Raw genomic sequence first — 57,671 nt, 5'->3', positions numbered from 1 at the left:
CACCTAATAAATCTGTATTTAACGTAGAACCGTTGATAGGTTGTGAATTCACCAACTCTCTAAATTCGTCTGCAGAAAATACATCTATCTGATCTGCAATTTGACCAAACGTAAATTGTACATCATAATCGGCACTAAATTTTGATTTACCTTTTTTAGTGACAATGATGATCACACCGTTAGAGGCTCTCGATCCATATATCGCTGTCGCAGAAGCATCTTTTAAGACAGTAAAAGACTCAATATCGTTAGGGTTGATACTCGCCAAAATTCCACGAGAACCACCAACGCCATCATTAGTAATTGGCAATCCGTCAATAACGATTAATGGGTTGTTCGAGGCGTTTATGGAAGACCCTCCTCTAATTCTAATTTCTGAACCAGATCCTGGAGCACCACTAGTATTTACCGTAACACCAGCAACTCGTCCTTGTAAAAGGTTTTCTGGAGTTACAATATTACCTTTAGTGAAATCCTCAGACGTTACAGACTCGATGGAACCTGTGGCATCTTTTTTAGTCGTCGTACCATAACCTATGAGGACGACCTCATCTAATTGTCCAGCATCTTCAGTCAATGAGACATTAAGAGGCGTTTGACCTTCAAAGGTCACTTCTTTTGTTGCGTATCCTAAATATGAAAATACCAGGACGTCTCCCTGATTTGCCGTTATGGAATAATTTCCATCAAAATCAGTTGATGCTCCTGTTGTAGTTCCTTTCACAAGAATGTTGACTCCAGGAAGCGGTAATGCGTTAGCTTCATCTGTTACAGTACCTGTGACTTTGGTTTGTCCAAAAAATACAGCAGGCATTAAAAAAGTTAGTAACAATAAGCCATTTAAAAATGTCTTCATAAAATATTTTTAAAGTTAGTTGCTTTAGTTAATTTGATTATATTTTCACTTCTGGTGTTAAATCTATGTAAAATTTGGGTATATCCTTGGTTAACTCATTTTATTTGAGTTGCGAAAACGTTTTCGTGTTAAAAACTTTTTTTATTTTAACAGTAATGCTCCTAAAAACACTTAAAATTATTGAATTTATAAAAATACCATGCAATTATTGATATCTTCGGAATTTTAAAATATGCAATTTTACGAAAAGATACAAATTATTTATCTTAAATTAGATGTTTTTAGTCTAGTTGATAGTTCCCATCACAAACCCTAATAATGAAAAGAAAAATTACCCTTAAACAAATAGCGAAAGAATTAGACGTATCCATCTCCACGGTGTCAAAAGCGCTGAGAAATAGTGTTGAAATTAGTGAGGATACACGACAAAAAGTACAGGCCTTTGCCAAATTGTATAATTATAGACCGAACAATATTGCACTCAGCTTGAAAAATCGCAAAACGAAAACTATCGGGATTATTATCCCAGAGATTGTTCACTATTTTTTTTCAACGGTCATTATGGGCATCGAATTGGTTGCGAATAAACGAGGTTATAATGTTATCGTTGGACTCTCCAATGAATCTTTTGATAAGGAAGTCATCAATATGCAAATGTTAGCGAATGGCAGTATTGATGGGTTTATTTTATCCATTGCGAAAGAAACGTTGCAACAACAAGATTATCATCATTTTATGGAAACTATAAATCAAGGGATGCCTATCGTGATGTTCGATCGCGTTGTCAATGAAATTCCGTGTGATAAAGTAATTGTTGATGACGTTGAAGGAGCTAAAAAGGCGGTCGATAAATTAATTCAAACGGGTTGTAAAAACATAGCAATCATTACTACAAAGGACTATGTTAGTGTGGGGAAACTTAGAACTCAAGGGTATTTGGAAGCCTTAGAAGATCATAAAATGCATCCAAAAGCCTCATTGATTTTAAAGATTGAGGACAAATTGTTGTCTGATGAACATTTGGATAAATTAGAACTTGAAATCGAACAATTGTTTAAAACTAACAAGCATATCGATGGTATTTTTGCCGTGAACGAACTTTATGCTGTAACTGCAATTAAGGTGGCTAGAAAAATGGGATTGGAAATTCCCAAGTCTTTGCAGGTAGTTAGTTTTACAGATGGTGTGTTGTCTAAACATGCTACGCCGAGCTTAACAACCGTCAGTCAACATGGTCAAGAAATTGGGGAAAGAGCGGCCGATTTATTGATTGATAGATTGGAGTTGGAAGAAACAGATGAAGAAGTTGAAGAGATATATGAAACGGTTGTCATAGAGACCAATCTCATTGAAAGAGAATCTACCAAATCGTAAATTTAACATAGATTAAATAAAACTTTGTTATCTTTGTGCACATTCAAAACTTATATTTTCACTTCTACAATTAGGTTTTGATAAGTATTTATCGCTTGTCAATAGTATTAACCAATACATACTATTATGAAAAAGCGCACGCTAGGTTTCTGGGAAATTTGGAACATGAGTTTCGGTTTTTTGGGAATTCAAATGGGTTTTGCCCTTCAAAATGCCAATGTTAGTCGAATTTTTCAAACCTTAGGAGCTGAGGTCGAAGATATCCCAATTTTATGGGTGGCCGCACCACTTACAGGTTTGATTGTACAACCAATTATTGGATATTTTAGTGACCGTACGTGGCACCCAAAACTTGGTCGGCGACGACCATATTTTCTCGTTGGAGCTATTTTAGCCTCTTTTGCATTATTCATTATGCCGAATTCTCCAGTACTGTGGTTCGCCGCAGGAATGCTGTGGATTATGGACGCTTCAATTAACGTGTCCATGGAGCCTTTTAGAGCTTTTGTTGGAGATAATTTACCCGAGCATCAGCGTACTAAAGGATTTGCAATGCAGAGTTTTTTCATAGGTATAGGAGCGTATGTAGCTTCAAAACTCCCAAAGATTTTAACCCATTTTGGTGTTGCAAATACGGCACCCGAAGGAATCATTCCAGATTCTGTTAAGTATTCTTTTTACATTGGAGGTGCTGCATTTTTATTGGCAGTACTTTGGACCGTCATTCGTTCTAAGGAATATACGCCTGAAGAAATGAAGGTGTTTGAAGAACAAGAAGCTGAAAATCAAGAATTCGTGAAGGAGGAACGACCAGAATCGTGGTTTATGGCAAACGGAAAATCTCATGTGGTTAAAGGCCTCATTACTTTGATTTTTGGTCTTGTGGCGACTTATGGAGTCTATCATTTTAATCTGAAAAAAGATTTATACGTCTTAACACTTGGGCTGATAACTTTAGGAGGAATGGTGCTTATAATTTCAGGAATGATGCAACAAGCTAAGAATTATAACAATGGTTTTGTAACCATTGTGAACGATTTTCAGTTTATGCCAAAAGTCATGAAACAACTAGCTTGGGTGCAATTTTTCTCTTGGTTCGCCTTATTTTCTATGTGGATTTACACAACAAGTGCGGTCACAGAGCATATTTACAAAGCGACAGATGCTACCTCCGAAGCTTATAATCTTGGAGCCAATCAAGTAGGTGAGATGTTTGCCAATTATAACATTATTGCAGCAGCTGTAGCCTTTTTGTTGCCATTATTGGCGAAGAAAACCAGTCGAAAATTTACCCATTTCCTCGCGTTAGTAGCTGGTGGATTGGGACTTATGTCTATCTATTTTATTTCAAATCCTACCACATTTACCATAGAATGGTTGCCAATGATTGGTGTTGGTATCGCCTGGGCAAGTATTCTTTCCGTGCCTTATGCGATGCTATCTGGTGCTTTACCTGCATCTAAAATGGGGTACTATATGGGCGTCTTTAACTTTTTTATAGTGATCCCTCAATTAGTAGCAGCATCTATATTAGGGTTTTTAGTATCAAAATATTTCGATAATCAACCTGTTTATGCACTTCTTGTGGGTGGCGGATCTATGATATTAGCAGGAATATTATCATTAACAGTAAACGATAAAGCAGCAATTGAAATCAATGAATAAAAAGGGATTCATATTTGACTTAGACGGTGTCATTGTCGATACCGCTAAATATCATTTTTTAGCTTGGAAAAAATTGGCCAATAGTATTGGTATTGACTTTTCTGAAGCGCAGAATGAACAACTAAAAGGTGTGAGTAGAAAACGCTCTTTAGAAAAAATATTAAACTGGGGAAATAAATCCTTGTCTGAAGGCGAATTTACAAGATTGATGGGATTAAAGAACGATGATTATCTGAGTCATATCAATCAAATGGATACCTCTGAAATATTACCAAATGTCGCTCAAACCCTAGATTTTTTAAAAGAAAATAATCAAGCCGTCGCTTTAGGTTCAGCCAGTAAAAATGCCGTACCTATATTGAAGAAAGTAGATTTATTGGAACAATTTGAAGCTATTGTTGATGGTAATGACGTATCAAAAGCAAAGCCTGATCCTGAAGTCTTTTTAATTGGAGCCAAACTTCTAAATAAAGACCCAGAGGACTGCATCGTTTTTGAAGACTCTGTTGCTGGGATTAAAGCAGCTAATACTGCCAATATGATTTCTATTGGCATCGGTCAAATAGAGGTATTACACGAAGCGGATTATGTGTTTACAGATTTTACGGAAATGTCTCAAGATTTTCTTAAAGGGCTTATTTCTGGTAAAAACAAAAAACAAACCAAACGAAATTTATCAATCGACAACTGATTTTAAAAGAATGAATAAAAATTATATACAACCAAATAATTGGTCAATCATAGAGGAAGGATTTAACCCAGAACATGTTAAGTCCTCAGAGAGTTTAATGAGTATTGGAAATGGTGCCATGGGTCAACGTGCCAATTTTGAAGAGCACTATTCAGGTGAGACGTTTCAAGGTAGTTATGTTGCTGGTGTCTATTATCCCGACAAAACAAGAGTAGGATGGTGGAAAAACGGTTACCCAGAATACTTTGCAAAGGTGCTTAATGCGCCTAATTGGATTGGGATCAATGTTATAGTAAATGGCGAGTTATTAGATTTGGCCAAGTGCACTGATGTTTCCAATTTCAGAAGAGAACTCCATATGAAAGAAGGTTGGCTGTCTCGAAGTTTTACAGCAACACTTCAAAATGGTTTGGAAATCGCGGTCGCAACGAAACGGTTTTTAAGCTTAGATATTGATGAGGTTGGAGCTATAGATTACCAAATAACTCCTTTAAACGAAGCGGCTCAAATTGAATTTACGCCTTATTTAGATAATGGTATTACTAATGAAGACTCGAACTGGGACGACAAGTTTTGGGATGTGTTGAGTGTGAGCCATGATGGCGATCAAGCATACATCGTTTCAAAAACAATGAAAACGCATTTTCACGTTTGTACTCATATGCAAACCGAATTGCGTTTAAACGGTACACCACTGCCACAAGAGAAAACTGTAAAAGTCACGGAGAATAAAATTGCGTTTAATTACCAAAAGCAAGTAGCGAAAGGCGATACAATCAGTCTTATAAAATATGGCGGTTATGTATCAGACAGAAACCACGATAAAGACCATTTGATTGAGGCGTCCAAAAACGTTTTAAATAAAGTGTCAGAACTTGGTTATGAAGCCTTATTGGACATGCAAAAAACAGCATGGGCGAAAATATGGGATATGGCCGATATCACCATTGAAGGTGACGTGGCTGCACAGCAAGGTATTCGTTTCAATATTTTTCAGCTGAATCAAACCTACCTTGGTAAAGATGCACGATTAAATATAGGGCCTAAAGGATTCACAGGAGAGAAATATGGCGGAAGTACCTATTGGGATACAGAAGCTTATTGTATACCATTTTATATGGCTACTAAAGATCAAAATGTGGCTAAAAGTTTATTGGAATATCGTTACAACCATTTAGGAAAGGCGATTGAGAATGCCGAAAAACTTGGATTCTCAAATGGAGCAGCCTTGTATCCAATGGTAACTATGAACGGTGAGGAATGTCATAATGAATGGGAAATCACCTTTGAAGAAATTCATCGTAACGGAGCGATTGCTTATGCGATATTTAATTATCATCGTTTTACAGGTGATTTCAGTTATATTCCAGAAAAAGGCCTTGAAGTTTTGATAGGGATTGCTAGATTTTGGCATCAAAGAGCCACCTTTTCTGAAGCGAAAAATAAGTATGTGATTCTTGGTGTCACAGGACCGAATGAATACGAAAATAACGTTAACAATAACTGGTACACTAATTACATCGCTAAATGGTGCATTGAGTATACCTTGGAAACCATTGGTAAGGTTGAAACTGAATATGGCTCAGACCATACCAGAATCATGAATAAAACAAAATTGTCAAAAGCCGAAATGTCTGATTGGCAAAAAGTTGCTGAGGGGATGTACTTTCCTTATTCCGAAGACAAAGACATCTATTTACAGCAGGATGGCTTCCTAGATAAGGAACTTATTACTGTAGCAGATTTACCAAAGTCGGAGCGCCCAATCAACCAAAAATGGTCATGGGATCGCATCTTGCGTTCTCCTTATATTAAACAAGCAGATACACTTCAAGGATTCTATTTCTTTGAAGATCATTTTACAAAGGAAGAATTAGAGCGCCATTTTGATTTTTATGAACCTTTTACAGTCCACGAAAGCTCGTTGTCACCTTGCGTACACAGTATTCAAGCAGCAAAATTAGATCGCATGGAGCAAGCTTATGCCTTTTACTTAAGGACCTCAAGATTAGATTTGGATGACTATAATAAAGAAGTGGAGGAAGGTCTGCATATTACGTCAATGGCTGGTACTTGGATGAGTATTGTTGAAGGATTTGGGGGCATGCGCATTAAGAATAATACCTTGTCATTTGTGCCAAAAATCCCGAAAGAATGGGATGGGTATTCATTTAAAATTAACTTCAGAAATCAAATTTTAAAAATCAAGGTAACTAAGGATCAGACCAATTTTGCGTTAGAGGGAACGACGGATTTAGAAATTTTAGTGAATGGAAAGCCTGTGACTATTTCTCCAAATAATTTGGTAACCGTGTAAATCATTATGGACACATTTAATAGGTATAATATGAAAAAAATCAAATATGTAATTTTCTCATGTTTCATACTTTTAGGTGTGTCGTGTCAGGAGAAAACTACCGGAGAAAATTCAGTTAAACAAGCAGAAAAAACATTGGTAGATGTTCACGAAATTGACCGTATTGAACCACCTAATTGGTGGGTTGGTTTCGAGAATCATAGCTTACAATTGCTCGTAAAGCATGAGAACATTGCGGACTTTAGTCCGTCTATTTCCTATGAAGGGATTTCAATTGAGAAGGTTAACAAAGGGAATAATAGTAACAATTATCTGTTTGTAGACCTTCTGATAGATGAAAACACAGTGCCAGGATCATTCAATATCACTTTTAAAAATGATAAAGGAGAAGAACTGGTTGATGTTTATGAATTAAAAGCACGTCAAAAATCTGCAGAAGCTTATGTCGGTTTTGATAGCTCAGATGCCATTTACCTCATAACTCCGGATCGATTTGCTAATGCCAATCCAGCAAATGATTCTTTTAATAATCTTAGAGAAAAAAAAGTAGATCGCTCAAATGATTATGCAAGACATGGTGGTGATATTCAAGGGATCACTAATCATATTGATTATATATCAGACTTAGGTTTTACAGCTGTTTGGCCACAACCTCTTTTAACAAATGATATGAAAAGTGGGTCGTACCATGGGTACGCTATTACCGATTTATATGAATTGGATCCGCGCTTTGGCACGATGGAAGACTACCTTTCCTTATCAGAAAACCTTAAGAAAAAGGATATGAAATTGATTATGGATCAAGTGGCGAATCATTGTGGTTTAGAACATTGGTGGATGAAAGATTTGCCTTTTAAAGATTGGGTAAACTATCAAGAAAACTATGAAAAGAACATAGACCAATGGAATTGGGAAACTAATATTAATTCTAATCACAGACGCACAACTAATCAAGATATCTATGCATCAAAGATTGATAAAGATGGTCACTCCCGAGGATGGTTTGTATCTACTATGCCAGATTTGAATCAACGTAATCCATTTATGGCTACCTATCTTATCCAAAATAGCATTTGGTGGATTGAAACGGCTCAATTAGATGGTATCCGCCAAGATACTTACCCATATCCAGATAAGGATTTTATGAGTGATTGGGCAGGTGCTATTATGATGGAGTACCCAAATTTTAGCATTGTAGGTGAAGAGTGGAGTTATAACCCTTTGCTTATAGGATATTGGCAAGATGGTGCCAACAACAGAGATGGTTATGATTCTAATTTAAAATCTCCAATGGACTTTGCCATGCAAGCTAAAGTCGTGGAAGCGATGAATGAAGAAGAATCATGGGACAGAGGTTTGGTCAAAATTTATGAAGGACTGGCTAACGATTTTCATTATGCGAGTCCAAAAGACATCATGGTATTTCCTGGAAACCATGATATGAGTCGTATCTTGACGCAATTAAAAGGTGATATCACCAACACTAAAATGGCGCTAGCAACTTATGCGACCATGCCGAGAATTCTGCAGATGTATTACGGGACGGAAATTCTTATGAATGACTTTGATAAACCCGGTGATCACGGATTGATCAGAACAGATTATCCAGGTGGATGGCAAGGAGATACTGTGAATGCTTTTAATGGCGAAGGATTGACCCAAGAACAAAAGGAAATGCAATCTTTTGTTAAGAGTTTGCTCAATTATAGAAAGCAAAGCGAAGCGATTCATGAAGGAAAAACGGTGCATTTTGCACCTTTTATGGGCACTTATTTTTTGTTTAGAACGCTTGGTGATGAAACCGTTGTATTGATCCTTAATAAAAATGAAAAACCTTTAACTATAGATTTGAAGCGCTATGATGAAATGGGCTTGAAAGGAAAATCGCTTAGAAACATTCTTACAAACGATCAAATGATTTGGCAAGATAGTTTAGAGTTAAATGAAAAAGGATGCCTCATGTTAACCACAAAATTGCAATAATTCTGTTAGCCGATACAAGGCATTGAACATTATGAAACAACTTCTTTACTTATTTTTTCTAGCACTTCTGCAAACAGGTTATTCTCAAGTAACAATTCTTGTTGAAGAGGTGCCGGAACAAACCCCTGAAAATGCCAGCATTTTTATTTCAGGAGATTTTGAAGGTTGGTCTGGTGGTCAAAAAGAATATCAACTCGAGCATATAGACGGTCGATATAGTATTACCCTTCCACAAATAGAAGGGCGTATTAACTTTAAGTTTACTCAAGGATCTTGGCGTACGGTAGAGTGTGATAAAAAAGGACTGAGTCTTGATAATAGAACCTATACTTTTGATAAGATTAACGATACTTTAAAAGTAAAAATTGCAGCTTGGGATCATTTATTTGATTTAGAAAAAGTCTCTACAGCATCTAAACAAGTCTCTGTTTTATCCGAAACATTTGAAATGCCACAGCTAAATCGTAAGCGTCGTGTTTGGATATATCTCCCAGCTGATTATAATGTTTCTGATACATCTTATCCAGTGGTTTATATGCACGATGGTCAGAATATTTTTGACAACCGCACCTCTTATTCTGGAGAATGGCATGTGGATGAGACTTTAGATAAATTATATAGGGAAAAGAATCTTAAGCTCATTGTCGTTGCAGTTGATAATGGAGGTGATAAAAGATTAGATGAATACTCGCCTTGGAGAAATGCTAATTACGGTGGCGGTGAAGGTGACGCGTATTTGGATTTTTTGGTCCATACCTTAAAACCATATATAGACGCGAATTACAAAACCTTAAAGGATAAAAGTAACACGGCTATCATTGGAAGTTCAATGGGTGGATTAATTTCACATTATGCAGCATTAAAATACCCAAAGGTTTTTGGTAAAATTGGGGTCTATTCACCCGCATTTTGGTTTGCTCCCGAAATTACTAGTTATACGAAGGCACATGCCAATATCTCAGATACTAAAATGTATTTTTTAGCTGGTGGAAGAGAAGGTGGCAATACAGGGTTTGATGAAATAAGTCAGACGGAAAAGGATATGAATAGCATGATAGCTGTTCTAAAAGACGCAGGTTTTCCAATTGAAAATATGGCTTCAAAAGTAGTTCCCGATGGAGAACATAATGAGGCTCTTTGGAGTTCTAATTTTGAAGAGACCATCACATGGCTTTTTAAGGATTCCATCAAAAAGAGATCTTTCAAAGACGCTCTATATCAAGATAACATTCTTAAGATTCAAGTGAATGATGGTCATTATAGGATTCGACTAATAACGACAGATATTGTGGAAACATCTTTCATTCCACAAGGCGAAGTGTATAATGAGGTTTCACATGCTGTTATTTTAGATCAAAGTAAAATTAGTGGCGATTACAAAGAAACCGATGCTTATGTGAGTCTTAAATCTGACGGGATTACTGTAAAAATTCAAAAAGAGCCATTTCAAATCACCTACACTTATCAAGGTGCCACTATTATTTCTGAGAAAAACGGCTGTCAAAAAAACGACGATTACGAAAGCATTCAATTTAATTTAACTCAAGATGAACGGCTCTATGGTGCAGGTGCCAGAGCTTTAGATATGAACCGTAGAGGTCATCGTTTAGAACTTTACAACAAAGCGCACTACGGTTACGAAACCGAATCTGAATTAATGAATTTCACTTTACCAATTGTAGTATCATCAAAACAATACATGTTGCATTTTGACAATGCTCCAATTGGCTTTTTGGATTTAGATAGTCGTGGTGATAATACCTTAGCGTATGAGACCATATCTGGTAGAAAAACCTATCAAATAATTGCGGGAGACTCTTGGTATGATATGTTAGATAATTACACCGATTTAACTGGGAAGCAACCAATGTTACCAAGATGGGCATTGGGTAACTTTTCCAGCCGCTTTGGTTATCATTCGCAGGAAGAAACCTTAAAAACAATAGAAAAATTTAGGGAAGAACAAATTCCAGTAGACGGTATTATTTTAGATTTATATTGGTTTGGTAAAGAGGTTAAAGGTACCATGGGTAACCTTGCCTTTGACCGTGATTCTTTTCCAAATCCTAAACAGATGATAAAGGATTTAGACGCTAAAAATGTGGAGACGATACTCATTACAGAACCCTTCATATTAACCACATCTAACCGTTGGCAAGAAGCCGTCAACAAGGATATATTAGCTAAAGATTCTATTGGGAATCCCTTCACTTATGATTTTTATTTTGGAAACACGGGACTTATAGATATTTATAGTCAAAAGGGTAGAACGTGGTTTAAAACTATTTATAAGGAATTATCTGATTTGGGTGTTGATGGATTTTGGGGTGATTTAGGAGAGCCTGAAGTTCATCCATCCGATCTGATTCATGCCACTGGTACTGCGGATGAGGTGCATAATATTTATGGGCACGAATGGGCCAAATTGGTTTACGAGTCAAGTCTTGAAGCCAACCCAAATAGACGACCGTTTTTACTGATGCGCGCAGGTTACTCTGGGTCTCAACGCTACGGAATGGTACCATGGTCTGGTGATGTTAATCGGACTTGGGGCGGACTTCAAAGTCAACCCAAAATAGCCTTACAAATGGGCATGCAAGGTATGGCTTATATGCACAGTGATCTGGGAGGTTTTGCAGGAGCAAATTTGGATGATGAATTGTATGTTCGGTGGTTGCAGTATGGTGTTTTTCAACCTATATTTCGTCCACATGCCCAAGAGGATGTTGCCAGCGAACCCATTTTTAGAAGCGATAAAGCGAAAGCCTTAGCAAAGGAAGCGATTGCATTACGCTACAAACTTTTGCCTTATAATTATCACTTAATGTTTGAGAACAATCAGAAAGGAATCCCTTTAATGCGACCTCTGTTTTTCGATGAAACGAACAATCCCGAGTTATACGAGTATTCTGAAGCTTACCTCTGGGGAGCAGATATTTTAGTAGCTCCTATTTTGGAGTCAGAACAACAATCGAAAGCAGTTTATTTACCGAAGACTTCTAATTGGTTCGATTTTTACACAGAAGCGATGTTTGAAGGTGGTCAAACCATATCGGTGTCCACCAAGGCTAATTCCATACCAACTTTTGTGAGAGGTGGTAGTTTTATACCCATGACGTCATTGCAGCAGTCTACTAAATCCTATTTCGGGAGAGCACTGAAATTACATTACTTTTTAGATCCAGATGTCCATAAAAGTTCTCGTCAGCTTTATAATGATAACGGCAATTTATATCAAGCATATGAATCTGAGAGTTATGAATTATTAACGTTTAAAGCCCAGAATACAGGACGGTTTTTAGAATTTCAATTTGACGCTGAAATAGGCGCTAATTTTGAAGCAGTTCAAAAAAATATCGAACTTGTAATTCATAATCTTAGTAGTGAAGTGAAATGGTTAAAAGTCAACGGTGTTAAAACCAAATTCGTTACAGATAAAAACACCAAAAAAGTGGTATTTCCAATAAGCTGGAATCCTTCAGAAGACATAGATATTAAACTAAAATTAAAAAGATAATCCCAATGAAACTTTGTAAACAAGTCCTATTACTCATTACTCTATTCTGTTACATGGGATGTAAAACTGACAAAAAAACTGTGCAAGCACCAAAACAAACTACTCCAGAACTCAAGAAAAAACAAGTCGTTTATCAAGTATTTACCCGTTTATTTGGAAACTCGAACACTACAAATAAACCATGGGGAACTATCGAGGAAAATGGTGTCGGTAAGTTTAATGATTTTACAGATAAGGCTCTACAAGAAATTAAAGAATTGGGTGTAACCCATATTTGGTATACAGGTGTTCCTCATCATGATGTGATCACGGATTATTCAAATTTTGGCATTTCAAATGATGATCCTGATATTGTTAAGGGACGTGCTGGTTCACCTTATGCTGTAAAAGATTATTACAATGTGAATCCAGATTTAGCTGTCAATGTAGACCAGCGCTTAGCAGAATTTGAAGCACTCATACAGCGATCTCACAAGGCTGGATTAAAAGTTATTATTGATATTGTGCCTAATCACGTTGCAAGAAATTATCAGAGCTTAACCAATCCTGAAGGCACTACTGATTTTGGTGCTGAAGATGATAAGAGTGTTACCTATCATGTGAACAATAACTTTTATTACAATCCTGATGAGGCATTTCAAGTACCTCAATGGCGTGATGGCTATGAACCTTTAGGAGGTAATCATCATCCTTTAGCCGATGGTAATTTTAAAGAAGTGCCAGCCAAATGGACAGGAAATGGTTCGCGTGCGTCTCAACCAGACATGAACGATTGGTATGAAACTGTAAAGGTCAATTATGGTGTTTCACCCGAAGGGCATAAGGATTTTGCAGAATTACCCGATGGCTACGAAGATCAAGATTATACCACTCATTTTGAGTTTTGGCAAGACAAGGATATTCCTAGTTCTTGGAGGAAATTTAAAGATATAGCACTTTATTGGACAAACAAAGGCGTGGATGGGTTTCGATATGATATGGCTGAAATGGTACCAGTTGAATTTTGGAGCTACATGAATTCGCATATTAAGATGGAGAATCCAGACGCTTTCCTTTTGGCCGAAGTCTATAATCCAAGTTTATATAGAGATTATATAAAGAAAGGTAAAATGGATTATCTCTATGATAAAGTACAGCTTTATGATACCATCAAACATGTGATGCAAGGTCACGGAAAAACTGATCATATTCCTCAAATCCAACAGGATTTAAAGGATATTGAGCATCACATGCTCCATTTCCTCGAAAATCACGATGAACAGCGAATTTCGAGTCCTGAGTTTGCAGGTGATGCACTTAAAGGAAAACCTGCCATGGTGGTTTCAACAACGATCAGTACCTCACCAACAATGATTTATTTCGGTCAAGAGTTAGGAGAAGATGGTTCTGAAGATGCTGGTTTTGGTAAACCTAGTCGAACTTCTATTTTCGACTATATCGGAGTACCAAGTGTGCAGCGCTGGGTAAATGACAAGCAGTTTGATGGAGGGCAATCGACCCCTGAAGAATTGGCATTGCGAGATTTTTACAAACGACTGCTCAATTTTTCCATAGAAAGTACTGCCTTAGCTGGTGCTTATGAGGATATTCATCAGTATAACAGAGAAAACTCCCAAAACTACACGGATAAATTGCTGTCTTTTGCACGATGGAGTGAAGAGGAGCAATTGATTGTGGTCTCTAATTTTGATGCTGAAAACGCCCATAAATTTGAATTGAAATTACCACAGTCCATCATTCAAAAATGGGAATTGGCAGACGGAAGTTATCCGCTTTCTGATCAATTATATGATACTTATAAAACAGAATTGACCGTTAATGATGGCCGAGGATTTATTACTATTGATATAGCGCCTTTGCAATCTTTTATTCTAAAAAAGAAACAATTATGAAAAACCTTATACTTACATGCTTGGCTCTAACCTTCATTATGTCGTGCAACTCCGACAAAAAAGATGTGAAAAAAAGTGTTGATGCAGATAATGTGACCAAAGACACTTTTACACCAATTTCTCAAAATGATATGGAATCTGCTGTTATTTATGAGGCCAATATTCGTCAATATTCACCTGAAGGCACTTTTGATGAATTCACTAAAGACATTCCGAAATTAAAATCTTTAGGTGTAAAAATTATTTGGTTAATGCCTGTATTCCCTATTTCAGAAACTAAACGAAAGGCTACTGGTGGTCCCGACAGTAAATTTGCATCGGATTTCCCAGAAGGTGAGCGCGAAAAGTATTTAGGAAGTTATTATGCTGTTACTGATTTTACAAAAATTAATCCTGAGTTTGGAACTAAAGAGGATTTTAGGGAATTAGTAAAAACTGCTCATGACAATGACATTTATATCATTTTGGACTGGGTGCCTAATCATACTGGATGGGATCATGAATGGTTAAAGAATCATCCGGAATATTATACGCAAAATGAAGTGGGCGAGATTATACATCCAGCAGGAACAGATTGGACAGATGTAGCCGATTTGAATTATGACAATCAAGAGATGCGTCATGAAATGATAGAGGATATGAACTATTGGATTACTCAAGAAGGGGTAGATGGATTTAGATGTGATGTTGCTGGCTCTGTTCCTATTGATTTTTGGAAGACAGCTATCTCCAGTTTGAGAAGCAATAAAGAGGTGTTTATGCTGGCAGAAGCATGGGAGCCGGAGTTATTGAAAGACGATTTATTTGATATGGCCTACGCTTGGGATGGCCATCACTTAATGAATGGCTTAGCCAAAGGAGAGAAAACCTTAGCTGATTTTAAAACTTATGTTGAAAAGGTAACTAACGATTACGATTCCGATGATATTTTGATGAATTTTATTACAAATCACGATGAAAATTCTTGGAGTGGCACGATAAAAGAACGAATGGGAAATAAAAAGGAACTATTAACAGCCTTAGAATACATGATGCCGGGAATGCCTCTAATTTATAGTGGACAAGAATATGATTTGGATCACCGATTAAAGTTTTTTGAGAAAGATTCAATTCCAAAAAACAAAGGTCCTTATTTTGAGTTTTTGAAAGCCTTAGGAAAGCTAAAAACGTCGAATCCAGCAATGCATGGAGGTAAACAAGCAGCGAGATTTGAGATATTAAAGGCTGAAGACGACCTTTTGATGTTTGAACGTAGCAAAGATGGGCAATCCATAGTATTTGTTGCTAATTTTTCAGATAATCAACATATGGCCTCTCTTGATAAAGGGCAGTATCTGGACTACATATCTGACGAAAAACTAGTCTTAAATGATGAACCTATTACCTTAGAGCCTTGGTCCTTTAAAATTTTAATCAAATAACATGAAAAAAGTACTGCTTCCAATAATTTTACTAACGGCCATTTTTGGTTGTAAAACAGAGTCTAAAAATCACGAAAATCAGGCACAAGAAAAGCAAGCCCAAGAAGAGACTTTACCATTTATGTGGGAAGGAGCTAATCTTTATTTTCTAATGACAGATCGCTTCAATAATGGAGATAAGACCAATGATCTTAATTTTGACAGAACGAAAACTCCAGGGAAATTGCGAGGATTTCAAGGAGGTGATTTAAAGGGAATCACCCAAAAAATTGAAGAGGGTTACTTCACCAACCTCGGAATTAATGCTATTTGGATGACACCTGTCGTTGAACAAATTCATGGTGCCACAGATGAAGGTACTGGAGTATCCTACGGATTTCATGGTTATTGGGCTAAAGATTGGACGGCTATCGATCCCAATTTTGGAACAGCAGAAGATTTGAGAAATTTGGTTGATGCGGCTCATGAACGCGGTATTCGTATAGTATTAGATGCCGTCATTAATCACACGGGTCCTGTCACCGAAAAAGATCCTGTTTGGCCAAGTGACTGGGTGAGAACGGAGCCACAGTGTCAATATAGTAACTATGAAAATACCATCACCTGTACCTTGGTTAAAAATCTACCAGATATTAAAACGGAAAGTAATGAAGAGGTTGATTTACCGCCTCAATTAATTGAAAAGTGGAAAGCTGAAGGGCGTCTGGAACAAGAAATGGCTGAACTCGATGCCTTTTTTGAGAAAACGGGTCATCCTCGAGCACCGCGCTTTTATATCATGAAATGGTTATCTGATTACATCACTGATTATGGAATTGACGGCTATAGATGCGATACTGTAAAGCATACTGAGGAATTTGTATGGGAGGAATTTAAAACAGTTTGTGATAATGCGTTTGCTGAGTTTAAAGCAAATCATCCCGATAAAATATTAGACGATTCCGATTTTTATCTGGTGGGTGAGGTCTATAATTATGGAATCAGTGGTGGTAAGTATTTTGATTTTGGCGATAAAAAGGTCAACTATTATGATGATATGTTCACAAGCCAAATCAATTTTGAGTACAAGTGGAATGCCCAGCAAATGCCAAAGGAGACACTTTTTCAGAAATATGACAGCATCTTACATCATCAACTTAAAGGCTATACGGTCTTGAATTATTTGAGTTCTCATGATGATGGTCAACCCTTTGATGCCATGCGGCAGAAACCTTATGAATCCGCAAATTTATTAATGTTAGCTCCAGGTGGCTCTCAGGTCTATTATGGTGATGAATCTGCAAGGGTTTTGAAAGTTGATAGTGCGCAAGGTGATGCCAACTTACGTTCTGCTATGAATTGGAAAGCTATTACTAATGATAGTACAACGCGTGCCATTTTGAATCATTGGCAGAAGTTAGGACAATTTAGAGAACAGCATCCAGCGATTGGTGCTGGGAAGCATCGATTGATTTCAGAATCACCCTATCTCTTTTCAAGAGAACTCACTCATGGCGAGATGAAAGATGTGGTATTGATAGGATTGGATTTAGAAGAAGGTCAAAAAACGCTAGATGTTTCTGGTGTTTTTAGTGAAGGTAACGTAGTCTATGATGCTTACTCCAACCAAGAAGTGAACGTCTCTGATGGGAAAGTAGTTATAGATTCTAAGTTTAATTTGGTTCTTTTAGAACTAAAAAAACAGTAAAGCAATGAGAAGAATTGGAATAGTAATGATGGTGCTTAGTTTATGGTCATGCAATCCTTCCGAAGAGCATAGATTAGATGTCAGCTCCCCAGAAAATAAAATTAATGTGAGTTTTAATGTGACTGAAGATGGTCGTCCTTACTACCTTACAAAATTTGAAGGACAGGTGGTTATTGATACATCTTATTTAGGTTTTGAATTTAAGGATGCAGCGGCATTAGGAAAAAACCTCGCGATTAAGAATTCTAAAATAGCTACAGTTAATGACACTTGGCAAATGCCTTGGGGTGAACAATTGGATGTGGTCAATAATTACACAGAGCTTTGCGTAGAACTTCAGGAGACTGCAGCGCCTAAACGCTTACTTAATGTGGTGTTTCGTGTTTATGATGATGGTGTCGGATTTAGATATGAATTCCCAGAACAAGAAGGTCTTGATAGTGTTGAAATTACTGAAGAACACACCCAATTCAATTTGACTAAAGATTATAAGACGTTTTGGATTCCAGGAGATTGGGATATTTATGAGCATTTATACAACACGACAAAATTATCTGAAATCAATGCACTTGATTATGCCAATCACAATGATCTAGCTCAAACGTATATTCCTGTCAATGCCGTTAATACACCTGTGACCATGGTTAGTGATGAGGGTTTACACCTCAGTTTTCATGAAGCTGCACTGGTAGATTACTCAGGGATGACTTTGAAAATTGATACTGAAACTTTCAATCTAGAAAGCCATTTAGTTGGTTCTAAAAACCACCCTTATAAAGTAAAAAGAAATCTGCCTTTTCATACACCTTGGCGTACCATTCAAATGACGAACAATGCGCCAGATCTTATCGAATCCAATTTAATTGTGAATTTGAATGAACCTAATAAATTAGGAGACGTGTCTTGGTTTAAACCAATGAAATATACAGGTGTTTGGTGGGAAATGCATCTTGGTAAATCATCATGGGATTATGGGATGACTCAAAATATGAGCACTTGGACTGATACTGGAGGAGCCCATGGTAAACACGGTGCCACTACTGAAAATGTTAAACGCTTCATTGATTTTTCAGCTAAAAATAATATTGGAGGTGTGCTCGTTGAAGGTTGGAACACAGGTTGGGAGCATTGGATAGGATTTGAAGATCGTGAGGGCGTTTTCGATTTCGTCACGACTTATCCTGATTATGATATCGATGAAGTAGTGCGATATGGAAAAGAAAAAGGCGTGGATATTATCATGCATCATGAGACATCAGCAGCCACGGAAACTTACACAAAACAACAAGATACGGCATTTGCGCTCATGAAAAAATATGGGATGCATACGGTAAAAACAGGTTATGTTGGTAAAATTTTACCGAAAGGAGAGTATCATCATGGTCAATATATGGTCAATCACTATAATAAGACGGTTGAAAAAGCAGCAACCTATGAGGTGGCTATTAATGCTCATGAACCAATTAAAGCTACTGGCTTGAGACGAACCTATCCGAATACCATATCACGTGAAGGATTGCGTGGTCAAGAATTCAATGCTTGGTCTAGTGATGGTGGAAATCCGCCTGAACACTTACCTATTGTGGCATTTACTAGAATGCTCGCGGGTCCTATAGATTTTACTCCTGGAATATTCAACATCAAATTTGATGCATATAAAAAAGACAATCAGGTGAACACCACAATTGCACAGCAATTGGCATTGTATGTGGTTATTTATAGTCCGATTCAAATGGCTGCAGATTTAGTGGAACACTACGAAGCTAATCCGGAAGCTTTTCAGTTTATAAAAGATGTTGGTGTGGATTGGGAAACCACTAAAGTACTTAATGGTGAGGTTGGAGATTATGTGACTATTGCCAGAAAGGAGCGTGAGACAGGTCATTGGTTTTTGGGAAGTATCACTGATGAAAATGAAAGATCGCTTACTATTCAATTTGACTTTCTCGATGACAACCAAGAATACACAGCTAACATTTATAAGGACGGTCAAGATGCGCATTGGAATGATAATCCACTAGCCTTAGAAATTGAAACTAGAGTTATAAAGAAAGGTGATGAACTCACCTTGAATTTAGCACCAGGCGGTGGAACCGCAATTAGTATTCTTAAAAAATAACAATAAAAGCTCCTTCTAGGAGCTTTTATCTTTTAAGGGTGAAATGACCTTTGTAGGTTTTACCATTCGTTCGTTCAACTAAAAACCAATAATCATTGGTAGGCATTTTTTGTCCATTATAGGTGCCGTCCCATCCAAAATCTTGGCCGTTGAAATAGGTGAGTAGTTTCCCGTATCTGTCAAAAATAAATACGCGCAGATCAGGTTCAATGCGTGCTAATTTTATGTGCCAATAATCATTATAACCGTCATCATTTGGCGTAAAAAAACTAGGGTAGTTTAAAAGAAATACCGCTTCCGTAGCAATACCACAACCATTCCTGTCCTTGACATAGATCATGTATTCACCAGGCGGTAAATTCGTAAAAGTGTTTTCGGTTTGATAGTTAACACCATCCAACGAAAATTCATAGTCACCAGAGCCACTTACTAATACACTAATGGTGTTATTATTGGCGGTCCAATCGGTAGTTTCAATACTTTCAATCGTCGCAATATTTGAAGATACGACATTAAAAGTCTGGGTAGATTCACAGCTAAAATCACCAAAGTTATTTTTAACCACCACGGAATAGATACCGTCTTGAGACACAGTGATAGATGGTGATGTCTCTCCAGTAGACCATTCATAAGATGGATAACCTGAGGTCGCAGTGAGTAAGGTCGTACTTCCATCACAGATCGATATTGTTGCGTCAGGATCTAAAACAGGGATATCTCCAACCTCAATTTCAAATGACGTGGTAGCATAACAAATATCCAAAGTATTATGAATCACTCTAACATAAATGGTTTGTGGATTGGAGGTGTTGGTGTAATTAAAAGGCAAGGGGTTGTTCCCACTATTGGCATCATTCATATTTGAATGATAAGTCACTATAAAATCATTGGGATCTTGGTTCCCTAAAATTTGATTTTGTTGATCTGACAAATTAAAAGTCGCAGCAGTTGCTCCAGAATCACTACAAACCAAGAGGTTGTCTGGTTGATTCACGCGCACTAAAGGCTGTAGGTTTTCCAAGTTAATGATGATGTTTTCAATGCTCCCACAAACATCTTCCACTTTTATCTCATAGGTGCCAGGATCAAGATTTGAGAAAACATTGTTCTCTCCATTGTCTAAAACGAACGGCTCTATTATACTAAAATTATACGGAGGAACACCAATCACATCAACGATGATGTCTGAAGCACCAGGTCCGCCAATACAACTTAAATTATAAACACCAGAGATTATTAAATTTGAATAAATGCTAAATTCCGCAAAAATATCAAGGCAAAACTCATCAGGATTTTCGTTGTTAAAAGGTTGAAAGACTTTAATAAGTCGGAAGTCTCCCGTTAAAAAAATATTGAATATCGTTTCTTCATTTTGAATTTCGATAGCCGTTGACGTATTCGGGATGTCACCTTCAACATAAGGAACTTCTGTATATGGGTGACCCCAAGATTCTGTTTCAGGGATATACTTTTGAAACCAATATGAATGAGGAACGACACTATCATCAGTCTCCAAAATACCCACATCAAATGAACCACAATTTCTATTGAGAACATATGAGTTTGGATTGCTTACATATGTGTCAACATATACCTCTGGATTGTAAACATAACCACATAAGTCTACGAGCTCAAAAGTATAAGAGCCTGCTGGTAAATTATTCTTAAAGAAAATTCCAAGATCATTAATATGATCACTAAGATCATCAGGAAGACTCTGGTTATAACTCGATGGTGCTGCTGTCATGATAACAGATGTTAAAGCACCATAACCGCTAGCAAGACGCAGTGATCCTGTTTCCGTAAGGCAATTCGGATAAGAGATGATAGATAGTGGCTGTTGTACAAATTCAGGAACGGTGGTTTCAATAAGATATTCGCTACCACAATTATCAATCACCAAAACGGTATAATCACCACTTGCTAAATTATTGACACTCAAGGTGCCATTGTCAATATATTCTGAAAGATCATCGGGCAATGGATTTTCATAAGATGCTGGTGCCACTAGCATTGAGGCTGACGCAACTTCTCGATCTGGAATACTTACATTTATAAATCCTGAATCAACTGAGCAACCTGTATTGTTAACAATAATGTCAGGTTCTATCGGTTCTTCTTCAAGCAGTAGCGAATGAGTGCCAGTTCGACCACATTCATCTGTAACTTGAACCGTGTAACTACCATAGGGTACAGGCATGTCCTGTGCTTCAAAAGTGGTCACAGAATTAAAAAAAGGTCCCGGATAATCTTCATTGTAATCCACTGGGTTAAAATCAGAAGGAGCCTCAATAAAATCCACCTGATACGGTGGTAAAAAATGGTTGACAATGAGGTTTAAGGATTTTCCACAATAGGCTTCCGTTGGAAATAATTGTACCGACGGATTCGGATCAATCGTATTGTCTCTTTCAAAGACATTGTCACAAGAATCTGTAATCGAGATATGTACCGTAAAACTGGTGTCACCATAGGTCATAACAGTTTGACTTATGTTGAAAGTTTGCGTTGGTCCTGAGCTAAGCTCTTCAACAATGATGATTTCTGGAGAGCCATCAGGAGGAATAATGGTATAAGTAACGGTTAAGGGATACAGTATTGGGTTTTGCGGTGGCGCACTAAAAATATTTGTAATAGTTACTTCATCACATGAATCATAAACGACAGGTAGCGTTGAAGGATTTATAGAAATATTATTGACAGATAGAATTAAGGTATACGACTTTGATAAGGCATTCCCGCAATCATCAAAAACCCGCACAATGTAAGTTCCAGGCGGTAAATTTTCAAACTGGTTAGACTCTTGAAGCTCCGCAGTAACAGGTCCTGATAGGATCTCATATTGAAACGCATTTCCGGAGGTGACATTCACTACGATAGTACCTGTAGGGTCACAATCGGTGTTAGTGGTATGATTCACTTCGAAGTCGATTTCTGAGGTGAAATCATTGATAGTCACGTCTTGTTGCTGTTGATTTTCTTCTCCAGATAAGGTTTGTGTGGCTACAACTCTATAATTTCCAGAAACAAGATTGTCAAATGCCGTTGCCGTAGTTTCTGCAATGGGTGTGCTATCGTCAGGTAATTCATAAAGTGTAAAAATGAGGTCTGCTCCAGCAGTTGTATTCGTGACAGTCATTTGTAATCCACCATTTCCTGAACAGGTTTCATCGGTTACCGTAACTGACAACTCAAAATCGGAAAGCTGAGCAAAGCTCAAAATGCTATAAAGAGACATGACAAAAGCACAGAGGTACTTCCGATTGTTACTTAGACGATTCAAAATTAATGGATACAGCATTTTAAATTTAAAATGATGATAGTATCAAATATAAGATTTAAAAAGGGTAATTGATGAAGTTGCCTTTGAGAAGTCAAAAAACTCGTTGATATTCAGTTACTTTCTTATAAAAAATGACATTGTAAGTTTCAGAGTATCAAAACGACCAATTAAGTTATTAATTTGTAAATTTGTATACACTGCAGACAGGTATTATGAATGATATTAACGATCATATCGAATCACCTTTTAGATTAAAGGTAAGTTTTAATAAAATTCTAAAGCACTATGAGTCCTTGTCTAATCACGAGGATGAATTCATAGCCGCTAAAGCACGTCGTGTGTTAAAAACTGCAGAAGGATTTCCCGAATTAAGAGCTGGTATGACAGATCCTAAGGATTTAGTCACTCGAGAAAAGGAAATAAGTATTATTCTTCAGGATTCTTTCAGTCCCATATTGACAAAAAATGAAATTAAAACGGCTTCGGTTCCCTTTCATAATTTGATTTTTAATGCTTCCGAACGTTTTAAATCTATCATAGAAACTGCAGGCCCTGATTTTGAATTGGAAATAAAGAACATGCCAGAAGATGATACTTATATCATTGCATGTACGATTATACTCAACTTTTGTTATGGTTATAATTTGAATTTCAAACGGCCATTTTATTATGAAATTCCTGATGCTAACGGCATCATCCGTTATTATAAAATTTTATACAATGCCGATTTTACGGAAATTGTCCCGAATGACAATGCACCAAAAATTACTCAGGAAGATTATGACATGTTGTTGGATAATTTTGATAACATCGACCTTTGGAAAGAAAAGTTTCCACCATTCAGTTATACGTTTAAAGGGTTTGTGATTAGTAATATTTTTGATGTCACAGATGACCAATCGATTTCTAATATTAAGTCCAGCCTCATCGGAAGTGATAAGCGAAAAAAGGAAAGTTTTATGAAAGATTTTCATGGAATATTCCAATCGCTTTTGGGTTTAAAGGATATTCGCGTAGGGTTTTCAGTATACAATAAGGAGGACGACCATTTCGAACGGGTTCATGGTGCTGGGATGAGCAGCTTTCTTCTTGAAGAGAAAGAATCTAAGAAGTGTTCAGATGCGCTCTGCACTTGGTCTTACAAGAAGTTGTTAAAAGATAAAGTTTACATCTCCATCTCTGATGTAGATAGGATGCTCAAGAAATCCAAAGGGAAAGCACCACATATTAATACCTTACACCACCAAGGAATAAAAAGTGCCATTTTTGCTCCCATCGCGAATGAGAAAGGCCTTATGGGTATTTTGGAAATAGTATCAAGTGAACCAAGCGTTTTAAATAGCATTAATGCTAATAAGTTGGTAGATGTTATGCCCTATATTATTTCTGCGGTGGAGCGCTCTAAAATTGAAGAAGAAAATTTAATTGAGGCTATTATACAGCAGGAGTGTACTTCTATTCATCCTAGTGTGTATTGGAAATTTGTGGATGCCGCACGACAGTTTCTTAAGGATAAGCATTACCACGGAAATGAAGCGTCATTTGGAAAAATAGTATTTGATAATATTTATCCGTTATTTGGTCAAATAGATGTAAAAGGATCGTCTGATGCTAGAAATGAGGCCACTAAGAAAGACTTGGCCTTGCAATTAAATCTGGTTTCAAAAATTATGGATGCCATTCTTGCAACTGAAAATTTGCCAATCTATGAACAAATTCAGTTTCAAATCAATGCCTTTATAAAAGAATTGACGTCTGATTTCAAAGTGGATAGTGAGCATAATGTGACCGCCTTTTTAAAAGATGAAATAGAATCGATATTTAAATTTCAATACAATAAAAACGCCGATTTAAGACCGCTTATTGATGATTATTTTAGTAAGGTCGATGACGATTTGAATGTGATTTATTTTTATCGTAAGAATTACGACGATACGATCATGTTGATCAATAAGAATATGGCGTCTTTATTAGATCGAAAACAAGAAGAGGCACAAGAGATGTATCCACATTATTTTGAGCGCTATAAAACGGATGGTGTTGAACACAATATGTACATAGGCGAGTCTATCACTAAAGCCGTCAGCTTTAATGAGGTGTATCTCTATAATTTGAGATTGTGGCAATTACAAGTGATGTGCGAAATGGAAAACGAGTATTATCAAAATCAGCACGAATATCCATTAGCACTAGATGTGACATCCATGATTTTAGTGTTTAATCAACCGTTATCTATTCGATTTAGAATGGATGAAAAACAGTTTGATGTCGATGGTACATATAATGCGCGATACGAAGTCGTAAAAAAACGTGTGGATAAGGCGTTTATCAAAGGCACGGAAGAGCGTATCACTCAAAATGGAAAGATGACCATTGTTTATTCGCAAAAGGAAGATGAGATTGAATATTTACAGTATGTGAACTTTCTACAATCAAAAAATGTCTTAGACAATCACATCGAAATCGTTGAACTAGAAAACCTTCAAGGAGTGACTGGTTTAAAAGCTATTCGAGTGAATATTCTTTATCATAAAAAAGAGGACAAATCCTTTTACACTTATGATGATCTCATCAAAGAAGTGAATGCCTAAACAAAATAGGCCGCTTTATCTAAAGCTTTATTTTGATATAGTTGTGATTGTGAATTTGGGTCTAAAACATCTTGAATGTCAGCTCCTGGATTATTTTTTACTGCAATGCCGAAGGCAATCAACGAGACGATGATTCCAATCATAAAGACCGTATAAGTGATGCGTAATAAACGGTATTTTCGTTCCAATACCTTGCCTAAAAAATATAAGTCTTTAGTAAGTGCTTTGTAAATATAATCTTTGTCATTGACCATCTCTTGGATAGCCCATTCATATTCTTCCAATGCCATTTGATGGAAATTTCCAAAGAAACTTAAATTGACCTTTTGATTCTTCACATCTTCTTTCGTGAATTGTCCACTGGTTACGTTAGGACGCGTAGCAATAATGGACATAATCATAGAAATTACACTAAATAAAGTAAAAATAACTGTTGGCCAAGTGAGGTATGGATTCGTATCTAATTTTGAAATCAAATTGGCTAAAACTACCGAAATAATAATCGCGTTCACCGACAATAAAATGTTCGCTTTGGTATCAGCAATGTCACTCAATTTTATATGATTTCTCAAAGCCACTCTATAAAATGTTTGAACGCCACGCTCTGGACTTTCATTTTTGTATTGCATTTTATATTTCGCTTTGATTTCCTCTTTTTTGTACTTGCGTTTTTGTTTCTTTTTCGCTTTTAAAAGTTTGGATAAATTTTTGTCTTTACGCGATTGCCAGTTTTTTAAGGCGTATTCGGTATAAAACTGATGTTTCTTTGCTAGTACTTTGATGTTTTCGTTGCGCCATTCTGTAGCAGAATAGGTTACCTCACCTCTCAATTCCAATTCTTTTCTTAAGAAATCACTCGCCTCTTGGAAGTATTTTTTTCCGAAATGCGACGCATCAGCATCGCGAATGATCTTTCCTAATTTGGTGGTAGGCACTTCCTTAAATTTGGTCTCCATGATACAGGTATTCACCGCATCAATCAGTTTCTGGTCTGCACCTTGTTCAGTAAGAAATTCAGTGGCGATTTTGACACCTTTTTCTTCATGGTCTTCTGCACCTTGGGTGTATCCAGTGTCATGCAATAAGGCTGCAATTTCTAATATTTCAGCTTCATCATCTTTCACATCGGAGTTCTCAATAATCTCACGAGTGCTTTTTAGAACACGTTGTGTGTGCTTGTGATTATGGTATAGAAAAACAGGATCTAATTCCTTTGTCAGGAGATCAAATACAAATGCTTCAGTTTTTTTAACAAGATCCGTTGCCATAAATACGTTTTATTGATGAAGGTTAAAATTACAAAATTAAGATTTAACAAAATCTAACTTTCTTTCGAATTGGTAACGGTTAAATTATTTGTAAATTATGAGAAGAAATAAGTAATTTAAAACAAACTGATTACCAGTTTTTTAATGGAAATAAATACTCAAAATATTTTTACAGAGGCCTTGCCGTCAGATTCAAAGATGGAAAATTCCAGACGACAAGTGACGCATGCTTGTTTTTCATATGTAACACCCAAAAAGCCGTCGAACCCCAAATTAATACACGTCTCCGATGACATGATCAAAACATTGGGTTTTTCAGATAAGGATGTAAGCGCTCAAAAGTTTACTGAAATTTTGACTGGTGCTACAACTTTGAAAAACACGAAACCTTATGCCATGTGTTATGGAGGGCATCAATTTGGACATTGGGCCGGACAGTTAGGTGATGGTAGAGCTATCAATTTATTTGAAGTGGTTCATCATGAGAAGGCATGGACTGTTCAACTCAAAGGAGCTGGTGAAACGCCTTATTCAAGAAGTGCTGACGGTTTGGCGGTTTTAAGGTCTTCCATTAGAGAATATTTGTGTAGCGAGGCGATGTATCATTTAGGGGTGCCAACAACCAGAGCGCTTTCTTTGGCATTAACAGGTGATCAAGTACTTAGAGATATGCTCTACGATGGCCATCCAGAATACGAAAAAGGCGCAATAGTTGCCAGAGTGTCACCATCGTTTTTACGCTTTGGTAGTTATGAAATATTTGCAGCGCGACAAGATCATAGTACCTTAAAAACATTGGTGGATTATACGATTGCTCATCATTTTTCGCATCTTGGAAAACCTTCTAAAGAAAACTATATTCAGTTTTTCTCAGAAGTAACCGAGCGCACGCTTAAAATGATTGTTCATTGGCAACGCGTTGGCTTCGTACATGGCGTCATGAATACCGATAATATGTCTATACTTGGTTTGACCATTGATTACGGACCTTATGGCTGGTTGGAAGGATTTGACTTTGCGTGGACCCCTAATACAACAGACAAAGAGCACAAGCGATACAGATATGGCAACCAACCACAAATGGGCTTATGGAATTTATACCAGTTAGCTAATGCCTTATATCCATTAATAGAGGAAACAGCACCTTTAGAACAGATTCTAGAAGGCTATAAAACGGGATTCGAGGAGCAATCATTGGCTATGATGAAATCAAAATTGGGGCTTCACAATAAGCATACTACTGATCAACGCCTTATACAAGATTTAGAAAAAGTATTGCTGGCCACTGAAACCGATATGACCATGTTTTTTAGAAATTTAGGACATTTCAAAAAAGGGAATGCTAAAACGGGTCTAGAAACAGTAAAAGATGCTTTTTATGTGCCTAATGAAGTGTCTAGTCAAATTGCTCAAGAATGGCGAGATTGGTTTAAACGTTATGACGACCGACTTCAAAACGAAAGCTTAACTGATAAGCAGCGGCAAAGCAAAATGAACCAAGTGAATCCTAAATTTGCTCTCCGGAACTATATGGCACAATTGGCAATTGATGATGCCGAACAAGGGAATTATGATTTGTTGGACGAATTGTTCCAATTATTAAAAAGTCCGTATGCGGAGCAACCCAAATATGAAAAATGGTTCAAAAAACGACCGGACTGGGCTAGGCATAAAGTAGGCTGCTCAATGCTATCTTGCAGTTCATGATGACTTTAATACGATTAGCATCTGTTTATTAGCGTTAGAATCAATATCTTTAGTGATATAAACAAACAAAACTATATTTTGATTGTTATTTTGTAATTCAAAAATGATATATGCCCAACTTTAAAAAACTATTGGTCTGTTTTGCTTTTAGCATATTTATAACAGCATGTGCTACATACAAAGCACAGTATAAAGAAGAAGAGGATGCCACGGTCGAACTTCCAAACAAAGACATCGATAAAACTTTTTATCTCATTGGAGATGCTGGAGTGTCACCCATGGGTGGGATGTCTCAAGCCTTAACAGCTTTTAATAACCACATCGCAGCTCGAAATACAGAAGATGATTATACGATCTTTTTAGGAGATAATATTTATCCTGACGGACTACCTTCTGAAAATGATCCACATAGAGCGATGGCTGAGAATGCGCTCAATGGTCAGTTGAAATCTGTTGAGAATTTTAAAGGCGATGTCTTGTTTATTCCTGGTAATCATGACTGGTATGCCAATGGTCTTAAAGGTTTGAAGCGACAAGAAAAATATATTGAAGATGCACTTGGTAAGAATACATTCCAACCAGAAAATGGATGTCCTTTGGAAGATATCGATATTAATGAAAATATAAAACTCATTGTAATAGATACCCAATGGTATTTAGAAAACTGGAATTCTAATCCAACGATTAATGATGAATGTGAGATCAAAACACGTGAGCGCTTCTTTTTGGAATTAGAAGGTGAACTCAAAAAAGCTCAAAATAAAACCATTGTTTTAGCCATGCATCACCCGATGTATACGAATGGTACTCATGGCGGACAATTCGCAGCTGAAAAGCACTTGTATCCTACTCAGAGTAAGATACCTGTTCCAGTATTCTCTTCTCTCATTGCACAGGTTAGAACGCAAGGAGGTGTCTCTATTCAAGATAGGTATAATGAACGCTACAATGAACTAATGAAGCGCTTGGAAACTCTGGTCTTTGATTCTGAAAATTTGGTGGTAGTGTCTGGTCACGAGCATACACTTCAGTATATCGAAAATGAAAGGATTAAACAAATTGTGTCAGGTTCAGGTGCCAAAGAATCATCTGCGACTTTGAGTAATAATGGTTTTTTCTCGTATGGCGGACAAGGATTTGCTGAGCTCACCATTTTTAAGGACGGAAGTAGTTGGGTGACGATATACGGTGTCGAGAATGGTGAGCCTAAAAAAATGTTTACCAAAGAAGTATATCCGCCAACTAAAGACTATGATGTGTCTGACCTTCCTGATAGTTTTCCGCAGGAAATTGAGACGTCCGTTTATACCGCTGAAGAAACGGATAAGAGTGGATTTTTCGAATCGGTTTGGGGCGATCATTATCGCGATGTTTACAGTACGAAAATCACCGCTAAAGTGGCTACTTTAGACACGCTTTATGGTGGTTTGGAGATTGTAAGGGCTGGTGGTGGTCATCAAACAAGATCCTTAAGATTAAAAACCAAAGACGGTCGAGAGCTCAACATGAGAGCGCTGCGTAAAAGTGCTACACAGTACCTACAGACCGTGATGTTCAAAGATACTTATATACAAGATGACTTTGAACAAACAGCCATTGAAGGCTTAATACAAGATTTCTATACTGCGGCACATCCTTATGCATTTATGGTCGTACCTGAGTTGTCCGATGCTGCTAAAATCTATCATACCAACCCAAGAATATTTTATATTCCTAAGCATAAATACCTCGGTAAATATAATAATGATTATGGAGGGGAATTGTATATGATAGAGGAGCGTCCAGAAGAAAATTACACAGATGAACGCAACTTTGGTTATGCCGATGATATTGAAAGCACACATGATATAATTGAGAAGGTACGCGAAGATGAGAAGTATAAAATTGACGAGAATGCTTATGTGAGAGCCCGTCTATTTGATATGCTTATAGGAGATTGGGATAGACATCAAGATCAATGGCGATGGGCACAATTTGATCAAGAAAATGGGGATAAGTGGTTTCGACCAATTCCAAGAGATAGAGATCAAGTCTTTTCAAATTTTGACGGTGCTTTGCTTGATGTGATGCGTATTATTTCAGGATCGACAAAACAACTTCAAGTGTATGATTCTGAATTGAAAGACATTGAATGGATGAATGCAGCTGGCGTTAAACTAGATAGAGTGATGGTACAACAGTCAACAAAAGAAAAGTGGCTGGAGCATGCACAGTTTTTACAGGATAATATTACCGATGAGGTCATAGATAGAGCCTTTAAGAATGTTCCCGAAGCGGTACAAGATTCTACCTTGATGGAAATCAAAGAGCACCTAAAAGGGAGACGAGCCAATTTACTGGACATCGCTACGAGATATTATGAGTTTTTGAATGAGTTGGTGATTCTCACAGGTACTGATAAAGACGACTATATCGAAGTTCAAAGAATTGGTGATAAAGAAACACGAGTAATTATTTCAAGAATTAAAGATGGTGAAAAAGCTGATGTCCTAGTAGATAAAGTGTTTCATAAAGATGTGACCAAAGAATTATGGATTTATGGCCTTGACGACAAGGATATTTTTGAAGTCACAGGGAAAGCCAACAACCTCATTTTTACAAGACTTATTGGCGGACAGGAAAATGATACCTACATCATTAAAGCTGGACGTAGAATTAAAGTATACGATCATGAGAGTAAACCCAATACTGTGCAAGAGAATAAAGGAGGAACCATTCGTTTTACAGATGTTTATAAACTGAATCTCTTCGATTTTCAAAAATACATTACAACCAACAGTGTTATAACTCCAGCTATTGGATTTAATCCAGATGATGGTGTGTCCTTAGGATTGCAATATGTGAAGACCAAAAATGGTTTTCAACGTAATCCGTTTTCACAGGAACATCGTTTTAGAGGAGGTTACTTTTTTGCGACTAGCGGATTTTCACTTATTTATGACGGTGAATTTGCCAATATCATGAACGATTGGAATTTACATATCGGTGGCCAATTTACTTCCGAAAACTTTACCAATAACTTTTTTGGCTTCGGTAATGAAACGGTCAATAATGATGATGAACTCGATTTGGATTATAATCGCGTCAAAACAAGCATTTACATGGCGAAAGCTGGTATTATCAAAAAAGGAAATTTTGGTAGTGATTACGGTTTTAGAGCAGTGATTGAAGCCATTGAAATTGGAAATACCGATGGCAGGTTTATCACAGATGTCGTTCCATCAAATACTGAGAATTTTTATGAAAGACGTATTTTTGGTGCTTTAGAAGCTGAATATAATTATGAAAGTTTTGATAATCAATTGAATCCCACAAGAGGAATGACCTTCTTGTTAAATGTTGGTGGTAAAACAGAATTTGAAAATTCCACATTCACTTATGGTTATGTCAATACCAACCTAGGGTTCTACAACGCTTTAACTAAAAACCGTAAACTTGTTCTTAAAACCGATGCAAGAGCGCAATTCCGTTTTGGTGACGATCTCATTTTTTATCAAGCAGCAAATATTGGTGGTCAAAATGGATTGAGAGGTTTTCGAACAGAACGCTTTACAGGTAAAAACTCGTTTGTAGGTAGTGCTGATGTAAGATATAGTTTCAACTCTTTTAAAACGAGTACACTTCCTCTACAAATTGGTGTTTTTGGAGGATTTGATGTTGGTAGAGTTTGGTTGAAAAATGACTTTTCCGAAAAATGGCATAATGACTATGGTGGTGGACTCTGGATTACTGCGGCAGAAAGCCTGTCAGGAACATTTAATCTCTTTAATAGTGCGGAAGGCTTGCGATTTTCATTTGGATTCGGTCTAAATTTCTAGAGTCTGATGAAAAATTACCTAGACATTACTCTAAAATATATTTTCAAGCTCAAGAGTAAAATTGCGTTCTATCCAACATTGCTAAGCTTACTTGGCTTGCTGTTCGCTTTATTAATGTTTTACCTAGAAAGTCAGGGTGTTTCAAAATATTTGCTGAATCATGCACCTGTGTTTGTCGTCAATGATAGTGAAACTGCAAGAAGTCTGCTTACGACGTTTATTGCGGGACTTATTTCTATCATGGTTTTTAGTTTCTCTTTGGTCATGATACTTCTTAATCAAGCCTCCACAAATTTCTCACCAAGAGTCTTGCCTGGTCTTATCTCAAATAGACGCCATCAAATGGTTCTTGGAATTTATAATTCGACATTACTCTATTGTATTTTCACATTGGTCGCTATTGAGCCCAATGGTAATAAATATCAATTGCCTGGATTTTCAGTATTATTGGCTATATTCTTTATGACCTTGTGCCTTGGCGCTTTTATTTATTTTATTCATTCCATCTCACAAGAAATCCAAGTGAATAACATCATGGATCGCATTTTTAGTACGGCTAAAAAGCGCATGGAACAACTCATTGATTCTGAAAGTGATAAGGCGTTCGATGCCATAGATTCTTCAGATTGGGATGAGGTAACTTCAAAAACATCTGGATATTTTCAGGATGTTAGTATTCATGCGATTAAGGACATCATCTCCGAATTAGATTTTAAGGCAGATATTCTTCCAGTTAAAGGCTCTTATGTCTTGAGTGGAATGCCTATCATTAAAACCAGTATAGCATTGGACGATGAGGTCAAAGACCGGATGTTATCCCATCTTCATTTTTCAAAAGGCGAGCTGATTGAAGAAAATTATGTGCTAGCATTTAAGCAAATTACAGAAATAGCTGTAAAAGCCATGTCACCTGGAATTAATGACCCAGGAACAGCAGTTAATGCTATAGATTACCTAACGGAATTATTCTTACTAAGAATGCAAAAGAGGGATTCAAGCCAGATTTGTAATTCTGATGACCAACCGGTTCTTGTTATTAACACCGTTGATTTTGAGACCCTGTTATATCAAGTGATGGCGGCTTTGCGGACCTATTGTAAACATGATATTGTGATCGTTCAAAAGTTATTCGTAATGCTACAAGCCCTTCAAAAGAGCCAAGGATGTAACAATGACGTTTATAGAAAAGCTGTTGACAATGACATTCAGAATCTTTATCAAGATGCGACCTCGCAATTATCAAATAAAGCTGATTTAAAGGTTGTCGAACGATTATTTCAGCAGTGTACTAATCATCAAAACTAAAACTATACAAATTACCGCCTTCACTCTTGTCACGTTCGTCGGTGATTAGCACCTTGTTTGGAGCGATTAAATTAATACCTTCTTTTTGAGTGTCGTGATCAAAAGGAATGGGCTTAAGATCACCATCAAAAAAGTCATCAGTAGAAAATCCTGATAACTTCCATAGTTTGTCGTGATTTAATAATACTACGGTTTTTCCGTCTTCACTAATATCAGCTGATGTCACTTTGGTACGCTTTCCTGGGAGTTCATATTCCGAAATATATACTGCCTCATGATCTCCAACAATATTAGGAACCTTAATTAATTCACATTTCTTGTGGTCTTTCGTAAAAAGATAAAAGAAATTATTATACAGAAAAAAGGCTTCAAAGTCTTCAGACTTCATATTTTTTGGGAGCGTAAAGCTTATAACATCTGCCTCGGTGGAGTCGCCTGCATTTTCAGGATTTACAACCTTATAAATAGCAAAATGTTCACGCTTTTTAGCATTGTTACCAAAGTCACCAATGTAGATGTTGCCGTCTTGGTCTGAAGTTAAATCTTCCCAATCTATATTTTGTACATTATCAATATCGATATCTTTAGCAATTTGTCCTTTCGTATCTAAACCATAAAGATTGTTTTTATTACCAGCATCTTCAATGACCCATAAAATATCAGAATCTTTCACCACCTCAATGGCTGAAATTTCTTCTAAATCTGACGGAAGCTCAAGGAGTGCATTTAATTTACCTGTGTTACAAGAACTAGTAAGTATGAATAAAGTAATAAGGAAGTTTAATTTTGAGGTCATAACGTGTTGTTCTAAACAAAATTAAATGCTTTTTCTTCAGAATGAAAAATCTAAACTCTTAAAGATTACATAAAATATTTATGATGCTTGCTAACTTGTAATTTAATACTTTTATACCAGATGAGAAATCCATTGAAAATAGGGCACAGAGGTGCTAAAAATCATATTGCAGAGAATACCTTAGAGTCTGTGAAACACGCTTTAGAATTAGGTGTAGATGGCATTGAAATAGACGTGCATAGATGTGCCTCAGGTGAATTGGTCGTGTTTCATGATTTTACATTAGACCGCATGACGAATGGTTCTGGAGAAATTGCGAAACACACATTATCGGAACTCAAAAAGTTAGTTGTTGAGGAAATGTATCGCATTCCAACACTTGAAGAGGTTTTGAATGTCGTTGATAAAGCATGTGTTATCAATATTGAACTTAAAGGCAAACAAACAGCTGAAGAAACTTGTCGCATACTAGATGATTACATCAATTATCACGGCTGGAGTTATGACCAGTTTATTATTTCAAGCTTTCAAAGTCACGAATTAGAAACTGTTTATAAAACTCACAAGAATTTAAGATTAGGTGTTTTGACAAAAGCCAGCGTTTCAGACGCTTTAGAAATTGCGAATTCGGTCAACGCGTTTGCCATACATCCAAATATGGCTTTGATTACCAAATCAAATGTAGCATATGCACAAGAACTTGGTTATAAAGTCATCGTTTGGACTGTCAATGATGAAGCAGCAATTACCCGAATGAAATCTTATGGCGTTGATGGTATCATTTCTGATAATCCAGAACGTTTATGAAGACCTATGATGTCATAGTGGTTGGAGGTGGTGCCGCAGGCTTTTTTGCAGCGATTAATATCGCGGAGCAAAACCCTGAAATGAAAGTGGCCATTCTTGAAAAAGGGAAAACAGGACTACAGAAAGTAAAGATTTCAGGTGGAGGTCGTTGTAATGTCACACACGCCGAATTTATACCATCAGAACTCGTAAGAAATTATCCAAGAGGTGAAAAGGAGCTTTTGGGACCATTTCATCAATTCATGACAGGTGATACGATTGCATGGTTTGAAGAACGAGGTGTTCCTTTAAAAATTGAAGAAGATGGACGCATGTTTCCCGTTTCAAATTCGTCTCAAACGATTATTGATTGTTTTTTAAAGGAAACTGAAAAGCATGATGTGGATGTATTGTACACTCATTCTGTTAAATTCATTCATCCAATAACTCATGAAGACACATCGCAAAACAGATTTAAAGTTGAAACTACTAAAGGCACTTTTGATTGTGATAAATTGCTTCTTGCAACTGGTAGTAACCCGAAAATATGGCAAATATTAGAGGATTTAGGGCATACCATTTCACCACCTGTACCCTCTCTATTTACCTTTGATATAAAGGATAAACGGATAAAAAATATTCCTGGAGTCGTGGCGCAACACGTAGAAGTTTCTGTGGTAAATTCAAATCTTTGGAGTGAAGGACCATTATTAATTACACATGTCGGGATGAGTGCTCCTGCTATTTTAAAATTATCGGCCTTTGGAGCCATAGAATTAGCGAAAAAACATTATAATTTTGATATTGAAGTCAATTTTATAAAACAATCATTTGAGGATTGTATTGAAGCCTTAAAAGCATTGAAACAACTATTAGCAAAAAAGATAGTGGTTAAATCGGCACAATTCGAATTACCAAAACGATTGTGGCAAAACCTAGTATTGGCATCGCACATCAATGATGATGTACGTTGGGCAGATCTCAATAAACTTCAGTTAGAACAATTAGCCTCTCAGCTTACTAGAGCTGTTTTTCACGTGACCGGAAAAAGCACCTTTAAAGAGGAGTTCGTAACCGCAGGAGGTATCAATTTAAAGGAAGTGAATTTCAAAACCTTCGAAAGTAAATTGCTTAAAAATCTTTATTTTGCAGGAGAAATCTTAAATATTGATGCGGTAACAGGCGGATTTAACTTTCAAAATGCATGGTCTGGTGCCTATATTGCGGCACAGTCAATTTTAAATTCCAAATAATATGAAGTACGTCTTATTAACAATGCTTTTTACGCATTGTGTTTGGTCTCAAAATCTTGAGAAACACCAATGGAAGGAACGTGTTGTTCTCATAAAATCCGATCAAGCCCACCTTCATCTCGCAGAGCAACAGTTTGATATTCTCCATAAAGATTTAAATGGTCTTATCGATCGGAAGATTGTTATGTACAAATGTTTGGATGAAAAATGCACATTTTATAACTGGAAGGATCATCCTCAAACCAATGATACGACTCAAACTTTAAAAGGTTTTAAAATAGTATTAATAGGTTTGGATGGAGGCGAAAAATATAGTTCTAATACCGTAGTGACATCTGATGTGATTTTTAGCCTAGTTGATGCCATGCCAATGCGTCGTCAAGAACTTGAAGAACGCAAGAAAAATGACTGAGTATATTGTCTTATTAAGAGGAATAAATGTTGGTGGACATCGAAAAGTACCGATGGCTGAACTCAGGACACTACTAGCAAAAATTGGTTTTGAAAATGTGAGAACCTACATTCAAAGTGGAAATATCATCTTAATTAGCCAAGACGACAATCATTTAGAAGTGGCATCAAAAATCAAACAAGCCATACATCAGCACTTCGGTTTCGAGGTGTCTGTGATTGCTAAAACAAGAGATGAATTATTGAGAATTTTTGAGGCTTGCCCATTTTCTGAAGTACAAAAAAAAGCAAGCTATTTTATTATTTTAGATAAGATTCCTGATAGTGACCGTGCTGAAGAGGTAATGCAACTTTCATACGATAATGAAATGTTTCAAATCATCAATGATGCTGTATATTTCTACTCCGAGGCAGCTTATGGAAAATCAAAGTTCAATATGAATCTCTTTGAGAAAAAGCTGCAGGTCAATGCCACGACAAGAAATTATAATACCATGGTAAAATTGCTAGCCATGTCCGATGAAAATAACAAAGACCAATAGATATTCCTTATTTTTGCAACATATTGAATCAACCTGTTAGTGAAGGCAAAGAAATGAGCCGCTTTCAGATATAAATTTTTACATGAGCCCAGACGATTTTATTCCTCAACCTTATAGTTTTAGTATGGACAATGGTAGTTTTACATGGTCTTCGCCAAGTAATATCGCATTAGTGAAATATTGGGGAAAAAAGGACAATCAAATTCCTGAAAACCCATCTATTAGCTTCACACTAGATCATTGTAAAACCATAACCACGCTAAGTTTTTCGAAAAAGGCTCGAACAGATGATTTTTCTTTTGAGGTGCTTTTAGATGGCGAGCAAAAAGATGATTTCAAGCCAAAAATTAAAACGTTTTTTAAGCGCATTGAAAATTATCTATCATTTTTAAAAGACTATCATTTTAAAATTGAAACGTCAAATACGTTTCCTCACAGTTCGGGCATAGCGTCTTCGGCTTCTGGAATGAGTGCTCTAGCATTGTGCTTAATGAGTATTGAAAAAGAGTTGTCAGAGGGTATGTCAACAGATTATTTCACTAAAAAAGCATCATTTTTAGCCCGTTTGGGTTCAGGAAGCGCTTGCAGAAGTATCGAAGGTGATTTGATGGTTTGGGGAGCTCATGAACAAATTCAAGGGAGTTCAGACTTTTATGGCGTAAAGTATCCTTTAAAAGTACATGCTAACTTTAAAAATTTTCAAGACACTATTTTATTGGTAGATAAAGGAGAAAAGCCGGTGAGTAGTACCCTTGGTCATAACCTTATGCATGGTCATCCGTTTGCAAAAAACCGTTTCAATCAAGCTCACGCTAATTTATCCAAACTAACAAAGATTTTTGAATCGGGTGATTTGGATGCTTTTGTCAATTTGGTAGAAAGTGAAGCATTAACCTTGCATGCCATGATGATGACCAGTATGCCTTATTTTATATTGATGAAACCTAACACCTTGGAAATCATCAATAAAATTTGGGCCTATAGAATTGCCAATGGTTCTAAAGTTTGTTTTACCTTGGATGCAGGAGCGAATGTCCATGTTCTTTATCCAGAAAACGAACAAGAAAACGTGCTAAAATTCATTAAGAATGAATTAGTTGCGTACTGTCAAAATGGTCAATATATTTGTGACCAAATTGGTTTCGGTGCGAACCAAATACAAGAATAATACGTATATTTGTTAAAGGAAATTGCGAAATTACATGAAAGGACCTCTTTTTTATTCAAAAATCTTACTCTTTGGTGAGTACGGAATCATCAAGGATTCTAAAGGCTTATCAATCCCTTACAATTTTTTTAAAGGTGCTTTAAAAACGGATGAAAATCCTTCGCCAGAAGCGATCAAGTCCAACGAGAGTTTAAAGCGATTCGTATCGTATCTCAACGATATTGATAAGACCTTGGTGTCTTTTGATATTGAGACTTTAACCGCTGATGTTGAAAACGGCATGTATTTCGACTCCTCGATTCCACAAGGTTATGGAGTAGGAAGTAGTGGTGCTTTAGTAGCCGCTATTTATGACAAGTATGCCTACGATAAAATTACGGTTTTAGAGAATTTGACACGTGAAAAGCTGCTGAAACTAAAAGCTATATTTTCTGAAATGGAATCGTTTTTCCACGGAAAATCATCTGGTTTGGACCCTCTAAATAGCTATCTGAGTATTCCTATTTTAATTAATTCCAAAGATAATATTGAAGCTACTGGAATTCCTGCACAACAAACAGAGGGTAAAGGCGCTGTGTTTTTATTAGATTCTGGAATGATTGGAGAAACCGCTCCTATGGTTCGAATTTTTATGGAGAACATGAAGCAGGAAGGATTTAGGAGTATGATAAAAGATCAGTTTATTAAGCATACGGATGCTTGTGTTGATGATTTTTTAAAAGGTGATGTAAAATCATTATTTCAAAACACGAAACAATTATCCAAAGTAGTATTGAGCCATTTTAAACCAATGATCCCTAAGCAGTTTCATGAGTTGTGGAAAAAAGGTATTGAAACCAATGAATACTATTTGAAACTCTGTGGTTCAGGTGGTGGTGGTTATATTTTAGGTTTTACTGAAGATATTGATCGCGCCAAAAAGTCTTTAAAAGACTATCAATTAGAAGTGGTTTATAACTTCTAAATATTACTCAAGACATCGTGAATGACTATGGTAAATTTCATACAGGACATTTTAGATTTGTATGTTATTTAATTCCTTAGATTTTGCCGTCTTTCTGCCAATAGTTTTTCTTCTATATTGGTTAGTAATTCCTAAAAAAGCAACGGCACAAAACAGCCTCCTTTTAATTGCAAGTTATGTGTTTTATGGATGGTGGGATTGGCGTTTTCTCTTCCTAATTGCATTTAGCTCGCTCGTCGATTATTTTATTGGCATTCATCTGCATAAAAGTACCAGCAAGATTGGTCGTAAATACTTGCTTTGGATAAGTGTCGCCGTTAATCTAGGTCTTTTGATGTTTTTCAAATACTATAATTTTTTTGCGGAAAGTTTTGTTGAGGCTTTTACACTTTTTGGTACAGCATTATCGCTTGATAGTCTAGAAATTATTTTACCTGTTGGAATTAGTTTTTACACATTCCAAAGTCTTAGTTACAGCATTGATGTTTATCGTAAAAAAATGACTCCTACTAAAGATTGGGTATCCTTTCTATGCTACGTAGGTTTCTTTCCACAATTGGTTGCTGGACCCATAGAACGCGCTGGACATCTATTACCACAATTCTATAAATTACGTCTATTTAATTATGAGCAAGCAACCGATGGCTTACGACAAATGCTTTGGGGTTTCTTTAAGAAGGTAGTCGTTGCTGATAATTGCGCACGATATGTCGTGCTTATTTTCAATGACGCTGAAAGCTTGTCTGGAAGCACATTATTATTGGGAGCCATCTTGTTTTCATTTCAAATTTATGGCGATTTTTCTGGGTATTCAGACATCGCCATAGGTAGTGCAAAATTATTTGGTTTCGATTTTAAGCAAAACTTCAGAGTACCATATTTTTCTAGAAATATAGCTGAATTTTGGCGTCGTTGGCATATATCCTTATCAACATGGTTTAGGGATTACCTTTATATTCCATTAGGTGGCAGCCGAGGATCTAAAGTAAAATCGATCAGAAACATTTTTATCGTGTTTATTATTAGTGGCTTATGGCATGGCGCTAATTGGACGTTTGTTTTTTGGGGATTCTTACATGCCTTGTTCTTTTTACCCTTATTTATGGTAAATGCCAATAGAAAATATTTGAATACAGTAGCAAAAAATAAGCTATTTGCAAGACCAAAAGAGTTGATGTCTATGCTCGTCACATTTACTATAGTAACGCTAGCTTGGATCTTTTTTAGGGCAGATAATCTAACAGATGCCATAGTTTATTTTGAAGGATTGTTTTCGCCTTCAATATGGTCTTTGCCTGAATTCATTGGTGAGGAAAAGATGATCATTTCATTATTTTTTATTGGTGTTTTGGTAGTGTTGGATTGGCTTGGGCGAGAAAATAATCATACCTTAGAGCATCTAAATAAGAAGTTTTCTAAACCAGTTTGTTATACGTTTTACTACCTAATGGTGATGATTATTTTCTTATTTGGCGTCAAAGAACAACCGTTTATATATTTTCAATTTTAAAATAATAATGAGTTGAAGCGTTTTTTAATCAAGATTGCCCTTTTCGGAATCATCATACTATTGAGTGTGTTTTGTGTGTTTTATCAAGCTGATGGTTGGTCAGACCCATTCTATAAAAGGTTCACATCACCTAAACAGAACTCACTAATTTTAGGTTCTTCTAGAGTGTCTCTAGGTATTGTGCCATCTGTGATTAATAATGAGATTCCAGGAACGACAAGTTATAATTATGCGTTTACCTATAATACGAGTCCGTACGGTCCAGTGTATTTAGAAAGTATTAAGAGGAAACTGGATACCTTACAGAAAGGCCAACTATTTATTTTGGGTGTGGATCCATGGGTCCTGTCTAGCGATAGCCAAAATCCTAATGATTTGGCTGGGTTTACAGAAAGCAATGAGTTTGTAGGAGCCTTACAGTCTGTGAATTCAAAGCCTAATTTTTCCTATTTACTCAATCATTATTCAGAACCCTATATCAAGATATTGTACAATAGATCACCACGAGTGGTGGAAGATGATGGCTTTTTGAAAATGACGATATCATTAACACAAGAACAGAGGCTTCAAAAACGACAACAGAATATTTTGGATTATGCCAAAAAACGACAAGATTTCGCTTTATCTTCATTGCGTTTATCTTATCTCAATAAGACGGTAAATTTTTTGGAAACCTATGGAGATGTCTATTTGGTACGATTACCCATTGATGGTGAGTTGCTGCAAATTGAAAACGATTTAGCACCAAATTTTGATAGGGTAATGACAAACTTGGCACTAGAGCATAACATTTCCTATTTTGACTTTTCAAAAGAAGGGCAACATTATAATTTTATTGATGCACACCATTTAACTTTAGATTCAGCAAAAAAACTATCTTTAAAACTAGCGGCCAAAATTAAGGGGTCAGCGCCATTTAATGAGTCCAATATTCAATAGAAAACAAAAGCATATTTTGCTAAAGTTCTTTAGCATGTTTTCCGTGGTTCGCGGATACAATATTCTCATTGTTGTCATTGCTCAATATTTAACTTCCATTTATATATTGGCGCATGATATGCCGTTGAAGCTTGTATTGTTTGATCTTAATTTATTGATGCTTGTTTTAGCTTCTGCAGCTACCATTGCCGCTGGCTATATTATCAATAACTTTTACGATTCAGAAAAAGACCTAATTAATCGTCCCCAAAAGTCAAAGTTAGACCGTTTGGTAAGTCAGAATACAAAGTTGTCGTTTTATTTTGTAATGAATTTCTCGGCAGTAGTCATGGCTAGTTATGTATCCTTTCGAGCCGTTATATTTTTTTCTTGTTACATCTTCGGCATCTGGTTTTATTCGCATAAATTAAAGAAGCAACCTTTTATAGGTAATCTCACATCCGCCATCTTAACTATCACACCGTTTTTCGCAATTTTTCTCTATTATGGTAATTCTGAAACGGTCATTTTTGTGCATGCTGTTTTCTTATTTTTAATGATTTCCATGAGAGAGTTGACCAAGGATTTGGAGAATATGAAAGGAGACTTGCTTTTAGGTTATAAAACCATTCCAATAGTGTATGGTGAAAGAGCTTCAAAGATCATGCTAAGCCTTTTAACAGCACTCACGGCCATTCCAATTTACTTATTGCTCAATCGATTTGACGTTGGTCATATGGATCTGTTTTTTTACTTAGCCATTGGTCTTCTATTGTTGTTTTTGGTGATTTTATGGATTGCTACAACGAAAACTCATTACTTAATTTTACACAATATCTTAAAATTTATTATTGTAGCTGGAGTTTTCAGTATTGTGTTGATCAAGGTAAGTGTGGTCTTAAATCGAATTTGATACACAGCGTAAGCTTTTGACCTAAAGCGCAATTGATTCATAATTTATCGATTGGTATCAACTAATATACTACCTTTGCGCAAAATTTAAGAATCATGAGTAGACAGCAAGGAAGCAGTGGAAAAGGAAAGTCCTCAGGAAGGAGTAGTAAACCAATGAATAAACGTTCTAGTAGAGGCGGTGACACCAATAAAGGTAAAAGTTTCGCTCGTGGTAATGCTCCTATGACAAAAAAGCCATCGGTAAAGACTAAAACGTCAAATCCGGATGAAATACGTTTAAATAAATACATTGCTAATTCAGGCATATGTTCACGTAGAGATGCAGATATGCATATTTCGGTAGGAAGTGTTACGGTGAACGGAAAAGTAATTACTGAAATGGGCTACAAAGTGAAGCTGGAAGATGATGTTCGCTTTGATGGTTCAAGAATTAATCCTGAAAAAAAGACCTATGTATTGTTGAATAAACCAAAAGGTTTTGCCACGACTACTAGCGAAAGTAAAGGCCGAACAGTTATGGATCTCGTGGCAAATGCCACAAGTGCTCGTATTAAGCCTATTGGACGTTTAGGTCGGAATTCGACAGGGTTATTACTCTTTACCAACGATGATACGGTGGTGAAAAAATTTACAAATTCCAAAAATGGTGTCTCGCGTTTATTTGAAATAGAATTAGATAAAAACTTGAAGCATGAAGACTTCAAAAAAATTCAAGACGGATTTAAAGTTGAAGGTAAGCTCGTTGCAGTAGAGGAGATAAGTTATATTGATGGGCAGCCAAAAACTAAAATAGGTTTGAAGATTAAAAACACCGGAAATTCTATCCTGCATACCATCTTTGAACATTTTAAGTACGATATCATCCGAGTGGACTGCGTCCAAATTGCACATTTAACAAAAAAGGATTTACCACGCGGTCATTGGAAACACTTGACTCAACAGGAGATAAATACACTGTTAATGGTGTAATGACCTAATTATTGTTTGACATCAAAAGTATAAGTAGACACCAGATCCTCACCAACATAGAGATGTACGTCATAAAATCCGACAGTAGAAAATCGATACTCGAATTCGAACCAATGGTTGTCTAAATGGGATAATTCAGGATGTATTTTTTTACTGAAGCTGCCATCATCTATCAACAAACTGATGTCTTTTGAAGCCGCTGGTTCCAAAAGTTGGTATTTAAAGGCTACTTTTTCATTTTTTAAAATGGTATTGTGTAATTTTTCTGGAGCGCTATGATAGGACAAGTTTCTATAGGCCTTTCCATAAATTACAGGAGCTTCTAAAAAGCTTTTAAAGGAAGGAGCATTTTCCAATGGAAGCAATGACCATTGATGCTCGATTGGAAAATGATTGATTGCGAAGAATTTTGGGTCTACTAAAAAGAACCCGTTGATATAGTCATACCGTAGATTTTCTGAAGTAGGGTTTTCCAAGCCACTGGCCCAAGTAGGATCACTCAAGTACCATTTCCCGTTGAGCTCTACAGCATTCCAAGAGTGGTTTGGAGCGCTAATTCTGTCGACATTAATAGTGCTTGTTCTACCGTACCCATGCACGATTTTACAAGTAATTCCTGATAGTTGGGATAACTCTTGTAGCAAGTAAGCATAACCTGTGCAAATGGTTTTTTTGTCTTTGAGTAACTTCTGAAAAGTGATTTTTTTTAAATGGTCATTCCATTGTTGAAGTTTAATACTGTCGTTATGTAACTTGTTTCTTTTACGTTTATTTCTAGCATATAAACCATAATCTGCTTTAATATTGGTGCAAATCCACATATAAATTGCTCGAAATTTCTCAACGTCTGTATCCAAATGTGCGGTTAGTTTATAAGAAAGTTCAGGTAAATTATAAAGGCTTTCATCATGAAGTGACATAGCGATGCTATCTGATTGGGTAAAATCTATAGTTTTAAAATCAGAAATCTGTGTATAGCTAGACCACGTCATGATGAAGCATAAAAAACAGTAGGCTGTTTTCATAAACTCAATATGAATAAGGAGCGGTTAATTAGAGCGTTTCGACTTATAAGGCTTGTTCGTTTCTAAAGCACCTAAAATTTCAACAACATCCGATGCAAGGACGATTTTCAGAAAGGCCGAATCGTCTGTAATTTTGATTTCTTTCGTCTCATAGCCTAGGAAACTTATGATTAAAATGTCTCCAGTGTTAAGTGATTTAGGAAAGGTGAAAGTGCCATCTTTACTTGTGATAGTACCTACTTCACTCCCTTTGAGTGCAATATTTGCACCGAGTAAAGGACCATTTTCATCGCTAACGATTCCTTTGACGGCAATCTCCGCATTGTTCGTTTGAGCATTCAGTGAACTAAAAGAAATACATGCGATTAATAGCATGGTCATCCATCCAATTTTTTTCCGTGTTAAAGTGCTTAGTGTTTTCATAATTATTATTGTTTTAATCAAATCTAGAGCGTCTTACTTGTACATCCTAACTGTATTGAGTTATATGGTCTGCAGACTGAGTGAACATAGCATTTGAATGAGTATATGAATTCATATGTCTTTGCAGCATTTAAAATACGTTGAAAATCAGAGGTTAAAAAATTTTTCTAAAAAAAATAAAAAAAAGAAGGTCATATTAAAAAATAAATTACATTTGCCGCGCATTTAGCTGAACAAATTGAAATCTGTTTATACGTTCGGGCTTTTGAAAATTAGGAAGTCATATTCAAAAGCTGCTTATAGATTAAGTAACCGAATTTTAGAGCTAACTTCCGCCTACTACATCGTAATGAGTCAACATTTATTTGGCTTCGTTCCTACGACCCATCCTCAGATACAGGTTTGATTTTTATAATTTAATGATATCTTTACGTTGAGAGTCCACTTTCAGCATACCTTTAAATTTTAAAAAACAAAAATGAATACAAAATATTTTGACCTGGTAAATCAAACATTTGATTTTCCACAGGAAGAATTCAAACTTGAGAACAAGACCTTGGAGTTTCACGATATTGACCTGATGGCTTTGATCGAAAAGTATGGAGCACCTTTAAAATTTACGTATTTGCCACAAATTTCTAACAATATTAAGCGTGCCAAACAATGGTTTGCTGAGGCTATTGAAAAGAATGATTATAAAGGCAAGTATAGTTATTGCTATTGTACGAAGAGTTCCCATTTTAAGCATGTGCTAGATGAAGCCTTAAAAAATGACATTCATATTGAAACGTCTTCGGCGTTTGATATTGATATCGTGGAGCGCATGAAGGCCGAAGGAAAAATCACAGACAATACCTTTGTGATTAGTAACGGTTTTAAGCGTGCACAATACGTCACTAATATCGCCAGACTTATCAATAACGGCCATAAAAATGCGATTCCAATCATTGATAATTACGAGGAAATAGAACTGCTATCTTCAGAAATTAATGGGAAATTCAATGTTGGTATTCGTATTGCTTCAGAAGAAGAGCCAAAATTTGAGTTTTATACATCGCGATTGGGCATTGGTTACAAAAACATCGTTCCTTTTTATAAAAACCAGATACAGTCGAACAAGAAGGTCGCTTTAAAAATGCTACACTTTTTTATCAATACAGGTATTCGCGATAACGCTTATTATTGGAATGAATTGACCAAATGTTTAAAGGTTTATACAAGCCTTAAGAAAATTTGCCCAACCTTAGATAGCCTGAATATTGGAGGTGGGTTTCCAATAAAAAATAGTCTGGCTTTTGATTTCGATTACGCCTATATGGTAGACGAGATTGTCAACCAAATCAAACTGGTATGTGATGAAGAAGGCGTAGATGTCCCAAATATTTTCACCGAATTTGGAAGTTTTACAGTAGGTGAAAGTGGTGGTGCTATTTATGAAGTATTGTATCAAAAACAGCAGAATGATCGTGAAAAATGGAACATGATTAATTCGTCATTTATTACGACTTTGCCAGATACTTGGGCCATAAATAAACGATTCATCATGTTGCCCATTAACAGATGGTTCGACAGTTATGAACGCGTACTTTTAGGAGGATTAACCTGCGATAGTGATGATTACTACAATAGTGAGCAACACATGAATGCGATTTACCTTCCGAAATATAACAAAGAAAAGCCTTTGTATATAGGATTTTTTAATACGGGTGCTTATCAAGAAACTATTGGTGGATTTGGAGGTTTACAGCATTGCTTAATCCCATCGCCAAAGCATATTTTAATCAATAAGGATGATAACGGTGTTATCACCACAAAACTATTTAGTGAACAACAAAAAAGTGAAGACTTACTTAAAATTTTAGGTTACAATGAACAATAAAACTTACGCAGGAATAGAAGAGCAATTTTCTAAATTAGACAGTTCAAAAATTGTATTGATTCCAGTGCCATATGATGGAACAAGCACTTGGCAAAAAGGAGCAGATAAAGGCCCAGAGGCTTTTTTAAATGCTTCCGAGAATATGGAACTTTATGATATTGAAACCGAAACTGAGGTTTACAAGCAAGGTGTATTTCTTGCTGATGCTATTACTGAAAATGACTCTCCAGAAAAGGTGGTGGATGTCGTGCATCAAGTAACTAAAAAGTACATCAAGAAGAATAAATTTGTGACAACTTTTGGAGGTGAACATTCTATTTCAATTGGTAGCATCAGAGCTTTTAATGAGTGTTTTGATAATTTAACAGTGTTGCAGATTGACGCACATGCTGATTTGCGTAAAAGCTATCAAGGCAGTAAGTGCAATCACGCTTGTGCTTTGTATGAAGCAAGTCAGACGACCAATTTAATTCAGGTTGGTATTCGAAGTATGGATGTGATGGAAACAACTGTGATGGATGCCGATAAAACATTCTTTGCGCATGAAATGGCAGAGGATGATAACTGGATGGATTCAGCGATTGATTTAATGACAGACAATGTTTATATTACATTCGATTTGGACGCTTTCGATCCTTCTATTATGCCATCAACAGGAACTCCTGAGCCTGGCGGATTACTCTGGTATGAGACTTTAGATTTTTTACGTCAGGTTTTTGAAGAAAAAAATGTTGTTGGATTTGATATTGTGGAGTTATGTCCGAATTCAAAAGAAAAATCATCAGATTTCTTAGCAGCGAAATTATACTACAAAATGCTAACGTATAAGTTCTTAAATGAAGATGCGATGGATGATTTCGACAATAATTTTAACGAATCGAAAGTAGGTATTAATAAATTCTCTAAATTTAATGATGATGACGACAACTAAAGGATCTATATCTCAATTTATAGAAAAATATTATTTGCATTTTAATGCTGCGGCTTTAGTAGATGCTGCTAAAGCTTATGAAGACCAGCTTCATTCAGGTGCTAAAATGCTGGTGTCACTGGCTGGTGCTATGAGTACTGCCGAATTAGGTAAAATTTTCGCCGAAATGATTCGTCAGGATAAAGTACATATCGTGTCTTGCACCGGAGCAAACCTTGAAGAGGATATCATGAATTTGGTAGCACATTCGCATTATAAACGTGTACCAAATTACCGTGATTTAACGCCTCAAGAAGAATGGGATTTGTTGGAAAAAGGTTTAAATCGTGTAACCGATACCTGTATTCCTGAAGAAGAAGCCTTCCGGAGAATTCAAGAGCATATTGTAAAAATATGGAAAGATGCTGAAGCCAAAGGTGAACGTTATCTGCCACATGAATATATGTATAAATTGTTGCTTTCAGGAGTTTTAGAAGAATATTACGAAATAGATTTGAAAGATTCGTGGATGTATGCCGCGGCGGAAAAGAATTTGCCGATTGTTTGCCCTGGTTGGGAGGATAGCACCATGGGAAATATCTTCGCTAGCTACGTGCTTAAAGGAGAATTACAAGCAAGTACAATGAAATCTGGTATAGAATACATGACGTTTCTAGCAGATTGGTATACTGAAAATTCGGAAAAGGGTATTGGGTTTTTCCAAATTGGAGGTGGAATTGCAGGAGACTTTCCAATTTGTGTCGTGCCAATGCTTTATCAAGATATGGAACGTACAGACACCCCATTTTGGAGTTATTTCTGCCAAATAAGTGATTCTACAACGAGTTATGGTTCCTATTCTGGAGCTGTTCCGAATGAGAAAATTACTTGGGGAAAACTCGATATCAACACACCAAAATTTATCATAGAAAGCGATGCAACAATCGTTGCCCCATTAATTTTTGCCTACCTTTTAGACATGTAATGGAAGAACAAAAGATTGAAAATATAGAACTGAAATACCTTTCGGTTGACGATTTTAAGGAATTAAAGGAGACAACGCTAGAGGTCTATGGAGGTATGAAAGATTCTGTATGGAAAAAAAGCGAAATAAAACGTTTAACAACAATCTTTCCTCAAGGTCAAGTGGTCATAAAAATTGATGGTGTCATTGCTGGCTGTGCATTGTCGCTGATAGTAGATTCAGAAAAAATAGAAGACGCGCATACTTATAATGATATCGTTGAGGGAGAGAAATTCAAAAACCACAATCCAGACGGTGAAGTGCTATATGGGATTGATGTGTTTATAAAACCTGAATTTAGAGGTTTAAGATTAGGCAGACGTTTATACGATTATAGAAAGGAGCTTTGTGAGGAATTAAATCTTAAAAGTATTGTTTTCGGAGGTAGAATGCCAGGTTATCATAATTATCAAAAAGAATTGACTCCAAAACAGTATATTGAAAAAGTAAGACGAAAAGAGATTAATGACGCCGTACTTAATTTTCAGATTTCTAATGATTTTCATCCGGTTAGAGTTTTGAAAGGCTATCTTGAAGGCGATACAGCATCTAATGAGTATGCAGTATTAATGGAATGGGATAATATCTATTATACCAAAGAAAGGCGTAAGGCGAGCACCGTAAAAACTGTTGTAAGACTAGGCCTTATTCAATGGCAGATGAGACCGTATAAAAATTTAGATGATCTCATGGAGCAGGTCGAATATTTTGTGGACAGCGTTGCTGCTTACAGATCTGATTTTGCGGTTTTTCCAGAGTTCTTTAATGCGCCGTTGATGGCAGAATACAATCATATGCACGAGCCTGATGCGATTAGAGAATTGGCTAAATACACTAAAACCATTATCGAAAAGCTACAGCAGTTGTCAATTTCGTATAACATCAATATTATATCAGGTAGCATGCCAGAAGTGGTAGATGACAAACTCTTTAATGTTGGTTATCTATGTCGTAGAGATGGAAGTTTAGAACGCTATGAGAAAATTCACGTCACTCCAGACGAAGCAAGAGTCTGGGGAATGCAACAAGGTAATGAATTAAAGACTTTTGAAACTGATGCTGGAAAAATAGGAATCTTGATTTGCTATGATTCTGAATTTCCAGAACTTTCTAGGTTATTAGCTGATGAAGGCATGGATATTTTGTTTGTCCCTTTTTTAACCGATACACAAAATGGCTATTCTCGAGTGCGGTTATGTGCGCAAGCTCGTGCGGTTGAAAATGAGTGCTATGTGGCTATTGCAGGGAGTGTAGGGAATTTGCCGAATGTGAATAATATGGATATTCAATATGCCCAATCTGCCGTGTTTACGCCATGTGACTTTTCATTTCCTAATAATGGCATAAAGGCAGAAGCAACCACCAACACTGAAATGATATTGGTGGCCGACGTGGATTTAAGCCTGTTGCGTGAACTGCATTCTTTTGGTGCGGTTAAAAATTTAAAGGATAGACGAAAAGATGTCTATAACGTCATACGGGTAAAAGAATAAATAGTATATTTAAATCAAAATTAGCTCCAATTACAACAAACAATGAAACGTAAAGACGAAAACTTAAAACGAGTTATAGTTGATTTTAAAAAATTAACTCCTGAAATTTTAGCGCTATTAGTTGAGAAATATCCTGATGGTTATGATGATGATCATATCATCTCATTTCGAAATGCCAATAACGAAATTGTGGAAGCTGTAGAAGTAACTACTGAAGACACCAAATACTTGGTGAAGGTAAGTACGAAACTTGAAGTTACCATGGAAAACTACGACGAGGATGATTATGAGGATTTCGATAATGATGATCCAGATGCTGTTCAGGATCCAGATTTAGACACCGAGGGAATGTCTGATGACGATGATGATCTGTGATGTTTTTTGATAAAATGATCTAAACCTTTCGCAAAAACGTATATATTCAACTTACTCCACGTGTAAGTCATTAGAATGACATTACTAAAAGTGCTTGCGGACTTGTAGTGGCAAACTTCCGAAGAAACTAAATAAATGTTCAGGTTTAAATCATGTTAAAATGAAAAAACAATCAATTTTATTAACAAGCTTATTATTGATTTGCTTTGTAAGCTTTTCTTCTTTCAAAACGTCTATTCAAGACAAGCAACTATTTGAAGGTGTATATGACGGTCATGAAGATTACGGCTATAACTTTATTGGTGTAGACGACGATGATGAGGAATTTACAATGACATTCCAAGAGGTTGATGCGGACTTATTAAAATCATTTGATTTGATGTCTGATCAACATGTTGGCACTAAATTTAGTGTGACATATACGGTCACAACAGAAACTGAAATCGATGAAGATGGTTATGAAGATGACGTCGATATTTATAAAATTATAGCCCTAAAAAAACTATAATTTTTCACCAATTTATGATGAAGCCAACTCTTTTGAGTTGGCTTTTTTTATTAAAACTTCATAAATAAAAACGGCGTAGACAATCGTGTATTCCATCGCGATAATCCAAAGGTTCTCCGATTTATCTGCGCTATTAAGGTTCAAATAAGCGAGATAACTTAATATGATTGTAAAACTCCATACTAAAGGGTATTTGTAGTTCGTAAAAACACTTAGAATTACCAAGGTTGCCAAGTACCACGGGTGTACAGTCGTGCTAAAAAAGAAATAAAATGAAAGGGCAAACAGCATCTGAACTATTAAAGAGTTAGTTGTTATGTGCTTTTTTGAAAAAGCAATTCCCATTACAATAATGAAGACTAAAAGCGCCATGATTTTCCCGATGATAGCAATTTCATTGTAACCTCTAAATAAGTAACCAATCTCCCTAGCGATATAATAGAAACTAGCATTAAATTCAAAGTTTTGAAACCAAAGCGCGACCGTTCCTGTATAGTTGTTGAAAAACGCCTTTGAATAAAATGGCAGAAATAGTAATAATGTCGTAAGGCCTACAATAGCATAGAAAGCCATCAATTTTCTTAAATGCACTGTTTGATTTGATGTTTTTCTAAAATATCTGAAGAACAATGGGAGTAATAATAAAGGAATTAACTTAACAGAAATAGATAAGGCAAAAATGACAGCAGCCATTTTCCATCGCCCACAGTTTAAAAGGTATAAACTCCAAATAAGAAAGCATATCAAAATGCCTTCAAAATGAAGATTCCCAGTCAATTCAATAATGATGAAGGGGTTGAGAAGGTAAAGAAAAATGCGATTTGATGGAATGTTTAATTGTTTTAGCAGGCGCTTTCCGTAGAAAAGTGTACCAAAATCTGCAGCGATAATTAAAAGCCGAAATACGATAACAGATCCTAGGATACTATGATTCGATACTGCAGCTGCTAATCCGAAACACAGTTGTTTCAATGGCGGATAGTTACTAAAATGACTGCCGTTGAGTTCTCCCATGCCTTCGTAAAGTACTTGGGCCTGATAAATTGGAAAACTTCCAACAGTCATCAATTGTTCAGGTGTATACAGATAGGGATTGAAACCTTCCAGTAATAATCTTCCGTCCCATATAAATCGGTAAAAATCTTGCGACAAATTTGGTATGGCAAAAATAAATATAGCCCTAAACACAAAGGCAACTATCGTCAATAAACGCATGTGTTGCTTTCCGAATTTCAATAGCATTAAGAAGGATAGCCATAATACCGTGTAAAGTAAAATTAATTTTGGGCCATCTGTCCTAACAAGGTCATAGGCAAAAAAAACATAAAAGCAACTACTGACCAAAGTCAGAAGTAATGGTGCTTTATACGTTTTCCAAAATAACATTACACTTTGGATGAAATGGATTTAAAGAACACATAACCAAAACCAATAAACAGCATAAGGTGAAATGGAAATAGCCCAAAATCGCCACCTTGATCACCAACTACAAATGCACTGTATAGTCCAAAGGCGAAGTAGAGCATAAGGAGTCCTTCAATAATGACATGAGGCGATAATTTCTTTCTCAAGTATTTATTCCCTTTCCAAGAATCTCTGATAGTACTAATATTAAATTTTGGTGTACGCACAAATTCACTTCGTTTCCCGATATGACCTTCGATAACAGCAATAGAATTATGTAATGAGAAGCCCATTGCGATAGAGAAAAAGGTAAAGAACATACCTATATAGCCAAAAAATCGTTTAAAGCCACTGCCATAGATTTGCTTGTACATAAACCAATAGCAAACAAAAAAGATAACGGTACTCATCACAAAAAAGCTCATAAAGTAGAAATAAAACCTTAAATGCGCATATTCATTTTTAATATAAAGCATAGGAATACTCAAAACCGCAACAATGAAGACGTTTAAAAACATCGTACTGTTCAGTAAATGCAATAAACCATGTACTTTTGTTTTTACGGAAATATTTCTGGACTTTAAAACACGCCAAAGCATTTTTCTGAAGTTCTCTGCACCACCTTTGTTCCACCTAAATTGTTGTGAGCGCGCAGCGCTAATCACCACAGGTAGTTCAGCAGGTGTTTCAACATCTTCTAAATATTTAAATTTCCAATTTTTAAGCTGAGCTCTATAGCTCAAATCCAAATCCTCAGTCAACGTATCGCCTTCCCAATTTCCAGCATCAATAATGCACGCTTTACGCCAGATGCCTGCAGTGCCATTAAAATTGATAAAATGACCTTTAGAATTACGACCCACTTGTTCTAAGGTAAAGTGGGCATCTAAGGCAAAAGCTTGAATTTTTGTAAGAATTGAATAGTTCCGATTGATATGTCCCCATCGTGTTTGAACCACGCCAATCTCATCATCCTTGAAATAAGGGATTGTCCGTTTCAACCAGTTTTTTCTAGGTAAAAAGTCAGCATCAAAAATAGCAATAAATTCACCTTTAGCTAGTTTAAGTCCTTCTTTTAAAGCACCTGCCTTAAAGCCAGTTCTGTCTGCCCTTGTAATATGTTGAATGTCTAATCCAGTCGCTTTTAAACGTTCAATATGCTGTTTCGTTGAAGCAACGGTTTCATCTGTGGAATCGTCTAAAACTTGGATTTCTAGTTTGTCTTTTGGATATTCAAGACGTGCAATATTGTCCAAAAGACGGTCCATTACGTACATTTCATTAAAAACAGGGAGTTGAATGGTGACAAAAGGAACTTCTTCCGGATTGGACAAATCAAAAGTAGCACAATCCTTATCATTATGTTTTTTGGATGAAAGGTAATTAGATAATAAGTTGAGTTGTGCCAATGCATACAAGAAAATAAGTAAAATGGCAATGGTGTAAACAACAATTATAACCGTTTCGAGAATCATTTTTTAAAACTATATTTAAAAATCCAACCTAGGATTTTTACGCCTGCAAATATAGCACCTTTTACCGTACCTGAAACTTTTGAGACGCCTATTCTATTTCTATAATTAACAGGGACTTCTGTGTAATTCAACTTTTGACGTAAGGCTTTTAGTTGCATTTCGATGGTCCATCCATAAGTTTTGTCTTCCATCTGAAGCTGTAGAAGCTTATCGTATTTGATGGCTCTAAAGGGACCTAAGTCGCTAAATTTTGATCCAAAAAATAAGCGCATAAGCGATGTTGCAAGCCAATTTCCAAAGATTTGAGGTTTGGTCATTGATCCTTTTTCCCGTAACGTTTTTACACGTGCTCCCACTACAAAATCCAAATCGTTTTCAATAATAGGTTGTATGAGTTTTGTCAGTTCTTCAGGGTAGTCACTAAAATCACCATCTAAAAAAACAATGATATCTGGTGTCTCCTTTTGAAGGGCGATATAGTTCATTCCTTTTAAACAAGCATAACCATATCCTTTTCTCATTTCAGATAATACTGTAGCACCAGCTTGTTTGGCATTGCGTTCCGTATGATCTGTAGAATTATTACTTACGACAATAATTTCATTCACCACATTAGGAATATCCTTTATGACCAGTCCTATGGAATCAGCTTCATTATATGCGGGAATGATTACTTTTATATTGGCCATGATTCTTTTTTGCGGTGGCAAAAGTACAATTTCTTAGCGCTCATTCACTAGTTTTATGAGATCAACATCATTACCAAGCAGGATCTCATTCGAGTTGATACGTCCTTTCATGGAATCATTCTCTAATTTCAACACACCTCTTGGGCAAACGGCAGAGCAAATGCCACAACCGACACAACTGGAGCGTACGATGTTTTCACCTTTTTGAGCATAGGCACGTACGTCGATGCCCATTTCACAATAGGTAGAGCAATTACCACAAGAAATACACTGTCCGCCATTAGTGGTAATTCTAAATCGAGAGAATAATCGTTGTTGAAAACCAAGGATTGCTGCCATCGGACATCCAAAACGACACCAAACACGATTGCCAAAAATAGGGTAGAACCCTGTTCCAATGACTCCAGAAAAGATAGCACCAATTAGAAAGGCATATGTTGATCTTAGCGTTTCTGCTTTAAATAGGAATAACTTAGTTTCAGAACCAAAGAAGTGCATTCCAATTAGCACTAAAATGATGACAAAATAACCAATAGCACCATATTGCGCATCCTTTGCAAGTTCTTTTCGTTTAAAAATCATGACTAGGGCAAATACTAATGTTAGGAACCCTGCGATGCCGTATAAAAAGACCTCACGAGTTAACCAGTATTTATCAGAATCGTATCCCAAATATGTGTAAATTACGGCAATGGTCATGAGTACTACAAATACCAAAACACTATGAATTACCCAGCGTTCTACTTTCCAAGCAAACTGACTTTTATCACTTAGCTGTCTGAACGAGTCACCAGCAGTTTCTGCAAGTCCGCCACATCCACAAACCCAAGAACAATACCACCGTTTTCCATATTTAAATGTAAGAATAGGTGTGATAATAAAAATTGAAATGATGCCAAATATGAGCATGGAGACACCTATGGTTCCAGCATCAATAAACGCATTGACGCGATATTGTTCAAAATTATAATAATTGAGAGGCCATATGTTTTTTAAATCATAATAAGGCAAATCGGAATTCATGACATACATAAATTCTGGTATCAGAAAAGCAAATGCCAACTGAAAAAACATCACAGAGATGGTTCTAATTTGCTCATAGCGATTATGTCGATATTTCAAAATGAATTTGTAACCAAAAGCAAGAATGGCTAAGGTGTACAACGTTCCATAAACAAACCACTGACTGGCTGGTCGACCGCTTAGCAACTGACTCAAGGGATCAAAAAGAGCTATAAGGCCTGAATTTGACGCACCATCTGAACCTAAGCCTAATGTAGACGGGTAAAAATAAAGGACAATGTAAAATGCTGTTAACACAATGCCAGTCACCCAGCCTAAGGTCCCTCTAGACGATATAGATTTAAACCAAACGCCATCATTTTTAATCCCTTTAGATTTTGAGAGGTAAGCATTATTGGCATATACGACAGTACCTATACCAATTAATGACAAGGCTACGGTAAGCACCATACTATGATTTGGTAAGTCTACATTAAAGAGAGCAAGTACTAAAATAAATAAGCCAATGACACCAAGTGCTACCGCAATCTTTTGTGTTTTCGATAAATCCTGAGCATCAGGTTGCGCCAAGGACATACTTTGATGTAAGTTTGAATTCATAGTGAAGCAGATTGAAATTGATGGTTGTACGTTTTTAAAATAGCCTTTTCATAACGCGCATAAAGTTCCGGATCGAAATTGGCTTCAGCCAGATGATTTATTACGTAATCCATATCTCGCTTTTCGTTTAACCAACGATCGAAGACCTCATGTCGCATGCGAATGCCAAAAGTATTAATCCCTAAAAATTGTAAAGTGGATTTGTCATATTCGATGGTGATACATTTGGTTACGTCCTCATGAATCCAGTGAAAATGAGCATGATTAGCTTCTGGTTTAGCATGCACCCAACCATAGGTTTGATATTCGATATCTAAAAATTTAGCTGAATTGAACCAATGTCCAGGATTATACGCTATCCGATTGCCGCAAATGGTTTGTGCTAAGGCTTCACCCATCATGCGGCCTGTGTACCAAACCGCTTCAATAGGTCGTCGCTTGCCAATAGCTTCTTTTTGCTCAGCGCAATCACCTATGGCATAAACATCTTGAATGTTAGTTTCCAAATAGCGGTTAACCAATACGCCTTTGTTGGTTTCTATCGCGGAACCCTCTAGGAATGAAATATTTGGTGATACGCCAGCTGTTAAGCCTACAACATCACAAGGTATTTCTTCTCCAGTTTCTTCAATAATGACCGATTTGGCACGTCCGTTGTCATCACTTTCAATAGACTTTAGGTTTGTAGAAAGTCGTAAATCAATATGGTGATTTCTGATGTGTCTATTAATCATGGTGCTTTCGCCTTCAGGCAATACTTTATTCCAAAAGCTAGATTCACGAACTAGAAATGTAACTGGTATTTGTCTGGAAGCTAACATTTCAGCCAATTCAATGCCTATCAATCCACCACCTACAATAACGGCTCGTTTACAAATAGCATTATTTGGAGCGTTTCTTTCCAAAGTGAGAAGGTCTTGTTTGCTATACAACCCTTGAACACCCTCCAAATCTTGACCTGGCCAGCCAAACTTGTTGGGTTTGCTACCCGTTGCAATGACAAGTTTGTCATAATTTAAAAAACTCCCGTTGTCAAGGTGTAATAATTTATCATTCGTATTGATACTTTCAACATAAGCTTTCTTTAATTGAATATCATTTTTTTTCCAAAACCAGT

The 57,671-nt window shown here is 36.4% G+C and carries 41 protein-coding genes (2 of these 41 running past the window's edge); 30 read left to right on the top strand and 11 right to left on the bottom strand.

Features of this window, described 5'->3' with window-relative positions:
- Positions 1-856, bottom strand: the beginning of a protein-coding gene (locus ACU8DI_RS01975) for a SusC/RagA family TonB-linked outer membrane protein (protein WP_447111054.1). The gene continues 2,048 nt to the left of window position 1, outside the view; the window shows 856 of its 2,904 coding nt (coding positions 1-856); its start codon is at positions 854-856; its stop codon lies beyond the left edge, outside the window.
- A gap of 318 nt (positions 857-1,174) precedes the next feature.
- Here ACU8DI_RS01975 and ACU8DI_RS01970 point away from each other — a divergent pair, with 318 nt between their 5' ends.
- The 10 genes from ACU8DI_RS01970 (at position 1,175) to ACU8DI_RS01925 (ending at position 19,522) form a co-directional block, all read left to right on the top strand.
- Positions 1,175-2,230 carry a LacI family DNA-binding transcriptional regulator gene (locus ACU8DI_RS01970; protein WP_447111053.1) on the top strand — a complete coding sequence of 352 codons (1,056 nt, stop codon included), beginning with the start codon at positions 1,175-1,177 and terminating at the stop codon, positions 2,228-2,230.
- A 126-nt stretch (positions 2,231-2,356) separates the two neighbouring features.
- Positions 2,357-3,895 (top strand): MFS transporter, encoded by a 1,539-nt coding sequence (locus ACU8DI_RS01965; RefSeq protein WP_447111052.1) that lies wholly within the window; start codon positions 2,357-2,359, stop codon positions 3,893-3,895.
- Entirely contained in the window at positions 3,888-4,586 is a 699-nt protein-coding gene (gene pgmB / locus ACU8DI_RS01960; RefSeq protein ID WP_447111051.1) for a beta-phosphoglucomutase, read from the top strand. The genes ACU8DI_RS01965 and pgmB overlap by 8 nt, the downstream gene beginning before the upstream one ends.
- Before the next feature lie 10 nt (positions 4,587-4,596).
- The gene (locus ACU8DI_RS01955; protein WP_447111050.1) at positions 4,597-6,903 is read left to right on the top strand and encodes a glycoside hydrolase family 65 protein; all 2,307 of its coding nucleotides are present in this window, start codon (positions 4,597-4,599) and stop codon (positions 6,901-6,903) included.
- Positions 6,904-6,933: 30 nt separating this feature from the next.
- Positions 6,934-8,886, top strand: a complete 1,953-nt coding sequence (locus ACU8DI_RS01950; RefSeq protein WP_447111049.1) for a glycoside hydrolase family 13 protein — start codon at positions 6,934-6,936, stop codon at positions 8,884-8,886.
- Positions 8,887-8,917: 31 nt separating this feature from the next.
- Positions 8,918-12,403 carry a TIM-barrel domain-containing protein gene (locus tag ACU8DI_RS01945; protein ID WP_447111048.1) on the top strand — a complete coding sequence of 1,162 codons (3,486 nt, stop codon included), beginning with the start codon at positions 8,918-8,920 and terminating at the stop codon, positions 12,401-12,403.
- A gap of 5 nt (positions 12,404-12,408) precedes the next feature.
- Positions 12,409-14,295, top strand: a complete 1,887-nt coding sequence (locus tag ACU8DI_RS01940; RefSeq protein WP_447111047.1) for an alpha-amylase family glycosyl hydrolase — start codon at positions 12,409-12,411, stop codon at positions 14,293-14,295.
- On the top strand, positions 14,292-15,716 hold the full coding sequence (locus tag ACU8DI_RS01935) for an alpha-amylase family glycosyl hydrolase (protein ID WP_447111046.1): 1,425 nt from the start codon (positions 14,292-14,294) through the stop codon (positions 15,714-15,716). The genes ACU8DI_RS01940 and ACU8DI_RS01935 overlap by 4 nt, the downstream gene beginning before the upstream one ends.
- Before the next feature lies 1 nt (position 15,717).
- Positions 15,718-17,403, top strand: coding sequence for an alpha-amylase family glycosyl hydrolase (locus ACU8DI_RS01930; protein WP_447111045.1), 1,686 nt, complete (start codon positions 15,718-15,720; stop codon positions 17,401-17,403).
- A 4-nt stretch (positions 17,404-17,407) separates the two neighbouring features.
- Positions 17,408-19,522, top strand: a complete 2,115-nt coding sequence (locus ACU8DI_RS01925) for a glycoside hydrolase family 97 protein (RefSeq protein WP_447111044.1) — start codon at positions 17,408-17,410, stop codon at positions 19,520-19,522.
- Positions 19,523-19,547: 25 nt separating this feature from the next.
- Here the strand turns inward: ACU8DI_RS01925 and ACU8DI_RS01920 are convergent, their stop codons facing one another.
- Positions 19,548-22,823, bottom strand: a complete 3,276-nt coding sequence (locus tag ACU8DI_RS01920; RefSeq protein WP_447111043.1) for a T9SS type B sorting domain-containing protein — start codon at positions 22,821-22,823, stop codon at positions 19,548-19,550.
- Positions 22,824-23,017: 194 nt separating this feature from the next.
- Between ACU8DI_RS01920 and ACU8DI_RS01915 the strand changes: the two genes are divergently transcribed.
- Positions 23,018-25,396, top strand: a complete 2,379-nt coding sequence (locus tag ACU8DI_RS01915) for a GAF domain-containing protein (RefSeq protein ID WP_447111042.1) — start codon at positions 23,018-23,020, stop codon at positions 25,394-25,396.
- Here the strand turns inward: ACU8DI_RS01915 and ACU8DI_RS01910 are convergent.
- A complete protein-coding gene (locus ACU8DI_RS01910) occupies positions 25,393-26,664 on the bottom strand; it encodes a Pycsar system effector family protein (RefSeq protein WP_447111041.1) in 1,272 nt (423 codons plus the stop codon). The two genes, ACU8DI_RS01915 and ACU8DI_RS01910, sit on opposite strands and share 4 nt — an antisense overlap.
- A gap of 144 nt (positions 26,665-26,808) precedes the next feature.
- On the opposite strand from ACU8DI_RS01910, the gene ACU8DI_RS01905 reads away from it, so the two are divergent.
- The 3 genes from ACU8DI_RS01905 to ACU8DI_RS01895 all read left to right on the top strand — a co-directional run bounded on the left by ACU8DI_RS01905 (position 26,809) and on the right by ACU8DI_RS01895 (position 33,494).
- Positions 26,809-28,371, top strand: a complete 1,563-nt coding sequence (locus ACU8DI_RS01905) for a protein adenylyltransferase SelO (RefSeq protein ID WP_447111040.1) — start codon at positions 26,809-26,811, stop codon at positions 28,369-28,371.
- A gap of 110 nt (positions 28,372-28,481) precedes the next feature.
- Complete coding sequence (locus tag ACU8DI_RS01900) at positions 28,482-32,189, top strand: metallophosphoesterase (RefSeq protein WP_447111039.1); 3,708 nt, start codon at positions 28,482-28,484, stop codon at positions 32,187-32,189.
- A 6-nt stretch (positions 32,190-32,195) separates the two neighbouring features.
- Complete coding sequence (locus tag ACU8DI_RS01895; RefSeq protein ID WP_447111038.1) at positions 32,196-33,494, top strand: DUF2254 domain-containing protein; 1,299 nt, start codon at positions 32,196-32,198, stop codon at positions 33,492-33,494.
- Here ACU8DI_RS01895 and ACU8DI_RS01890 read toward each other — a convergent pair.
- Complete coding sequence (locus ACU8DI_RS01890; protein ID WP_447111037.1) at positions 33,478-34,290, bottom strand: hypothetical protein; 813 nt, start codon at positions 34,288-34,290, stop codon at positions 33,478-33,480. The two genes, ACU8DI_RS01895 and ACU8DI_RS01890, sit on opposite strands and share 17 nt — an antisense overlap.
- Positions 34,291-34,410: 120 nt before the next feature.
- Between ACU8DI_RS01890 and ACU8DI_RS01885 the strand changes: the two genes are divergently transcribed.
- From ACU8DI_RS01885 to ACU8DI_RS01840, 10 genes are all read left to right on the top strand, one after another.
- On the top strand, positions 34,411-35,097 hold the full coding sequence (locus ACU8DI_RS01885) for a glycerophosphodiester phosphodiesterase (RefSeq protein ID WP_447111036.1): 687 nt from the start codon (positions 34,411-34,413) through the stop codon (positions 35,095-35,097).
- The gene (locus tag ACU8DI_RS01880; protein WP_447111035.1) at positions 35,094-36,329 is read left to right on the top strand and encodes an NAD(P)/FAD-dependent oxidoreductase; all 1,236 of its coding nucleotides are present in this window, start codon (positions 35,094-35,096) and stop codon (positions 36,327-36,329) included. The genes ACU8DI_RS01885 and ACU8DI_RS01880 overlap by 4 nt, the downstream gene beginning before the upstream one ends.
- Position 36,330: 1 nt before the next feature.
- Positions 36,331-36,741: a DUF4174 domain-containing protein gene (locus ACU8DI_RS01875; protein WP_447111034.1), complete on the top strand. Its 411-nt coding sequence runs from the start codon at positions 36,331-36,333 to the stop codon at positions 36,739-36,741.
- A complete protein-coding gene (locus tag ACU8DI_RS01870) occupies positions 36,734-37,282 on the top strand; it encodes a DUF1697 domain-containing protein (RefSeq protein WP_447111033.1) in 549 nt (182 codons plus the stop codon). Before ACU8DI_RS01875 ends, ACU8DI_RS01870 begins: the two co-directional genes overlap by 8 nt.
- 82 nt (positions 37,283-37,364) lie before the next feature.
- Positions 37,365-38,450, top strand: coding sequence for a diphosphomevalonate decarboxylase (gene mvaD / locus ACU8DI_RS01865; protein WP_447111032.1), 1,086 nt, complete (start codon positions 37,365-37,367; stop codon positions 38,448-38,450).
- 34 nt (positions 38,451-38,484) lie between these two features.
- Positions 38,485-39,414, top strand: a complete 930-nt coding sequence (locus ACU8DI_RS01860; RefSeq protein WP_447111031.1) for a mevalonate kinase family protein — start codon at positions 38,485-38,487, stop codon at positions 39,412-39,414.
- 61 nt (positions 39,415-39,475) lie between these two features.
- Positions 39,476-40,924, top strand: coding sequence for an MBOAT family O-acyltransferase (locus tag ACU8DI_RS01855; RefSeq protein ID WP_447111030.1), 1,449 nt, complete (start codon positions 39,476-39,478; stop codon positions 40,922-40,924).
- Between the two features lie 12 nt (positions 40,925-40,936).
- Positions 40,937-41,863 carry a hypothetical protein gene (locus ACU8DI_RS01850; protein WP_447111029.1) on the top strand — a complete coding sequence of 309 codons (927 nt, stop codon included), beginning with the start codon at positions 40,937-40,939 and terminating at the stop codon, positions 41,861-41,863.
- Positions 41,853-42,755: a geranylgeranylglycerol-phosphate geranylgeranyltransferase gene (locus ACU8DI_RS01845; protein ID WP_447111560.1), complete on the top strand. Its 903-nt coding sequence runs from the start codon at positions 41,853-41,855 to the stop codon at positions 42,753-42,755. Before ACU8DI_RS01850 ends, ACU8DI_RS01845 begins: the two co-directional genes overlap by 11 nt.
- 95 nt (positions 42,756-42,850) lie before the next feature.
- Complete coding sequence (locus ACU8DI_RS01840; RefSeq protein ID WP_447111028.1) at positions 42,851-43,726, top strand: pseudouridine synthase; 876 nt, start codon at positions 42,851-42,853, stop codon at positions 43,724-43,726.
- A gap of 8 nt (positions 43,727-43,734) precedes the next feature.
- Here ACU8DI_RS01840 and ACU8DI_RS01835 read toward each other — a convergent pair whose 3' ends face one another.
- Positions 43,735-44,718: a transglutaminase domain-containing protein gene (locus ACU8DI_RS01835; protein WP_447111027.1), complete on the bottom strand. Its 984-nt coding sequence runs from the start codon at positions 44,716-44,718 to the stop codon at positions 43,735-43,737.
- 57 nt (positions 44,719-44,775) lie between these two features.
- On the bottom strand, positions 44,776-45,174 hold the full coding sequence (locus tag ACU8DI_RS01830) for a carboxypeptidase-like regulatory domain-containing protein (protein WP_447111026.1): 399 nt from the start codon (positions 45,172-45,174) through the stop codon (positions 44,776-44,778).
- A 478-nt stretch (positions 45,175-45,652) separates the two neighbouring features.
- Here ACU8DI_RS01830 and ACU8DI_RS01825 point away from each other — a divergent pair, with 478 nt between their 5' ends.
- From ACU8DI_RS01825 to ACU8DI_RS01800, 6 genes are all read left to right on the top strand, one after another.
- The gene (locus ACU8DI_RS01825; protein ID WP_447111025.1) at positions 45,653-47,053 is read left to right on the top strand and encodes an arginine decarboxylase; all 1,401 of its coding nucleotides are present in this window, start codon (positions 45,653-45,655) and stop codon (positions 47,051-47,053) included.
- Entirely contained in the window at positions 47,043-47,984 is a 942-nt protein-coding gene (speB, locus tag ACU8DI_RS01820) for an agmatinase (protein WP_447111024.1), read from the top strand. The genes ACU8DI_RS01825 and speB overlap by 11 nt, the downstream gene beginning before the upstream one ends.
- Complete coding sequence (locus ACU8DI_RS01815; protein WP_447111023.1) at positions 47,971-48,948, top strand: deoxyhypusine synthase family protein; 978 nt, start codon at positions 47,971-47,973, stop codon at positions 48,946-48,948. Before speB ends, ACU8DI_RS01815 begins: the two co-directional genes overlap by 14 nt.
- A complete protein-coding gene (locus ACU8DI_RS01810; protein ID WP_447111022.1) occupies positions 48,948-50,480 on the top strand; it encodes a GNAT family N-acetyltransferase in 1,533 nt (510 codons plus the stop codon). The genes ACU8DI_RS01815 and ACU8DI_RS01810 overlap by 1 nt, the downstream gene beginning before the upstream one ends.
- Positions 50,481-50,522: 42 nt before the next feature.
- On the top strand, positions 50,523-50,855 hold the full coding sequence (locus tag ACU8DI_RS01805; RefSeq protein ID WP_447111021.1) for a hypothetical protein: 333 nt from the start codon (positions 50,523-50,525) through the stop codon (positions 50,853-50,855).
- A 160-nt stretch (positions 50,856-51,015) separates the two neighbouring features.
- Positions 51,016-51,363, top strand: a complete 348-nt coding sequence (locus ACU8DI_RS01800; protein ID WP_447111020.1) for a hypothetical protein — start codon at positions 51,016-51,018, stop codon at positions 51,361-51,363.
- A 12-nt stretch (positions 51,364-51,375) separates the two neighbouring features.
- Here the strand turns inward: ACU8DI_RS01800 and ACU8DI_RS01795 are convergent, their stop codons facing one another.
- The 5 genes in view from ACU8DI_RS01795 to ACU8DI_RS01775 are tightly spaced (at most 33 nt apart) and all read right to left on the bottom strand, a layout consistent with a single transcriptional unit that may run on beyond the window.
- On the bottom strand, positions 51,376-52,749 hold the full coding sequence (locus tag ACU8DI_RS01795) for a mannosyltransferase (RefSeq protein ID WP_447111019.1): 1,374 nt from the start codon (positions 52,747-52,749) through the stop codon (positions 51,376-51,378).
- The gene (locus ACU8DI_RS01790; RefSeq protein WP_447111018.1) at positions 52,749-54,242 is read right to left on the bottom strand and encodes a cellulose synthase family protein; all 1,494 of its coding nucleotides are present in this window, start codon (positions 54,240-54,242) and stop codon (positions 52,749-52,751) included. The genes ACU8DI_RS01795 and ACU8DI_RS01790 overlap by 1 nt, the downstream gene beginning before the upstream one ends.
- Positions 54,239-54,931 carry a glycosyltransferase family 2 protein gene (locus ACU8DI_RS01785; protein ID WP_447111017.1) on the bottom strand — a complete coding sequence of 231 codons (693 nt, stop codon included), beginning with the start codon at positions 54,929-54,931 and terminating at the stop codon, positions 54,239-54,241. The genes ACU8DI_RS01790 and ACU8DI_RS01785 overlap by 4 nt, the downstream gene beginning before the upstream one ends.
- 33 nt (positions 54,932-54,964) lie before the next feature.
- Positions 54,965-56,554, bottom strand: coding sequence for a 4Fe-4S binding protein (locus tag ACU8DI_RS01780; protein ID WP_447111016.1), 1,590 nt, complete (start codon positions 56,552-56,554; stop codon positions 54,965-54,967).
- A protein-coding gene (locus tag ACU8DI_RS01775) for an NAD(P)/FAD-dependent oxidoreductase (RefSeq protein WP_447111015.1) crosses the window boundary here: on the bottom strand, positions 56,551-57,671 show its 3' portion. It continues 184 nt past the right edge of the window; the window shows 1,121 of its 1,305 coding nt (coding positions 185-1,305); the start codon falls outside the window, past its right edge; it ends in the stop codon at positions 56,551-56,553. Before ACU8DI_RS01775 ends, ACU8DI_RS01780 begins: the two co-directional genes overlap by 4 nt.

It is taken from the genome of Psychroserpens sp. BH13MA-6 (genome assembly GCF_052983595.1).
Note: the sequence above shows the minus strand (reverse complement) of the source record. Positions and strands in the feature narration are given on the sequence as shown.

Excerpts from the sequence above, each read along its gene's own strand:
- pgmB (WP_447111051.1), top strand. The coding sequence starts at position 3,888 with ATGAATAAAAAGGGATTCATATTTGACTTAGACGGTGTCATTGTCGAT.
- ACU8DI_RS01925 (WP_447111044.1), top strand. The coding sequence starts at position 17,408 with ATGAGAAGAATTGGAATAGTAATGATGGTGCTTAGTTTATGGTCATGC.
- ACU8DI_RS01950 (WP_447111049.1), top strand. The coding sequence starts at position 6,934 with ATGAAAAAAATCAAATATGTAATTTTCTCATGTTTCATACTTTTAGGT.
- mvaD (WP_447111032.1), top strand. The coding sequence starts at position 37,365 with ATGAGCCCAGACGATTTTATTCCTCAACCTTATAGTTTTAGTATGGAC.
- ACU8DI_RS01970 (WP_447111053.1), top strand. The coding sequence starts at position 1,175 with ATGAAAAGAAAAATTACCCTTAAACAAATAGCGAAAGAATTAGACGTA.
- ACU8DI_RS01790 (WP_447111018.1), bottom strand. The coding sequence starts at position 54,242 with ATGATTCTCGAAACGGTTATAATTGTTGTTTACACCATTGCCATTTTA.
- ACU8DI_RS01830 (WP_447111026.1), bottom strand. The coding sequence starts at position 45,174 with ATGAAAACACTAAGCACTTTAACACGGAAAAAAATTGGATGGATGACC.
- ACU8DI_RS01815 (WP_447111023.1), top strand. The coding sequence starts at position 47,971 with ATGACGACAACTAAAGGATCTATATCTCAATTTATAGAAAAATATTAT.
- ACU8DI_RS01890 (WP_447111037.1), bottom strand. The coding sequence starts at position 34,290 with ATGACCTCAAAATTAAACTTCCTTATTACTTTATTCATACTTACTAGT.
- ACU8DI_RS01795 (WP_447111019.1), bottom strand. The coding sequence starts at position 52,749 with ATGTTATTTTGGAAAACGTATAAAGCACCATTACTTCTGACTTTGGTC.
- ACU8DI_RS01930 (WP_447111045.1), top strand. The coding sequence starts at position 15,718 with ATGAAAAAAGTACTGCTTCCAATAATTTTACTAACGGCCATTTTTGGT.
- ACU8DI_RS01965 (WP_447111052.1), top strand. The coding sequence starts at position 2,357 with ATGAAAAAGCGCACGCTAGGTTTCTGGGAAATTTGGAACATGAGTTTC.
- ACU8DI_RS01875 (WP_447111034.1), top strand. The coding sequence starts at position 36,331 with ATGAAGTACGTCTTATTAACAATGCTTTTTACGCATTGTGTTTGGTCT.
- ACU8DI_RS01825 (WP_447111025.1), top strand. The coding sequence starts at position 45,653 with ATGAATACAAAATATTTTGACCTGGTAAATCAAACATTTGATTTTCCA.
- ACU8DI_RS01880 (WP_447111035.1), top strand. The coding sequence starts at position 35,094 with ATGAAGACCTATGATGTCATAGTGGTTGGAGGTGGTGCCGCAGGCTTT.
- ACU8DI_RS01780 (WP_447111016.1), bottom strand. The coding sequence starts at position 56,554 with ATGAATTCAAACTTACATCAAAGTATGTCCTTGGCGCAACCTGATGCT.
- ACU8DI_RS01855 (WP_447111030.1), top strand. The coding sequence starts at position 39,476 with ATGTTATTTAATTCCTTAGATTTTGCCGTCTTTCTGCCAATAGTTTTT.
- ACU8DI_RS01935 (WP_447111046.1), top strand. The coding sequence starts at position 14,292 with ATGAAAAACCTTATACTTACATGCTTGGCTCTAACCTTCATTATGTCG.
- ACU8DI_RS01785 (WP_447111017.1), bottom strand. The coding sequence starts at position 54,931 with ATGGCCAATATAAAAGTAATCATTCCCGCATATAATGAAGCTGATTCC.
- speB (WP_447111024.1), top strand. The coding sequence starts at position 47,043 with ATGAACAATAAAACTTACGCAGGAATAGAAGAGCAATTTTCTAAATTA.
- ACU8DI_RS01840 (WP_447111028.1), top strand. The coding sequence starts at position 42,851 with ATGAGTAGACAGCAAGGAAGCAGTGGAAAAGGAAAGTCCTCAGGAAGG.
- ACU8DI_RS01895 (WP_447111038.1), top strand. The coding sequence starts at position 32,196 with ATGAAAAATTACCTAGACATTACTCTAAAATATATTTTCAAGCTCAAG.
- ACU8DI_RS01940 (WP_447111047.1), top strand. The coding sequence starts at position 12,409 with ATGAAACTTTGTAAACAAGTCCTATTACTCATTACTCTATTCTGTTAC.
- ACU8DI_RS01955 (WP_447111050.1), top strand. The coding sequence starts at position 4,597 with ATGAATAAAAATTATATACAACCAAATAATTGGTCAATCATAGAGGAA.
- ACU8DI_RS01805 (WP_447111021.1), top strand. The coding sequence starts at position 50,523 with ATGAAACGTAAAGACGAAAACTTAAAACGAGTTATAGTTGATTTTAAA.
- ACU8DI_RS01910 (WP_447111041.1), bottom strand. The coding sequence starts at position 26,664 with ATGGCAACGGATCTTGTTAAAAAAACTGAAGCATTTGTATTTGATCTC.
- ACU8DI_RS01905 (WP_447111040.1), top strand. The coding sequence starts at position 26,809 with ATGGAAATAAATACTCAAAATATTTTTACAGAGGCCTTGCCGTCAGAT.
- ACU8DI_RS01835 (WP_447111027.1), bottom strand. The coding sequence starts at position 44,718 with ATGACGTGGTCTAGCTATACACAGATTTCTGATTTTAAAACTATAGAT.
- ACU8DI_RS01915 (WP_447111042.1), top strand. The coding sequence starts at position 23,018 with ATGAATGATATTAACGATCATATCGAATCACCTTTTAGATTAAAGGTA.
- ACU8DI_RS01920 (WP_447111043.1), bottom strand. The coding sequence starts at position 22,823 with ATGCTGTATCCATTAATTTTGAATCGTCTAAGTAACAATCGGAAGTAC.
- ACU8DI_RS01900 (WP_447111039.1), top strand. The coding sequence starts at position 28,482 with ATGCCCAACTTTAAAAAACTATTGGTCTGTTTTGCTTTTAGCATATTT.
- ACU8DI_RS01860 (WP_447111031.1), top strand. The coding sequence starts at position 38,485 with ATGAAAGGACCTCTTTTTTATTCAAAAATCTTACTCTTTGGTGAGTAC.
- ACU8DI_RS01945 (WP_447111048.1), top strand. The coding sequence starts at position 8,918 with ATGAAACAACTTCTTTACTTATTTTTTCTAGCACTTCTGCAAACAGGT.
- ACU8DI_RS01870 (WP_447111033.1), top strand. The coding sequence starts at position 36,734 with ATGACTGAGTATATTGTCTTATTAAGAGGAATAAATGTTGGTGGACAT.
- ACU8DI_RS01885 (WP_447111036.1), top strand. The coding sequence starts at position 34,411 with ATGAGAAATCCATTGAAAATAGGGCACAGAGGTGCTAAAAATCATATT.
- ACU8DI_RS01810 (WP_447111022.1), top strand. The coding sequence starts at position 48,948 with ATGGAAGAACAAAAGATTGAAAATATAGAACTGAAATACCTTTCGGTT.
- ACU8DI_RS01800 (WP_447111020.1), top strand. The coding sequence starts at position 51,016 with ATGAAAAAACAATCAATTTTATTAACAAGCTTATTATTGATTTGCTTT.